At 38.7% G+C, this 57,671-nt stretch carries 55 protein-coding genes and 2 pseudogenes (1 of these 57 running past the window's edge); 14 read left to right on the top strand and 43 right to left on the bottom strand.

Annotated elements, in window-relative coordinates; genetic code table 11:
* On the bottom strand, positions 1 to 443 hold the 5' portion of the coding sequence (locus RMB13_RS16120; protein WP_311085767.1) for a TetR/AcrR family transcriptional regulator. The gene continues 112 nt to the left of window position 1, outside the view; the window shows 443 of its 555 coding nt (coding positions 1-443); its start codon is at positions 441 to 443; its stop codon lies off the left edge, out of view.
* A 772-nt stretch (positions 444 to 1,215) separates the two neighbouring features.
* Between RMB13_RS16120 and RMB13_RS16115 the strand changes: the two genes are divergently transcribed.
* Positions 1,216 to 1,656 (top strand): HD domain-containing protein, encoded by a 441-nt coding sequence (locus tag RMB13_RS16115; RefSeq protein ID WP_311085766.1) that lies wholly within the window; start codon positions 1,216 to 1,218, stop codon positions 1,654 to 1,656.
* A 35-nt stretch (positions 1,657 to 1,691) separates the two neighbouring features.
* Here the strand turns inward: RMB13_RS16115 and RMB13_RS16110 are convergent, their stop codons facing one another.
* The 13 genes and pseudogenes from RMB13_RS16110 to RMB13_RS16050 all read right to left on the bottom strand — a co-directional run bounded on the left by RMB13_RS16110 (position 1,692) and on the right by RMB13_RS16050 (position 16,011).
* On the bottom strand, positions 1,692 to 2,336 hold the full coding sequence (locus RMB13_RS16110; RefSeq protein WP_311085765.1) for a hypothetical protein: 645 nt from the start codon (positions 2,334 to 2,336) through the stop codon (positions 1,692 to 1,694).
* An 11-nt stretch (positions 2,337 to 2,347) separates the two neighbouring features.
* Positions 2,348 to 3,319 carry a 5'/3'-nucleotidase SurE gene (gene surE, locus RMB13_RS16105; protein WP_311085764.1) on the bottom strand — a complete coding sequence of 324 codons (972 nt, stop codon included), beginning with the start codon at positions 3,317 to 3,319 and terminating at the stop codon, positions 2,348 to 2,350.
* A gap of 231 nt (positions 3,320 to 3,550) precedes the next feature.
* Complete coding sequence (locus RMB13_RS16100; RefSeq protein ID WP_311085763.1) at positions 3,551 to 4,711, bottom strand: hypothetical protein; 1,161 nt, start codon at positions 4,709 to 4,711, stop codon at positions 3,551 to 3,553.
* A complete protein-coding gene (locus tag RMB13_RS16095) occupies positions 4,704 to 6,032 on the bottom strand; it encodes a TolC family protein (RefSeq protein WP_311085762.1) in 1,329 nt (442 codons plus the stop codon). The genes RMB13_RS16100 and RMB13_RS16095 overlap by 8 nt, the downstream gene beginning before the upstream one ends.
* On the bottom strand, positions 6,029 to 7,615 hold the full coding sequence (locus RMB13_RS16090) for a GH3 auxin-responsive promoter family protein (RefSeq protein WP_311085761.1): 1,587 nt from the start codon (positions 7,613 to 7,615) through the stop codon (positions 6,029 to 6,031). Before RMB13_RS16090 ends, RMB13_RS16095 begins: the two co-directional genes overlap by 4 nt.
* Positions 7,612 to 8,400 carry a hypothetical protein gene (locus RMB13_RS16085; RefSeq protein ID WP_171058512.1) on the bottom strand — a complete coding sequence of 263 codons (789 nt, stop codon included), beginning with the start codon at positions 8,398 to 8,400 and terminating at the stop codon, positions 7,612 to 7,614. Before RMB13_RS16085 ends, RMB13_RS16090 begins: the two co-directional genes overlap by 4 nt.
* A 188-nt stretch (positions 8,401 to 8,588) precedes the next feature.
* Positions 8,589 to 10,136: a DHA2 family efflux MFS transporter permease subunit gene (locus RMB13_RS16080; protein ID WP_005040523.1), complete on the bottom strand. Its 1,548-nt coding sequence runs from the start codon at positions 10,134 to 10,136 to the stop codon at positions 8,589 to 8,591.
* A gap of 25 nt (positions 10,137 to 10,161) precedes the next feature.
* Positions 10,162 to 11,223, bottom strand: a complete 1,062-nt coding sequence (locus RMB13_RS16075; protein ID WP_003651829.1) for an HlyD family secretion protein — start codon at positions 11,221 to 11,223, stop codon at positions 10,162 to 10,164.
* 695 nt (positions 11,224 to 11,918) lie between these two features.
* Complete coding sequence (gene iaaH / locus RMB13_RS16070; protein WP_311085760.1) at positions 11,919 to 13,379, bottom strand: indoleacetamide hydrolase; 1,461 nt, start codon at positions 13,377 to 13,379, stop codon at positions 11,919 to 11,921.
* Between the two features lie 89 nt (positions 13,380 to 13,468).
* A complete protein-coding gene (locus RMB13_RS16065; RefSeq protein ID WP_311085759.1) occupies positions 13,469 to 14,188 on the bottom strand; it encodes a helix-turn-helix transcriptional regulator in 720 nt (239 codons plus the stop codon).
* Positions 14,189 to 14,440: 252 nt separating this feature from the next.
* Positions 14,441 to 14,779, bottom strand: coding sequence for a hypothetical protein (locus tag RMB13_RS16060; RefSeq protein WP_311085758.1), 339 nt, complete (start codon positions 14,777 to 14,779; stop codon positions 14,441 to 14,443).
* A 243-nt stretch (positions 14,780 to 15,022) separates the two neighbouring features.
* Positions 15,023 to 15,226, bottom strand: a pseudogene (locus RMB13_RS16055) (DUF4236 domain-containing protein); the annotation flags it as partial.
* A gap of 260 nt (positions 15,227 to 15,486) precedes the next feature.
* A complete protein-coding gene (locus RMB13_RS16050; RefSeq protein ID WP_311085757.1) occupies positions 15,487 to 16,011 on the bottom strand; it encodes a DUF4468 domain-containing protein in 525 nt (174 codons plus the stop codon).
* 218 nt (positions 16,012 to 16,229) lie between these two features.
* Between RMB13_RS16050 and RMB13_RS16045 the strand changes: the two genes are divergently transcribed.
* Positions 16,230 to 16,445 (top strand): hypothetical protein, encoded by a 216-nt coding sequence (locus RMB13_RS16045; RefSeq protein WP_311085756.1) that lies wholly within the window; start codon positions 16,230 to 16,232, stop codon positions 16,443 to 16,445.
* 195 nt (positions 16,446 to 16,640) lie between these two features.
* Here RMB13_RS16045 and RMB13_RS16040 read toward each other — a convergent pair whose 3' ends face one another.
* The 6 genes from RMB13_RS16040 to RMB13_RS16015 form a co-directional block, all read right to left on the bottom strand.
* The gene (locus tag RMB13_RS16040) at positions 16,641 to 16,763 is read right to left on the bottom strand and encodes a hypothetical protein (RefSeq protein WP_311085754.1); all 123 of its coding nucleotides are present in this window, start codon (positions 16,761 to 16,763) and stop codon (positions 16,641 to 16,643) included.
* Positions 16,764 to 16,925: 162 nt separating this feature from the next.
* Complete coding sequence (locus RMB13_RS16035) at positions 16,926 to 18,320, bottom strand: methylenetetrahydrofolate reductase C-terminal domain-containing protein (RefSeq protein ID WP_311085753.1); 1,395 nt, start codon at positions 18,318 to 18,320, stop codon at positions 16,926 to 16,928.
* A 72-nt stretch (positions 18,321 to 18,392) separates the two neighbouring features.
* Entirely contained in the window at positions 18,393 to 19,160 is a 768-nt protein-coding gene (locus tag RMB13_RS16030) for an NrtR DNA-binding winged helix domain-containing protein (RefSeq protein ID WP_311085752.1), read from the bottom strand.
* A 60-nt stretch (positions 19,161 to 19,220) separates the two neighbouring features.
* Positions 19,221 to 20,714: a nicotinate phosphoribosyltransferase gene (locus RMB13_RS16025; protein ID WP_311085751.1), complete on the bottom strand. Its 1,494-nt coding sequence runs from the start codon at positions 20,712 to 20,714 to the stop codon at positions 19,221 to 19,223.
* 11 nt (positions 20,715 to 20,725) lie between these two features.
* Positions 20,726 to 21,610, bottom strand: a complete 885-nt coding sequence (locus tag RMB13_RS16020) for a phosphoribosyltransferase family protein (protein WP_311085750.1) — start codon at positions 21,608 to 21,610, stop codon at positions 20,726 to 20,728.
* A 181-nt stretch (positions 21,611 to 21,791) separates the two neighbouring features.
* Positions 21,792 to 22,601 carry a sulfite exporter TauE/SafE family protein gene (locus tag RMB13_RS16015; protein ID WP_311085749.1) on the bottom strand — a complete coding sequence of 270 codons (810 nt, stop codon included), beginning with the start codon at positions 22,599 to 22,601 and terminating at the stop codon, positions 21,792 to 21,794.
* A gap of 98 nt (positions 22,602 to 22,699) precedes the next feature.
* Here RMB13_RS16015 and RMB13_RS16010 point away from each other — a divergent pair, with 98 nt between their 5' ends.
* The gene (locus RMB13_RS16010) at positions 22,700 to 23,488 is read left to right on the top strand and encodes a helix-turn-helix transcriptional regulator (protein WP_311085748.1); all 789 of its coding nucleotides are present in this window, start codon (positions 22,700 to 22,702) and stop codon (positions 23,486 to 23,488) included.
* Here RMB13_RS16010 and RMB13_RS16005 read toward each other — a convergent pair.
* From RMB13_RS16005 to RMB13_RS15990, 4 genes are read right to left on the bottom strand one after another with little or no spacing between them, the layout of a single operon-like run.
* Positions 23,483 to 23,971, bottom strand: coding sequence for a GNAT family N-acetyltransferase (locus RMB13_RS16005; protein ID WP_311085747.1), 489 nt, complete (start codon positions 23,969 to 23,971; stop codon positions 23,483 to 23,485). The genes RMB13_RS16010 and RMB13_RS16005 overlap by 6 nt on opposite strands.
* A gap of 5 nt (positions 23,972 to 23,976) precedes the next feature.
* Entirely contained in the window at positions 23,977 to 24,741 is a 765-nt protein-coding gene (locus RMB13_RS16000) for an ABC transporter ATP-binding protein (protein ID WP_032070722.1), read from the bottom strand.
* On the bottom strand, positions 24,738 to 25,748 hold the full coding sequence (locus tag RMB13_RS15995) for an iron ABC transporter permease (RefSeq protein WP_107879858.1): 1,011 nt from the start codon (positions 25,746 to 25,748) through the stop codon (positions 24,738 to 24,740). Before RMB13_RS15995 ends, RMB13_RS16000 begins: the two co-directional genes overlap by 4 nt.
* A 2-nt stretch (positions 25,749 to 25,750) precedes the next feature.
* The gene (locus tag RMB13_RS15990) at positions 25,751 to 26,770 is read right to left on the bottom strand and encodes an ABC transporter substrate-binding protein (protein WP_311085746.1); all 1,020 of its coding nucleotides are present in this window, start codon (positions 26,768 to 26,770) and stop codon (positions 25,751 to 25,753) included.
* 323 nt (positions 26,771 to 27,093) lie between these two features.
* Between RMB13_RS15990 and RMB13_RS15985 the strand changes: the two genes are divergently transcribed.
* Positions 27,094 to 28,437: a PepSY-associated TM helix domain-containing protein gene (locus RMB13_RS15985; protein WP_311085745.1), complete on the top strand. Its 1,344-nt coding sequence runs from the start codon at positions 27,094 to 27,096 to the stop codon at positions 28,435 to 28,437.
* Between the two features lie 75 nt (positions 28,438 to 28,512).
* On the opposite strand, the gene RMB13_RS15980 is transcribed toward RMB13_RS15985, so the two are convergent.
* Together RMB13_RS15980 and RMB13_RS15975 are read right to left on the bottom strand one after the other, a co-directional pair.
* Entirely contained in the window at positions 28,513 to 29,067 is a 555-nt protein-coding gene (locus RMB13_RS15980; RefSeq protein ID WP_311086019.1) for a TetR/AcrR family transcriptional regulator, read from the bottom strand.
* 668 nt (positions 29,068 to 29,735) lie between these two features.
* Positions 29,736 to 30,788 (bottom strand): NAD(P)-dependent alcohol dehydrogenase, encoded by a 1,053-nt coding sequence (locus tag RMB13_RS15975; RefSeq protein ID WP_068556600.1) that lies wholly within the window; start codon positions 30,786 to 30,788, stop codon positions 29,736 to 29,738.
* 288 nt (positions 30,789 to 31,076) lie between these two features.
* On the opposite strand from RMB13_RS15975, the gene RMB13_RS15970 reads away from it, so the two are divergent.
* Positions 31,077 to 31,964, top strand: coding sequence for an AraC family transcriptional regulator (locus RMB13_RS15970; RefSeq protein ID WP_311085744.1), 888 nt, complete (start codon positions 31,077 to 31,079; stop codon positions 31,962 to 31,964).
* Positions 31,965 to 32,006: 42 nt separating this feature from the next.
* Here the strand turns inward: RMB13_RS15970 and RMB13_RS15965 are convergent, their stop codons facing one another.
* Complete coding sequence (locus RMB13_RS15965) at positions 32,007 to 32,921, bottom strand: LysR family transcriptional regulator (RefSeq protein ID WP_311085743.1); 915 nt, start codon at positions 32,919 to 32,921, stop codon at positions 32,007 to 32,009.
* A 136-nt stretch (positions 32,922 to 33,057) separates the two neighbouring features.
* On the opposite strand from RMB13_RS15965, the gene RMB13_RS15960 reads away from it, so the two are divergent.
* Positions 33,058 to 34,077, top strand: a complete 1,020-nt coding sequence (locus tag RMB13_RS15960; RefSeq protein WP_311085742.1) for an NAD(P)-dependent alcohol dehydrogenase — start codon at positions 33,058 to 33,060, stop codon at positions 34,075 to 34,077.
* A gap of 153 nt (positions 34,078 to 34,230) precedes the next feature.
* On the opposite strand, the gene RMB13_RS15955 is transcribed toward RMB13_RS15960, so the two are convergent.
* Positions 34,231 to 34,458 carry a tautomerase family protein gene (locus RMB13_RS15955; protein ID WP_004642882.1) on the bottom strand — a complete coding sequence of 76 codons (228 nt, stop codon included), beginning with the start codon at positions 34,456 to 34,458 and terminating at the stop codon, positions 34,231 to 34,233.
* A 62-nt stretch (positions 34,459 to 34,520) separates the two neighbouring features.
* On the opposite strand from RMB13_RS15955, the gene RMB13_RS15950 reads away from it, so the two are divergent.
* Positions 34,521 to 35,003 carry a helix-turn-helix domain-containing protein gene (locus RMB13_RS15950; RefSeq protein ID WP_311076768.1) on the top strand — a complete coding sequence of 161 codons (483 nt, stop codon included), beginning with the start codon at positions 34,521 to 34,523 and terminating at the stop codon, positions 35,001 to 35,003.
* Positions 35,004 to 35,046: 43 nt separating this feature from the next.
* Here RMB13_RS15950 and RMB13_RS15945 read toward each other — a convergent pair whose 3' ends face one another.
* The 3 genes from RMB13_RS15945 to RMB13_RS15935 form a co-directional block, all read right to left on the bottom strand.
* Entirely contained in the window at positions 35,047 to 35,256 is a 210-nt protein-coding gene (locus tag RMB13_RS15945; protein WP_005040451.1) for a cold-shock protein, read from the bottom strand.
* Between the two features lie 341 nt (positions 35,257 to 35,597).
* A complete protein-coding gene (locus RMB13_RS15940) occupies positions 35,598 to 36,134 on the bottom strand; it encodes a DUF4468 domain-containing protein (protein WP_281834103.1) in 537 nt (178 codons plus the stop codon).
* Positions 36,135 to 36,423: 289 nt separating this feature from the next.
* Positions 36,424 to 37,050: a TetR/AcrR family transcriptional regulator gene (locus tag RMB13_RS15935; protein WP_017390817.1), complete on the bottom strand. Its 627-nt coding sequence runs from the start codon at positions 37,048 to 37,050 to the stop codon at positions 36,424 to 36,426.
* A 167-nt stretch (positions 37,051 to 37,217) separates the two neighbouring features.
* Here RMB13_RS15935 and RMB13_RS15930 point away from each other — a divergent pair, with 167 nt between their 5' ends.
* Positions 37,218 to 38,795, top strand: a complete 1,578-nt coding sequence (locus RMB13_RS15930) for an MFS transporter (protein WP_311085741.1) — start codon at positions 37,218 to 37,220, stop codon at positions 38,793 to 38,795.
* Entirely contained in the window at positions 38,792 to 39,883 is a 1,092-nt protein-coding gene (locus RMB13_RS15925; RefSeq protein WP_311085740.1) for an HlyD family secretion protein, read from the top strand. Before RMB13_RS15930 ends, RMB13_RS15925 begins: the two co-directional genes overlap by 4 nt.
* Positions 39,884 to 39,957: 74 nt before the next feature.
* On the opposite strand, the gene RMB13_RS15920 is transcribed toward RMB13_RS15925, so the two are convergent.
* From RMB13_RS15920 to RMB13_RS15895, 6 genes are all read right to left on the bottom strand, one after another.
* Positions 39,958 to 41,214, bottom strand: coding sequence for an OprD family outer membrane porin (locus RMB13_RS15920; protein WP_311085739.1), 1,257 nt, complete (start codon positions 41,212 to 41,214; stop codon positions 39,958 to 39,960).
* 78 nt (positions 41,215 to 41,292) lie between these two features.
* Complete coding sequence (locus RMB13_RS15915; protein ID WP_311085738.1) at positions 41,293 to 42,636, bottom strand: aromatic acid/H+ symport family MFS transporter; 1,344 nt, start codon at positions 42,634 to 42,636, stop codon at positions 41,293 to 41,295.
* Positions 42,637 to 42,747: 111 nt separating this feature from the next.
* Positions 42,748 to 43,449, bottom strand: coding sequence for a fumarylacetoacetate hydrolase family protein (locus RMB13_RS15910; protein ID WP_311085737.1), 702 nt, complete (start codon positions 43,447 to 43,449; stop codon positions 42,748 to 42,750).
* A gap of 31 nt (positions 43,450 to 43,480) precedes the next feature.
* Entirely contained in the window at positions 43,481 to 44,119 is a 639-nt protein-coding gene (gene maiA, locus RMB13_RS15905; RefSeq protein ID WP_311085736.1) for a maleylacetoacetate isomerase, read from the bottom strand.
* A complete protein-coding gene (locus RMB13_RS15900; protein ID WP_311085735.1) occupies positions 44,116 to 45,336 on the bottom strand; it encodes a 3-hydroxybenzoate 6-monooxygenase in 1,221 nt (406 codons plus the stop codon). Before RMB13_RS15900 ends, maiA begins: the two co-directional genes overlap by 4 nt.
* Before the next feature lie 27 nt (positions 45,337 to 45,363).
* The gene (locus RMB13_RS15895) at positions 45,364 to 46,401 is read right to left on the bottom strand and encodes a cupin domain-containing protein (RefSeq protein WP_311085734.1); all 1,038 of its coding nucleotides are present in this window, start codon (positions 46,399 to 46,401) and stop codon (positions 45,364 to 45,366) included.
* 154 nt (positions 46,402 to 46,555) lie between these two features.
* Here RMB13_RS15895 and RMB13_RS15890 point away from each other — a divergent pair, with 154 nt between their 5' ends.
* Entirely contained in the window at positions 46,556 to 47,449 is an 894-nt protein-coding gene (locus RMB13_RS15890; RefSeq protein WP_281834120.1) for a LysR family transcriptional regulator, read from the top strand.
* A gap of 101 nt (positions 47,450 to 47,550) precedes the next feature.
* On the opposite strand, the gene RMB13_RS15885 is transcribed toward RMB13_RS15890, so the two are convergent.
* The 3 genes from RMB13_RS15885 to RMB13_RS15875 all read right to left on the bottom strand — a co-directional run bounded on the left by RMB13_RS15885 (position 47,551) and on the right by RMB13_RS15875 (position 52,053).
* On the bottom strand, positions 47,551 to 48,942 hold the full coding sequence (locus RMB13_RS15885; RefSeq protein ID WP_311085733.1) for an amino acid permease: 1,392 nt from the start codon (positions 48,940 to 48,942) through the stop codon (positions 47,551 to 47,553).
* A 108-nt stretch (positions 48,943 to 49,050) separates the two neighbouring features.
* On the bottom strand, positions 49,051 to 50,616 hold the full coding sequence (locus RMB13_RS15880) for a CoA-acylating methylmalonate-semialdehyde dehydrogenase (RefSeq protein ID WP_311085732.1): 1,566 nt from the start codon (positions 50,614 to 50,616) through the stop codon (positions 49,051 to 49,053).
* Positions 50,617 to 50,670: 54 nt separating this feature from the next.
* Entirely contained in the window at positions 50,671 to 52,053 is a 1,383-nt protein-coding gene (locus tag RMB13_RS15875; protein ID WP_134817604.1) for an aspartate aminotransferase family protein, read from the bottom strand.
* A gap of 96 nt (positions 52,054 to 52,149) precedes the next feature.
* Here RMB13_RS15875 and RMB13_RS15870 point away from each other — a divergent pair, with 96 nt between their 5' ends.
* Entirely contained in the window at positions 52,150 to 53,067 is a 918-nt protein-coding gene (locus tag RMB13_RS15870; protein ID WP_231763257.1) for a LysR family transcriptional regulator, read from the top strand.
* Between the two features lie 41 nt (positions 53,068 to 53,108).
* Here RMB13_RS15870 and RMB13_RS15865 read toward each other — a convergent pair whose 3' ends face one another.
* The gene (locus tag RMB13_RS15865) at positions 53,109 to 53,414 is read right to left on the bottom strand and encodes an energy transducer TonB (protein WP_311085731.1); all 306 of its coding nucleotides are present in this window, start codon (positions 53,412 to 53,414) and stop codon (positions 53,109 to 53,111) included.
* Positions 53,415 to 53,606: 192 nt separating this feature from the next.
* Positions 53,607 to 53,843, bottom strand: coding sequence for a hypothetical protein (locus RMB13_RS15860; RefSeq protein WP_045431740.1), 237 nt, complete (start codon positions 53,841 to 53,843; stop codon positions 53,607 to 53,609).
* 127 nt (positions 53,844 to 53,970) lie between these two features.
* On the opposite strand from RMB13_RS15860, the pseudogene RMB13_RS21875 reads away from it, so the two are divergent.
* The 3 genes and pseudogenes from RMB13_RS21875 to RMB13_RS15850 all read left to right on the top strand — a co-directional run.
* Positions 53,971 to 54,033 (top strand): annotated as a pseudogene (locus tag RMB13_RS21875) (hypothetical protein); the annotation flags it as partial.
* 262 nt (positions 54,034 to 54,295) lie between these two features.
* Positions 54,296 to 55,852 carry a DUF2306 domain-containing protein gene (locus tag RMB13_RS15855; RefSeq protein WP_311085730.1) on the top strand — a complete coding sequence of 519 codons (1,557 nt, stop codon included), beginning with the start codon at positions 54,296 to 54,298 and terminating at the stop codon, positions 55,850 to 55,852.
* Between the two features lie 21 nt (positions 55,853 to 55,873).
* Complete coding sequence (locus RMB13_RS15850; RefSeq protein ID WP_311085729.1) at positions 55,874 to 56,776, top strand: alpha/beta fold hydrolase; 903 nt, start codon at positions 55,874 to 55,876, stop codon at positions 56,774 to 56,776.
* A gap of 119 nt (positions 56,777 to 56,895) precedes the next feature.
* On the opposite strand, the gene RMB13_RS15845 is transcribed toward RMB13_RS15850, so the two are convergent.
* Positions 56,896 to 57,345 carry an SRPBCC family protein gene (locus RMB13_RS15845; protein ID WP_231763252.1) on the bottom strand — a complete coding sequence of 150 codons (450 nt, stop codon included), beginning with the start codon at positions 57,343 to 57,345 and terminating at the stop codon, positions 56,896 to 56,898.
* Positions 57,346 to 57,671: the final 326 nt, after the last annotated feature.

Raw genomic sequence — 57,671 nt, 5'->3', positions numbered from 1 at the left:
TCTTGTTTTGAAGCATTTGTATTGGTGGTTAAAAGCAAATTATAGATTTCATTAATCAGCCAGTTTCGATAGTCAATTACGACCTGATACGCTTTTGGATGTGTTTTCGCAATTTCAAAAATAGCCTTAAATGGCAAATGGTAAAGCCCTTCTAAGTCGGCATGTAAAAAGTAAATCTTGCGCAGTTTTTCAACTAGGGTTAATTCTTTTCGAACATGGATAATTGAAATCACCTCTTGTTTCAGGCCATCTTTTTGAAAGGTTAGGCTCATTTCAATGAGACGTTCTTTTGAATGAAAGTAGTTATAAAAAGTAGCTTTGGGCAATTTTGCCGACTCTATAATTCGGTCTATGCCGACATTGTGAAAACCGTATTTATTAAACAAAAATCTTGCTGAATGAAGTACACCTAAAGCACGAAATGGAAGATCTGAATGTGGCATAGTTTTACCATTTTAAAAAATTATTGTTGTATATAAATGAGATAAAAAAGGCATAGCAAAGCCGTAAAGACTGTGCGCAGCACATCTCAAGTTTTAATTGTTGCTAAGTTTTAAGTAATAGCGAGCTAAAGCCTGAAAAAGCCTTACGGCGATCAAGCTGCGTTAAATGTTTTAAGCTGTGTCGTTATAGCTTTTGGCAAAGGCTGCCAAGAAATAATGGATGTGCAAAGCCAACTCCTTATATATGGAGTTCTGCCAAGACATTAGAATTATGGTGGCAGAACGAAAGGGGGTTCGCAGACTGGTCATAGATCCAGCACACCCGAGGGTGTCCCCCTCCCGTTCCACCGTAGAGGGGGCGCGAGGGTGTACACACTAAAAGTAAAAACCTTTAATGCTTCTATGAATCGGTCTGCGACAACCGACTGGCAATGTAGGCCAGCCCGCAAATGGTAATCTCCAATATTTGAAGTGTCAATGTGAAATTGGCTAGAAATTATTTAAATAATTATTGTTTTTCATTTAATTACATAATTAAGGAAATTCTTAAGTAATATTTTTAATCTACCCTTATATCATTAAGTTAAAGTTTAAAATTTCAAAAACTTAAAGTCGAAATTGTTCTAACTCAACTAAAAATGAATAAATAAAAAGAGTCACTACTGTTATTAAGAGATGTTTTTAAGAGTCGCTATTCAGTATAAAATTGTATTTAAGCAATCCATCTCACAAATTAGACCGTGTCATATACTTAAAGTGATAAGAGCAAAAAATGACTCAAAATAAAGTTGAATTAGCAGAGAAATTGTCAAAAGAATCTCATCAAGGTCAAAAGTATGGTTCTCATGATTACTTTGATTACCATATTAAAGGTGTGGTCAATTCATTAACTGAGCACCGATTTTCAGAAGTCTATATTATTACCGCCCTTCTCCACGATAGCGTTGAGGACACACCTCTTACCCTAGACAAAATCGAAAGTTTATTCGGGAAAGAAGTCCGTGATGCCGTTGATGGATTAACTAAACGGGAAAGTGAAACACGCGAAGAATATTTAATTCGTTGTAGTTCGAATCCGATCGCTCGAATCGTGAAACTTCATGATGCAGCTTTTAATGCGCATAACTCACATAAGGACAATAATCACTCACGTGTAGATTATTACCTTCAAACCATGTTAATTGTTTCAACAGCCCAAGATAGGTTGGAATGAAAAGACAACGAAATGAATCCGTTGCCTTTTTATTTTTAAGATTGTGCAAATGCCCAAATATCTTTTGATGCAACCGTGTCAGATACAAGTCTAAAACTCATAGGTTCTAAGTCTTCATCCACCACAACATAGCCTTTCGAGTTATTTTTTAGCGCATCACACTTGTTATCGGTAAGTTGATAATTTGCTGTGTCCGCTAATGCACTTTCAGTAATAACACCTGTAAATACACAACTTGGGTCTTTAGAGACAATTTTGCCTTGTGCATTGACCTCGGCATTTACCGTTGTTCCATCTGGAAACGATAAATCATAGCTACCGACCAATTGATTCAGAGAAATTTTCTGATCATCAATTTTTTCATAATGCGCCAATTCAACGGTCATCGCTTGATTAGACCGGTTGCTCTGCCAAGCTTTGGTTTTTGCGTCATAGCTCATCACAATTTTGGCACGGTTTTCGTCATCATCTAAAACCAATAATTTAGAACCATCTGCGCCAGAATAGTATTTACCCGCCATTGGTAACTCTTCATCAGTCTCGGTACTAATAATATAAGTACCGACATCTAAGCTCGGCGCTAAGGCAGGTTTTTCAGTTGAGACTTGGTCATCATGATCATTGTCATTACAAGCCGCCAATCCAAGCCCAAGAAGTAAAACCAACAAACAACGTTTCATGGTCTTTCTCCTTACTTGTTAAATAGGCTTTTTAAACGAATTTTGAGCCATTCTTGAGCTGCTGGTCGCTGATCGTAAGCAACTTGCATTGGGGTAACAGCAATTTTACTTTGCACTACGGCGCTTTCATCCGACATTTGCGCGGCTGTAGGAGCCGATGGTGCCGCATCAATTCCTAGGCCAAACTGGTTATTGCCTTTATTGTCTTTTGTCACTTGGAACTTCAGTTTATATAAGTCATACGTCCCAATTTTTGAAAAAGCAAAAGGTGTGCTGGTTGTTAAATTTTTAGGGAAATTCACATTTAGCGTAATGCCTTTTGGCAACAATTGGCCCTTGCCTGCCTTAGCTTGTAATTCTTTTAATAACACTACAGTTTGTTTTGCCACAATCGCAGAGTTAGGATTGTTTAAAGTCTTATCATCGACCGTGTTGGTATCGGCGCTTAATGCAATAGACGGAATGCCGCGTCCCGCCGAAAACTGTACATTGCCAATCGTGCCAGAGTGCACAACGACTTTTCCGACATTTTGTCCTTCATTCGGACCAGATAAAACTAAGTCTGGTGCTTTACCCCAGCGTTTTGGTGCAACCACGTCTAGTCCATAAATTGTTGCCATGACTGGTGTGCCATGCGTGTAGTTCCAGTCGCCATTGGTATAACCCGCTTTGGTAAAGGTTCCAGCCGCAGGTGCGCCAACTGGTGCTGCACCATTGTGACAACCGTTTTCAGCCGAAATTTGCTTATCATTATCCGCAGAAATGGTCGTTGAGCTGTACATCACAATTGCGCCACCGCGACCACTTTGTGGTGAACACGGTACAGACACAAGCACGTTATGACCATTTGCTTTTAATTCATCATAGAGTGCTTTGATATTGCTGGTTAGACCATCATCGTTAACCAATAGAATATTTAATGCAAAAGCTGGAGTTGTACATAAAGACAGAATAAGGCCGCCCAATAAACTTTTTTTCATCACTTAACTACCATTTATTCAATTTCGATTTGTATAGTAGTTGCGCTATATGTACGTTTAGTGACTAAGCTTCAATAAAAATTAAAATAATTTTCCATTAAAAATTAAATAATTATATTATAAATTATTGCTATATTTTCTTTTATAAACTGATCTTCAACTTCATTGCTCGTCTTAAAAATGACAAAACCCACTTTCGTGGGCTTCATTAAAAGTATCAATTCAAGCTTTAAATTAAATACGCCCAACCTCTAAATATGGAATCAAGTTTTTATCAAAATGTGGCCTTGGGTCGCCTTCATAACTAATAAAACCATGCATTCCAGTTAAGCGTTCACCTTTATAAAACTGGTTTAACTGATAGCGCGGGTCTTTATGTGAAAGCGTAAAACTGACCACACCAACGCCCTGCTGTTTTGACTTGTTATAGGCATCTTCAAGCATTTTATGATGCAAAGCCAAATCTTGTGGATGGCACATTAAGGTGTGTAGCACATGGTACTGAATAGAGTCACCCAGTTTAGGCAAACGCATGCCTTTAGTAATTGGAGTTAGCAAGTTATAAACGGGTCTAAAAATTCCAATGACTGAACTGTAATGCAAAATTTTGGTTTGTTTAATGCTGTGCTGATCCCACAAGCCAAACATGCCCACCAGTTTTTCACCTTTAAAATAAAGTGAAAAGTCCGAGAGCTTTATCCCTGAAAAATATTGATGTCCTTGAGCTAGTTCTTCAAAGTTATAAGCTGGAATAAAATTATAAAACTCTGCCATGTCGCTAATAAACTGATTCATGGCTGCCACATGTTTAGCTTCGGCTACACATGTACGAATCTCTTGAAGATCACTCTGATTAGCTTGCTTTAAGAAAGCCGTGATTTTTCTTTTTGCGCCCGTGTCGGTCAGACTTAATGTCTCAATGAGCCCTTCATCATAATAATCAGGCATTCCCGTTTTGCCCGTTTGAATGGCAGCGCGCGCGGCGTGGTTATCATCAAAAATAATCATTTGGCTAAAGTTCGGTTCATGCATGGTCTGTTTTACATGCTTTGCCAAAACCTTCACCAGTGATTTACCACGATAGTTGTGGTCTACCCGCAAATCACCTGCGTATCGTAAGTTTTGAACGTTCCGATCGACATAACATGGGCGATGACCATTGCTATAACAAGCAACATGCTTCTGACTCTCGGTGTCTTCAATCACGACATGTAATTTATGTCGATACACAATGTCGGAAGCTTGAAAATAACTGGGTTCACGCTGAAAGCTAATTTGTATCCCTTTGGTGGTCATGGGTACGGCAATCAAGTCTCTTAAAGCCTGATCATCTGCCAAAGTTGCTTCTCGGGTAATGAGCGTATTTTCAGCAAGTGGTGGATTTGTTTTATTCATTATTCACCTGTTGTGCGGTCTGTGTAGGAACCAAACTGTTTAAACGTCCCATTTGGTCGAGTAGCTGATAGACAAACACGACTTCGTCTTGATCATTCACTGTTTTCTGGGTTTGTGCATCGAGTAGCTTCTGCTCGGTATTCAGCAAATCAAAAGTGGTTTTGGTGCCAACATCAAACTCTTTACGTGTGTAAACAAACGCAATAGATGCTGCCTCTATGGCATTTGCCAGTGCTTCTTTATTTTGTCGAATGGTTTGAAGCTGCGCGTAGCTCGTGCGTGTACGCTTATTTAAATCTAGTTCAAGACTTCGCGTCTTTTGGTTAGCCAAATCTATATCGGCCTGTGCTTTTTTAACATTGGCCCGATTTAAACCATCATCATATAGAGGTACATTGAGCTGTACCCCAACCATATAGTTATTACTTTCAGAGCCAATATAGCTTGCTTCATCTTGCTTTCCGGCACGACTGGTGAGCATGACCGTAGGCCAGAGTTCCCTCTTAGTTAAAGCATATTGTTTCTCGGCAGCCTGTTTTTCATATTTGCTACGCATTAAAGCTGGATGATTTTTGGTTTGAGCCAAAATTTCATCTAAGTTAGCGGGAATAGCGGGTAGTTGTTTAATGGCAACAAGGTTGTCAGGTGTTACACCTGTCACTTGATAAAACTGTGCTTCGCTTACGGTCAAGTTAGATTGAGCCTGTGTAATATCGGCTTGGCCTTGGGCAACTTGTGCCAAAACTTGAGCCAAGTCCGCGCGGGTAATCATACCCACATCAAAACGGCGCTTTGACTCATATAAAGACCGTTGCAGATTTGCCATAGTCTTTTGTCTGAGTTCTAAAATCGCTTTCTTTTTTAATACGTCGGTATAGACCATCACGGTATTTAGAATAGTTTCCGATCTTTGGTCTGATAGACCTTGGTTTTGTGCAGAGAGCTGGCTTTCGGCAACATCAATTCCTAAACGATGCCGTCCAGAGGTATAAATCGGATAATCCGCCTGCAATTGCAAACTTCGACCTTTACGGTTTCCTTCAGTGGGAAACAGCACTTGTGAAGGCGTATCTATTCTTTCATAGTCAAGTTGCCCGACTAAATTGACTTTGAGTCCATCACGCTGTTTGGCCTGTTCAAGCATAGCGGTCGACTGATTCACGCTTAAACGACTGACTTCAAGCTGACTTTCATGTCTTAAGCTGGCAGACAATGCCTCGTCTAAAGTCATGGCATGTGTATTCGACACAAGCAACACGCCAAGATACAAGGCGTGTCGAAGTGTTAAAACCCGAGTATTAAATTGCTTCATCCCTTTCATAGTTGTTCCAAACTATTGAGGGTGACTTTTTTGAGTGGTTCAGGCTTGATATTGCCTTCGATAATGCCGTCAAACATAACCAGTTTTTTGTAGGCATTCCACCCATTATTGGCTTGGCGAATCTGAGGCTGGTCGAGCTGCCCTAAGTTTCGTGCAAGTTCATAATGGAAGTTTTGACGCAAAATACTGTCGATATATTCATTGCTAATGCTGTGATGAATTTCACCTTCAAAAAGCACGCAATAAAATGGTTTAACGTGTTGCTCTGTATCAATCGCCAGTAAAGAAATGGCTTTAGATTCCGTTTCATTTAACTGCGACAACAACTGTTGAGCAGTTTCAGGTGCAAGTTTCTCACCGACCAGATCTACACCAAAACGGCGGCCTTGGAACTCAAAACACGGAATTTGTTCTATAAAGCCAGTGACGCGTAAGCAATCATCCATACAGTAACGAAGCAAGCCATTACCAGATGTAATGAGTGGGCTCACCACATCGCCTTGTTTAAGCTGCCACGACGGAATGATTTGACCTTGTTTCTCGCCCTCTAAATATTCAAATTCATAGAAGTGACTTTGATACGCCAGCGGGTATTGGTCGTTATAGGGAATCGTGACTACACCTTCGGTCGCCCATAGACCTTTTCCTTCAAACTGAACACTGGGTAATTTCTCTTGTAATTTTTCGGCCCAAGCTTTTGAACCTGCGGTATCCCAACTCGATACTAAACTTAACTTAGGCCATAGTTGTTTGAAGTCGATCTGTACGCCGTTTGAACTGTCAATTAGGGCTTGAGCGCTTTCAGGACTATGTGGTGCAGTCACTTCTTTTAATGAAGCCTGACGATTGCCCCATAAACCACTTTGTAAAACTTCAATCACGTCTTGTTGTAGTAACTCTAAACGTTCAAGCAATTGTAGCGCAAAAGTTGGACTCCACACCGAGATCATCGCTAAGTTACGGTTTGCCACCAAATAGCAAATCGTGGCAAAGAGTGCATCGTCGGCATTGGCTGCAAATGCAACATTACTTGGAACCGCTTGGGTAAACTTAGATAAAATTCGCTTACCTACACCCAGTAGCGCACTATCATCATTTAGGTTTTTATCTTTTAAAACCTCACGCTGGCTTTCTGGTAACCATGATACCGACCAGTAATGTGTTCCCGAACTAAGCTCTGGACATTTACGGTATAAACTTGCCATCCACGGCGCAATCGCATGGTCAAGCTCATCTAAAAACAGCTTGGTGTATGGAATAAACTTGATTTGTTCACTCGAGCCACTGGTTGGCTGGAAACGAACCAGCTTACTGCTAGATAGTGAAAGCTTTTGCTCACGATAACGTTGAATGTCTTCTCGCCATGCGCCATAACGTGTCGCAGGAAATGATTTTACAAACTGCTCATAGTTTTGAACCTTTTTATCTTTAGCAAACGTAGAGGTCTGTAAAATCGAATGCAGGATTTGACGTTGTGTCGCTTCTAACGCATTAAACTGTTTTTGAAAATTACGATCGGATGCATCACACCATTTTTTTAAAATAAGATGCGAACCCAAAGTCAGCCATTCAGTAGGTTTCATTGGATGGCCTCTCTACGGTTTGTTTTCGACGTTTTACGTGCTTCGCATCTTCCCTTACTTGCAGGTTTAGTCATCAGCTTCACAGGAAAGCGGGCAATATCTTTCCAGCCTAATCGACCAATACACGGTAATTCCGTACCCGCACTCCATGTTGGATTCATCTGCTCAAAGAAATGAATGTTTGGGTTCTTTTGTCTCATTTCGGCAGTAATCGGTGCGACTTCACCTTTTAATGGTTGATAGTCATCACCAAAGTTGAGTAAGCCAGCTTCACGGTCGTAGTATTCGCCAAAGAATTTCTCACAGTAATGCTCAACCACTTCCGAGAGATGCTGATTTTCGTCTTTAATATTTGGGTAATACACATAGTAGTTATTGGCAAGTAAGAGGTAGGTCTTATAGCCTTTAGAAATCAGAAGCCAATAGAGTTCGTTAAATGGATATTTGATTCGAAGCTTGATCATGAGTTTGAGCATGGTACTTTGCAGACTACGTGTACCCCAAAACTTCTTCAAAATGACCGTATCACCGCTAAATAACACGGTGTAGTCTTTACCGTTTAAGTAGAAGTGCTGCACAACAACGGTTGAGAACCCCACAATCTCATCTGTTTCCGAGTCAAAAATTAAGATTGCACCACTTTTATTTTTAAAATCATCTACGAAAATAGAAAATCTCGTATTTTCATAATACTGTTCGTAAATGGAATACATCACTTTTAATCGGTCAGTATCAATTTGCTCTTTTTCAAAATATTGACCATAAGTCGTGTTTTTCAGGTTCAATTTTGAAATCAGTTTATACGTTGTATTAATCATAATCCTTTAACCTTCCACCTCTAATTTGCGAGTTCCCCGATCTCATCTACCGATATTAGAAAACTCATAAAAATGTTCTTTTTCTATGAAGGGATACGTTTTGATATGCCCTATTGTTTTTCATTCTTTGAAAGCTGCCTTTTATTTCTAAATAGCTACATATTCATTTTCTTCCCCCGATCCATAAAGATGGTTAAAAAGGCCGTCACAAACATGATGATTGCGAGCATGCGTAATAAATCATTAAAACTAGATGTAAGCGCCTGAAAATGAATGTCACGATAGATCACGCTGAGCGCAATTTGCTGTGCATTTGAGCCGACTTCCTGATATTGCGCCGTGAGCTGATCGAGTCTTTCTGTAAAAATCCAGTTCTGCGGGGTCATCGACTGATTAATCTGAGTAACATGAAGCGCGGTCAGCCAATCTAATGATGAGTTGATGAGTGCCAGCCCAACTGCTCCGCCAATATTGCGCATCAGGTTATAAATACCGCTAGCATCGGCCACTTTACTCAGTGGCAAAGTACTCATGGCTAAATGCGAAACCACAATCAAGCAGATCATGAGACCAATGCCACGATAGATTTGCGGCCAGAACATAAAGTCATAATCGCTGTGAATGCTGAGGTGAGAATTGAGCCATACACCAAAACCAGCCAGAATCATTCCAACAAATACAGTTTTGCGGGTATCAAAATTGGGAATGAGCCACGCAAGGAACGGCGCAAAGCAAAACATGACAATACCTGTCACCATCATGACGTGACCAATTTGGCTACTGTTCATTTCACGGACTTGCCCAAGAAATACGGGAATCATGTAACCCAAGCCATAGAGCGCCATACCAATCACAAAAGTCGTAATAGCACTTAAGGTAAAGTTTTTGTTTTTAAATACGGATAAATCGAGCAAAGGCTTGGGTTGGGTAAAACTTCTAGAGAAGAAAATCATGCCGCCCACAACACAGACCATAAAAGCAATCCGAACACCTGTGTCGGCAAGCCAGTCGTGCCGTGCACCTTCATCAAGGAAATATTCAAGCCCACCTAAAAACATCGCCATGCCAATGAGGCTGAACCAGTCCATGCTTTTGATGAGTGAATGATTCGCACGGTCAATATTTGGACCCGAATAGATCACCGTGGCGATGATAATGCCCGGAATGATATTAATCAGGAACATCCAGTGCCATGAGAAGTTATTGGTTAACCAACCGCCAATGGTTGGGCCGATGGCTGGACCTAAGGTACTGATCATTCCAAACATAACCAAAGGCAATGAACGTTTTGGTTCAGGGAAAAGTAAGTACAATGCGGTCATGGAAGTCGGAATCATCCCGCCGCCCATAAAGCCTTGAATGCCACGGAAAACCAGTAAACTTTCTAAGTTCCATGCCAACGCACAAAGTAAAGAACTGATGGTGAAGCCAATTGCACAGATCGTGTAATACACCCGTGTTGAAAGCACCCGTGAGACAATACTCGACATTGGAATCGCGATAATTTCGGCAATTAAGTAAACCGTTTGCACCCAAGTCACTTCATAACGACTTGCACTCATGCCGGCTTGAACTTCGTTTAAAGAACTCGCCACAATCTGAATATCAAGAATCGCCATAAAGTTGCCAAAAATCATGGCAGCAAAAATTGCCCAAGCCGTCTTTGCGGGAAACTTCCACTCAGCGTCAATATGCTTATTCATTTCTTATTACCTAAAAATTTTATTATTAAGTTCTTAGGTCAACCGTAGCGCTAACCGACATTCCGGGTTTTATAAGATCAATATGCGGGCTTGAATCTATGGCAATGCGTACAGGAATACGTTGTACAACCTTGTTAAAGTTGCCTGTGGCATTGTCTGGTGGCATGAGTGAGAAAGTTGCGCCTGAAGCTGGAGAAAAGCTTTCAATTGTTCCGCTGTAAGTCAGGCTTGGGTAAGCATCAAGTTTTAATTTAACTTTCTGACCAATATGCATTTTTTCAATTTGGGTTTCTTTGAAGTTCGCTTGTACATACAAACTATTTTCAGGAATAATTGCCATTAAGCGGGTTTGTGGAGAAACACGCGAACCTTTCTGGATTGCAAGGCTTCCTATTTTCCCTGCGACTGGGCTCACCACTTTTGATGAAGCCAAATCAATTTGATAAAGATTTAAGTTTGCATTGGCACTTTGAATATCTGCCAGAAGCTGCGCTCTACTCGCTTGTAAACTACCCAACTGAGCTTCTGCTGCATTTACGGCGGCTTGTGCCTTGCTGAGCTGTGCCTGAGCCGTTAAATATTGAGATTGAACCCCTTCAAAGTTTTGACGGGTAATTACCCCATCTTTTAATAAATCTTGATAACGTTCAAAATCTTTTCTTAAGCGAGATAAGTCTGCTTGTGCCGCAACAACGCCACTATTTGCTTCAGTAATGGAAGACTTGGCAGACTTTTCATTTTGTTGTTGTACGCCTAGCGCTGCCTCTTTTAAGCTGACTACAGAACTCGCCTGATCATAACGAGCTTGGTAATCACGATGGTCTAAGACCGCTAAAGTTTCCCCTTTCTTTACAAACTGATTATCGTTAATTAATAACTCCATCACTTCGCCTGAAATCTTTGGCATCACCCAAGTAACATCAGCTTGCACATAAGCATTATCAGTAGATTGATAAAATCGGTATACAAAAAAATAATATATAATGCCCGCGACTAAAAATAACAGCAGGACACTAAAAACACCCCAAGTTATCTTTTTTCGACTTTGGAAATTAGTATCAGTTTCTAGCTGAGCTACGTTATCCATATTCATTCCGTTTATTTGTAATATTCGATTTTTTATTTACACCAATAAACTATTAGCGTCTTTTTTACGTAACTTTTCACTTGGTTTATTCAATGAATCGTGACAGCGTAAAATTTGGTGCAAATTATGATTCTTAAATCGATTAAATATCATTGACCGTTTTGACATATATTTTTTCTATTTACGCCAATCCACTGCATGCTATAAAAAATATGTTTAAAAATTATGTGATTTTATATTTTTTGAAATTTCTATTTATAATCCATTTTCTAAAAATTTAATTTATTAATTTAAATCAATAACTTAATTTAGTTATTTTTCTTATTAAAGTGATTAATTGACAGGAAAATTCATTGTACCAATATTAAAAATCAGTCTTCAATTTGTAGTACTTGTGTAGAATTAATTAAGGTAATGTGTAATTTTAAAAAGAGTTATAGATAAGTTTTATAATATTTATAGAAACATAAAATATAAATGTTCTTATTTATCAAAATAGTTAAACAAAACTTATTAAAGATGTATTTTAATAAATTTATTATTAACTATTTTAAGTGGAATAGCAGAGAAATTCTGAACCCAAGCCAACATCTTTTTAAGGAAATAAGCATTATTAACAAATAAAATTAATCATAAAAAAGAGTTACTTTTAACTCTTTTTTATTTAAAAAATAGAGAATTATCAGTTTATTTTTTTACTTATTTAAAACCTTAAAAATTTCTTCTAAAGTCTCTCCAATCGCAAGTATTTCACTATCCTGATGAGGTAAACCATCAATCTCCAACCCAATTGGTAGTTTCGATTTCGCTCCCTTTCCAATGGGTAAACTCAGTCCAGGTAATCCGATATTACTGCCGGGGTCTGTATTTCGAATTAATGTTTGGAAATTTTCAATTGAACTGACTTGCTCGTTTACTAGTGGTGCAACGATGGCTGATGTTGGGAACAATAAAGCATGTAAATTATGCGCTTTAAATGTGTTTTGATAGAGTTCCAGCAATTGTGGACGAGCTTCACTGATGGCTTTTTCATACAAAGGTAAAGCAGGAACAAATTGACCAGTCTGATCTTGAATTAATTGGGGAAGGATATTCTGTTTAAAAAGTGCCTGTACATCTGGGCTTGAAATCTGATCGATCACCGACTCTAAGGTCAGGTCTATACAGTGATGTTTTAAATATTGAATAAGGTCATATTTGCCTTCATAGACAACCACTGGAAATGAAATAGCGTGATTGAGTTCGTCTAGATTCGGCATATCGACAGGAATAATTTCGACTCCCGCATCTTTTAAAAGACCAAGTGCAATATGAGCTTGTTGATGAACGTCTTCATCTAAATGATTCCAAAAATATGGATTGATTCCGAGTCTAATTTGATGAGGCTGTAATGGTTTTTTTCTTGGCTCTTGAGTAATGAGCTGATCAATTAAGATAATGTCAGATACTGTATGTGCTATAGGGCCGGCAGTATCCCGCGTATGTGAAATTGGGGTAATACACTCTTGTGAATATCTTCCTACCGTTGGACGAAAGCCGACACAACCATTTAAAGCACTCGGTAATCTAATAGAAGCGCCAGTATCTGTACCAATCGCAATCTGAACCATTCCTGCGGCAACAGCCACAGCACTACCTGAAGAAGACCCGCCAGCAATATGTAATGGGTTTACCGCATTTCGTGTACCTACAACGCCTTCAATGTGCATGGCAGTATTATAACCGGTTACCCCAAAGGCCAATTCGTGCATATTGGTTTTACCCACAATGATTGCGCCGTGATCAATGAGCTTTTGAATAATCGGTGCAGAGCTTTGAGGCTTAAAGTGGGCTAAAGCTGGTGTGCCTGCACTGTTAGGGAAACCTTCAACATGAATATTATCTTTAACCGCAATTAAAATGCCCATCAAAGCCGGACATGGTTTTCCACTAAGCAGATATTTATCCCAATACTGAGCTTGTTGAATTGCTGAAGCTTTATCTGTGCTAATAAAAGCATTTAAAGACTCTTGTTTTTCAATAGTCGCGAAGTAATGATGAACAAGTTCTTCGCAAGACACTTTTCTCTCATGAATCAATTGAGTGATTACATCTACTGAAGCATTGGCTAAATCGAGTGTTTCAATCCAATTATTTTTTTCAACTGCATTTGACATGATGACTTAAAATCCATTTAAGTTGTGATCTTAAGAACTTAGTACAAATTGCTCATTCATTCGTATCCTCAAAATTGAGGATTGCTTTTTTAATGTTGAATGAGTAAAGCCATTTCAGTGCGATTATTACAGCCTATTTTTCTCATAGAGTTATTCAGATGAGTTCTTAATGTGGTAAAGCTTATATCAAGTAAATTTGCCACATGTTTATCACTTAAACCTTTAGATACCAAATGAACCACTTCTTGTTCACGTGGAGTCAGGCCGTATTGTGTTGATAAATCTGCTGGTAAAGCTTGGGTAAAATAAGGTTCAAGTAGATTTAATATTCTTTTTTCACGCTCACCAAACATGTCGGCGTCTTGGGCACGCCAAATGCGCAAATCACCAATATCCATACCATTTCGGACAAAATAAATATTTATGCCGTGATACAAACCATAGCCTCTCAAAAACTCATTGTAATAGCTGGTTTTTTTAAGGTCTGCAAGAGGCATGACTTCATTGACGAAGGTCGGTTTCTGGAGTTTATGAAGTTGTGCAGTAATTGGATCAGCAAATTGCCAAATGTGATCATAGTCCTCCATCGCTTTAGGATCGATGTTCCATATCACACCTTCTCTCGATAAGTTATGTGTTGAATCCCAAATATAAGACGCGGCAAAATCAGCCCGCAACAAGATGGCAATATCTGCAATGATATTTTCACGTAAATTATATTTCCCTTTTCCTGAGCCAAGTTTCCATAATATTTCAGAAAACAAGGTGAACTCAGATGGGCTTAAATCCTTTTCCAAAAGTGCAGTCATAGTCTGCCTATTTAACGAAATCCATCGAATTTTAAGAAAAATGGAGCTTATGCTCTTCTATAACACATCCATAGAAAATTTAAAGAGTTTGTACAATAACGAATTTGAAAGTATAGAAATAAAATCACTTGATGAAGAAAAAAAGAACTTTTAATAAGATATGTAAATATAAAAAAGCACCCTAGGGTGCTTTTAAAAATTCTTTTTATTATCAATAAAATTGAGGATTTAAAGTTTAGCTTTTACTAAATTTTATTTCTTACAGACAAAATGAGCTAGGTCACTTTTACTTGAGCCTTCTACTAAATCAAACCACTTAGTAGGATTAATTTTTATAGCTTTTATTGATCCCTCACCAGTTCCAATTTCACGCATTTTCATAGTCTTACAGTTTGTCTCCAATCGAGTGTAATCTATAGTTTCTACACCAATGCGTTTGTGAAGTGTAATCATAATATCGCCTTGTTTTTTCTTCTCTATTAAATAATATTTTCCTTTATCACCTTGAACACTTCTTGGAATAAGAGTATCTGCATTTGCAAAATTAGAAATTATCAAACCCAACACTGTAGTAAAAATAATCTTTTTCATAAATTAACTCATTATTAATAATTAGCTGTTTCAATCTGCCATAACAATCAATAAAACAAATACCATCCAAATAAAGCTTATCCACCGAGCTGAACTGGAATAGCCAGATCTTAAAGTAAACCATGCAAAGATGTACGGTATCCAAAAGATTCCAAAACCGAGCAGAAATGAAACACTTCGGTTTGGTGGCATTTGAGAAGTCGAAGTATCAATAAATGGTTGCTGTTGGTAGCTATTTAATTGAGGTGGTGCTTTTTTCTTATGGGAACTAAAACTACTATATGACAAGCCTGTTCTAGGAATCCCCACTGTAGTTCGTGTTCCTTTCTTACTAAGATTTACACGAGCGCCCTTGCCACCGATAGAAACGCTAGAGATTCCTTTTTTGCCAATATTGAGTCGTACACCAGGTGCGATTTTAAAACTCTTTCTAAAGTTAAAGCCCATAGCCAAACCTATCTAGTGCAAATTTTCTTGGAACCACTTATTGAGCCATCCTTACAGACGAATTTACTACCATCACAGTGACTAATCCCACCTTTACTGCCAGAACAAGGTTGGCGGCCTTTACCAGCTTCTGTAATACTGATAGAACCTAGAACTAATAAAATACTCATAATAATTTTTTTCATATTCTTGCCCTTTATTTTATTATTTAACTATTAATATCTAATAATGAAAGCACCTAGAGGGTGCTTTCATTCACTTTACCAATCTGCATTAACTTTTTGCTGAGTTTTTATTTTTTCAGCCATGCTATCTGCTGATTGATTTAATTCATTCAAAATAATTTTTGCTGAAGGTGCTGTTTCTATAATAGGACGATTACTTTCCTGAATTCTTACTGTGCCACTCATGTGGGATGGTTGATAATGAGTTAAGTTATCGTAACTAACTCTCATTTTTCCATCTTTAGTATCAACACGTACTGTAAAATCAACCCGATCATTTGGGGTTGCAGTCATACAATCAGCAAATCCACCACAACGATAGGCCATATTACCCTTACCAATAATAGAGCCTGTTGATTTATCTTCATATTGGATTACTGCATTTGCTGAACGAAAAGCTGTTGCAAACCATTGACGTGCACCATCATATACTTGAGTTTGCTTCAAATTATCCATGGTATAAACTTTTTCAAATTTAATAGGTTCTGAAGGCTGTTGAGGCGTAGTTGCACAACCCGACATACCCAAAACTAAAACTGAGCTTATTAAAAGTTTTTTCATGTACTTTCCAACATTATTATTAAGTACACCTACTGTAACAAACTGGTTACTAATTATCACATATGAAAATAAGTAGTAACCTTAAGAAATATTTAATTTAAAAACTTGTTTATGGAATCAAAATTTCATGCTTACTACCTCTTTTAATAAAAAAATTTTAATAACAATTTGCAGTTTTTTTAATTGTAGGGTGCGCTGCAAATTCAGGTATTGTTCCTATGGGAAATAATACTTATATGGTCTCCCGACAAGCTGCTACTGGGTTTAGTGGAATGGGAACACTTAAAGCAGAGGCATTGAAGGAAGCATATCAAGAATGCCAAAAAACAAATAAATTCGTTAATGTCTTAGAAACTATTGATGCAAAACCACCCTATATTTTGGGTAACTTTCCTAAAACTGAAATCAGATTTAAATGTATAAATGAAGAATAAATTGAGCCATAAGGGAAGAGTTTACCTTTTTTGGACCTCAATTGTTTCACGGGAAGGTAAAGAGATTGCCAGAACCAAATTTGCAGCTTGTGGATGTAGAGCTTTAACTAGGATATACCACAGTAATTTCAGATACAGTGGATAGTCGGGCTTTTTAAACACTAAAACCCACTCATTGAGTGGGTTTTTTTATTACTAACCGTTTTGTTTGAGGTGATCTTGGAACTCTTGGTCGTGTATTTTGTCGTAATTAACAGGGTCGTAAACGCATCCAGTCAAAACAACAATTACAGTAAGTACAGCAACCAACTTTTTCATTGAGACAGCTTTCCTTTTAACGCAAAAGATTTGCTTTAAGTATACTCCTACGTGATCATTTTGATTGAACATAATTAAGGCAAGTAATTGTTATTTTTAAATTATTGCCGTACTTTAGCATATCAATTAATTTTGAAATCAAATCAAGGGGTAATATAAAACTTAAGCCTCAGTCGCTAAATACCAATTTTTCCAAGAACTGGTTCCTCTCGTTTCAATCGCTACTGTAGGAATGAGTTTTTCTTTTAAGACATCTGTTTGTTCAACTGCTTTTGCAAGTCTTGCTTTGACTGAATGAATACACTCACGGTCACCAAATTCACAGCGGTCTAAAGTTGTTCCACCACAAGGGCCGTTGGCTAAACCTTTTGGACACGTTTCAGGGCAAATATATAAAGTATCGCTTAAGCGACACTGACCACAGCTTTCACAGCCCACTAGGCTATGTTTACTCAGTACTTCGGTTTTAAGTAATGCTTTGGCAACCAAAGAGTTTTCCCAAAAAGATGCTTTAAAAATAAAGCGTCCAAGCCCTTTAGCAATTTTTGATTCAAACAGTGCCTCATGCATCACATGTAGTTGGCGATATTTAATTAATTGTTTAGATGTAGGCTGGCGAGAAAAACGAGCAATTTCAGGCGCAAACTCTTTGCCTGTCGTGACTTGCCAAAGTGAATTCCAAAGCTTTTCTAAAGCATCTAGCTTAAGGTGTCTGTATTGCTCGATATAGCTTTCAAGCAGCATTTGCTCTTCTGGCTTATGGCAAGCAGATAAATGAATCCCTGCAAATCCTAAATGTTTACATATTAAAATCTGTAAAGCACAGCGTAAATAAACTCGGTCTGTATTTCCTGCTTGTTTTTCTTCTGCCAAGACTTTTAGCATGTGCGGGGTGATTACAATACCCGCGACTTTATGCTTCACCATAAAATTGGCACGGCCCAAAGTCAGTGGCATGACACAAGCCAGTATTTGCTGCGAATAAGCATGCTGCGTTAAAAATGATTTAGCTTGTTTTAAGGCTTCAATGTCATAGCCCAATTGGGTAATGATAAAGTCAGCGCCTGCTTTAATTTTCTTATGCAGTTTTAAATACTGTGCGTCACGCTCAGCCTCAACATATTTAAATGGGTTAAAAGCAACTCCAATACGAAAACCGCCATGTTGCTTAGCAGCCATTACGGCATTTACCGACTCTAGGTATCGACTACGAGGCTGCCCATCTCGCCCATTATGATGCTCTTTAAGTTTATCGCCTGTAAGCAATAACAAGTTTTGAATATTAGCTGCTTGCGCTTGCTCTAAAAAGTGCTCAAAGTCTTGTATGTCCCGGGCCTTACCCGAAAAGTGTAAGACTTTATCGATTGTGTCAGGGTAACTTTTGCTGGCCTCAAGCGGCGCGATATCATGATCTGAATGTACGCGATCTGCCAATGTCATTGCAGCCGGATATCCTACAAACTCATGTTTCACAGGATAAATTTCATGCAGTGAAGTGAGATATTCCACCAACACAAAAAACTGGTTTTGCTGGAAGCAGGGAGAAACGTGTGACATAGGCAAAGTGCTGATCAAAACATGACATCAATCATAAGCGCGGCATTATAAATCAAAGCGCATCAATATGCGCTAGTCAGAAAGCTCAATGTTTTGCTTGTCTTCACCCTCTTTAATTCTTGGTAATTCGAGTGAACGTGGGAATATAAAATCAAAAGAATCGAGTGCATAACGGTAAAGCTGAGCTGGTCGTTTGCCCACAATTTTACTGTGGTTGGTTTCTTCAACTGCGCCAGCTTCTATCATACGGCGTCTAAACGCTTTTTTATCTAAAGATTGCCCAAGAATAATTTCATAAATGCTTTGTAGCTCGGTCAGTGTAAATAATTCAGGCATGAGACTAGCTGGCAATGCGGTATAGCGAGTTTTATTGGTTAAACGCTCTAATGCCAAACTGAGTAATTCATTGTGATCAAAAGCCAATGCTAAATCTTGTGCTTTTGCTACAGGCACCCATTCACTGTATTCAGCCAACTCTTGATGTTGATAGGCATTAAAATCGATTAAAGCAAAATACAAAATGGTCACAGCCCAACCACGCGGGTCACGTTTCGCATTGCCGACAGAAGCAACTTGTTCCAAGTAAGGTGATGCAATCCCTGTTTTCTCGACTAGCTTACGGTAAGCCGTTGCCATCAAGTCTTGATCATGGGTTAAATCGGCAAAACCGCCCGGTAAAGCCCATTGGTCTTTAGCTGGAAAGTTTGGTCGCTTAATGAGTAATACCTGCAACTGACCATTAAATACCGAGAAAATAGCCATATCGACAGTGAGTAAAGGTGCGTCATAATCTCGGCGATCATAACTGGCAAGGAATTCTTGTTCAGTTTGAATAGTCACGTTCAGTCTCTCAATGAAAACGATGAGTCGCCCACTATGTAACAACTCATCTAAGCTCAGTTATGCGATGGATAAACGTTCGCGAATTTGATTCAAAGTACACTCATATTGAAGTTTACCATTTTCAAAGACTGTTTTTAGTGCTCCGCCTTGTTCTTGTTCGGCTGTTTGCTCATCAAACAAGGTAAAACCAGTTTCACTTTCTTCGATGCGTAATAGACCTTTAGCAGATTTTTTTACACCTGAGTCAGTGATCGGGTCTTTAAACAGCTCTCGGCCTACGCCATTCACCTGTCCCCAAGTTGCTTTCACAGCAAATCCAAAGGTATCGCGAGTTAAGTAGTTATAGGTAAAACTGCCTATACCAAACACCAAGTTGTTTGAAGCGAAACCTTTGGTTTCAAGTCCTTCTAAAATGCGCTGTGCACGGTCTAAGGTAATCGAGTCACCGTAAATTAAACCGACACGTTCATTCAGAACTTTATAGCCTTGGTCGGTTGTTGTACCGCCAAACACTTCCCATAAGCATTCAACCGCGCCTTTGTAGGCTGGGCTGCCGACTTCGGCATCTGGATCACCACAAATAATTTTGACAGGGTCGCCAGAGTCTGGACGGAAAACCAATTTAGCCAAGCCTAAAGCATTCGGTTGTCTTGCCAGAATTTCAGGTTTTAAAGCCACCGTAAACTCTGTAATCACTCGCCAAAAATCCCAAGTATCAGACACAATGCTAACAACACCAGACGGATAAAGCTCACAGATTAAACGCTTAAATGTTTCTAGCTCACTGTCTTCTGTGCCCATACACATCACACTGTGTTCGGTCGCTGGTACAGAAACCCCAATCACACCTGTTGCATTGTAATATTCTTCTGCGTAGTCAATTGAAGCAACCGAGTCTGTTCCAATAAAACTAGTTAAGTGCCCAACACCAGATTGAGCAGCATCATAAATTCCACTCATGCCACGGCTACTAAAATCGTGTCCTTGCACAGGTACAAAATCGAGTGGTGCGCCAGTTTTTAAGGCATATTGAGTTAATAAGCGTTTGTACTCGTAGGCAATAGTGGCGGTTGTACAGCTTTTCCAAAGCTCAGCACTTAACACAGTTTCAATATAGTTAGTTAACCAAAAGAAACGCGGGTCGGTATTAATTACGGTGAGCACGGGTACACGCATATTGACACGGCTACCCTCTGGCAATGCTTTAATGCGTAATGGTAAATAACCCAAGTCATGTAACGCTTCAATATGATCAACGGGTACAGCACCTTCACCTAATGATGTATCCATGCGGCGTTTATAAGCAGCTACCACTTTGTCTTTAGGTTGTTGGAAAAAGCCTTCATTCCACGTATCTATCAAAAAGTGTTTGATAAAACCCTGAAGACCAAAGAATACAACTTTATCATCGAAGTCAGGCAGCATTTTAGCAAGTCGAGATGAACGCGGCGTAAAGTTGGCATATACGTACTCTGTACCTACTGGATACTGACGTCTGTGATCAGCTTTATAAAAATCGATAGCGTTTAATGGATTAAGTTTAATAGTCATCTTTATTCTCTTTATTTTGCTGCAAAAGCAATTACTGAAATTTTGTCTGTGGGTTGTTGTGGAAAGCTGTCTGAAGTAAACAGTTGGTCTAGCAGCCCATCAAAAACCTCTAATCCTTTACTAAAAATACCGTGGGTCACATATAGAACGACCTTATTGCAATTGAGGCGACGGAGTTCTTTGGCAATGCCAATAAAGGTTGCACCGCCATCGCAAATGTCATCGGTGATTACCGCAGTCAGCCCTGATAAATCAGTCGCATGTACATGTGTACCTAAAATTTTGCCAGTCACTGGGTCGCGTTTTTTATCACACTGAACAATAGTGATTGGTTGTTTACGCTCAAAATTAAAAGCGTCTGCAACCATTTGTGTACGTGCTTTTGCACCTTTGTCTGGGCAAATCAGTATTGTTTTTTCATCTTTTAATAATGCACTCAGCGCTTCACTCTTTGCGATGATGTCGACTGAACTGATATTTACAACTTCGCTAAAAGAAGCATTGGCAGCGAGTAATGCTGTTGTTACTTCACTATGGCAGTCCCATACAGTTACTTTGCCTTGTTTGCCGGCTTTTTTGTCTGTATTGATGTTAAGTAGCTTCGTCATCACATCGAGTGAGAATGCTTGGCCTACTGCACAAATACGGTCCTGACGTGCGTATGGAAAATACGGAATTTCTAGGTCAACGGTTAAACCCTGATTCAGCAATATGTTTTCAAGTAATAAGTAGTCCATCACATCGTGACTTGTGGTCATTTGTGCACGAACCAATACCGTGCCAGATAGTAAACCTAAGGTTGCCTCATCAATTTGAACATGACGCTCTCCACCAGAAAACTGCGTAAATTTCACTGGAATTTCATTTCTTGCCGCATCTAAAAGCTGGATAGCCATATCATCCTCTTTTTGTCTGATGACCTTCGATGAATATATAGTGGCATAAAGCCACTATATATTTCAAGTCTAATTTTCAAACTTTTTTTAAAGCCATTTAAGACATGAAATTTGCAGTTTTAGAGCGATTAGAAATTCGTTTTTTAATAAAAATTATTATTCAAGCTGTTGAAATAAATATTTAATTTACAAAAATCATGACAAGTAGAACCATGATTAAAAGTAGCGGATATAATTTTGCCCGCCATAAATCTGGTAGTTTTGAAATAAATTTTTCTGAAAAATACAGTCCGATCCATGTTCCCACAACCAAGAATAATGCAGCTTCAAACCAGATTAAACCGATAAATCCATTGGATGCCCAGGTCGATTGCCAAACTGACAATACACAATAGGTCAGCGTTGCTGATAAAGACAAAGGCAGCGTGAGAATGTTTGCAATAGCCGCGGCCTCTGCCATAGAACTCCCCCGTCGCCGTAATAAAGGAACTGTCATTACGCTTCCCCCTACACCTAAAAGAGCTGCAACCCAACCAATAACTCCACCTTTAATGAGTTCACTGTTTTGAGCATAGTTTTGCTTTTGCGCTGATGCCACCATAAATCCTGGTCGGTAATAACAATCAAGAATCGTAACAAACACATAACCCATAAATATCCAGCGAAGCCAGTTTCCATTAAACAATGAGGCCATTACCGCACCAACAACTCCACCTAGTGCAATACCACTCCATAAAAAATGGATCTTTTGCCAATCTATATGTCCCGAACGATAGTGTCGAAAAGTTGCAAAACTTGCCGAGCAGAGCATGACAAACGCTGATGTCGCAACTGCAATTTGCATAGCATGTATGCCAACACTGCTTTCATTACCCCACTTTTGAAGAATGACGGTGTAAAGCAAAGGCACAGCAACAAAACCACCGCCAAAGCCAAATAACCAAGTGGTTACGCCCGAAAGTAGTCCAAATAAAAATAGCTCATATAGCATCGTTATCTTCCTCACGTTTATAGAGGCATGATATAAAATAGCCATGTGGCAAACTAAAGTAGAAAAGCCATCTTTTTATTTATTTCAGCCAAAAATATATGCGTAATATTCCAATTAACGATGTAGATCATCTACCACAAGCAGTTCTAGCATTAGGATCAGATTATCCTGCTGATACCTTGTTAGATACGCATAGCCATCGCCGTGCTCAGTTCTTATATGCACCCGAAGGCCTCATGAAAGTTGAAACTGAAGATGGTCAATGGCTCGTCTTGCCCTACAGCGGTGTATGGATACCTGCAGGCAAACCACATCGAGTATGGTTATCTAAAGTCAGCACTTATAGTTTGTATATAGAAATGAGTAATGCCCCAAGACAGGCAAAATACTGCGAAGTCGTGCAAGTGTCGTCGTTACTTCATCAACTTCTCATTCAGGCAAATCAGCTACCTGTTGACTACCAGCCTTTAGAACGTGATGGCGCTCTTATCGATTTATTGTTATATGAATTAGAAGCTGCACCAGCCCTACCTCTATTTATTCCGCTACCTCACAACACATTACTATCTAAACAGTGTGCTGAGTTTATGAAACACCCCGATATTCATAGCAGCCCTAAAGACTGGGCACATGACAACAATAAAAGTGAACGAACTTTTTATCGCTGGTTTAAGTCTGAAACTGGTATGTCCTTTCAGGCATGGCGTAATCGGGTCTGCATCATCTATGCTTTAAATGCCTTAAAAGAAAATATCTCAATTACTGAAATTGCCTTTAGTTTGGGCTATGAACACTCGGCAGCTTTTACAGCAATGTTCAGTAAAATTATGGGCTATCCGCCTACCCATTTTCTAAAAAGATTTCATACTCAGAATGAAACGCTATAAAGATTTACTCATGTGAATGGTGTCATACGTCTCGATCCATTCTCGCTTAATAACCTCAAAGCCTTGTAACCGCCAAAACTCTTCAGCCGCAGGTAAAAATGGATGAGTGTGCAAATACAAAGTGGCAATTCCATTCTTTTTTGCATGGCTAAACAACATGTTGCATAGCTGAGTTGCAATGCCATTACGGCGGTATTCAGGCAATACAAATAACTTAACCACTTCAGCCGTATTGGACGGCAAATTTAGATCAAAACGATGGTCATACGCCCGATATGCAATGGTGCCAATAATACGGTTTTTATCTTTTACCGTAATAAAGCAACCTAATGGATCATTGACATAATATTGCCCAAAATTTTTTAAATCTTTGGGAACTTGCCCATGATAGATTTCTGGGAATAAAAGCTGTCTAGTATAAATTGCAAACTCTACCGCAGATGCATAGTCTGATTTGTCGGCTAGCTGATAGTGAAGTGTCATATTTTTTACAGCCAAGAATGATCAGGGATAACAATGGTTTTGTCTTGAATCATGGCTTCATGGAACTCGACATCATAGACACTTTTTAAAAACTTCGGATCGGTGATTCGTGTTTTAGACTCAGGCTTAACTACTTCGTGTTGGCGCATAAAAAACAGATGATCTGCAAATAAAAAAGCTAAATTGGGATCATGCATAATCGCAATCACCGTAAAATTTTGCCGCGACAACTGACGCAATTTTTTCATTAAATAAGACTGATAATAAACATCAAGATGGTTAGTTGGCTCATCCAGTAAAATGACTTTCGGCGCTTGCACTAAAATACGCGCAATCATGACCAATTGCCTTTCACCACCCGATAGCTCCGTATAAGGACGATCACGCAAATGCTCGATGTCTAAATCAAGCAAGGCTTGGTCAACACGTTCCCAATCTGACTTTGAAGGACGATATCGGCTAAAAGCCGAGCGGCCAGTAATCACGACATCTTTAACCAAAAATGGAAATACGGTTTTGTGAAATTGCGGTAAAAAGCCAAGTAATGCAGCCCGATCTTTACCTTTAAAGTCCGATAATGGCTTTCCAGAGTAACGGATCAATCCATCTTTTACGGGTTCTAAGCCAGCCATCAACTTAAAAAGTGTCGATTTCCCACAACCATTGCGCCCTAAAATGACGGAAAACTGATTTTCAGGAAACTCCAGATGAATATTTTTGAGGACCTGTTTGTGCCCATAGGCATAATTTAACTGATCAATTTGAATCATGCCCAATGAGTCCTCTGTGTTTTCATTAATAATAAGAAAAATGGCGCACCAAGTAGCATGGTAAAAATACCAATCGGTATTTCAAACGTAAGTAAAACCCGAGAAAAGTTATCAATCATGAGTAGAAAACTACCGCCCAACACCATATTGGCAGGAATGCTATATCGATGATCTGGCCCCACTAACATTCTCACAATATGCGGCATAAACAGCCCATATAGACTAATAATGCCCGCCGCAGCCACAGACGTTGATGTACATACAGTCACCAGAGCAATTAAAAGAAGCTGTTCCCACCGAGGGTTAACACCCACAGCCTGCGCTTCTTCAGCACCAAGTGCCATTAAGTTTAGTCGCCAACGCATAGCAAATAATCCAGCAAGCCCAATACAAATCGGTAGCACAGCATATTGAACCTTTTGCCAAGAAGCTTGATGCAAGTTGCCCATGGTCCATTGCACAATGGCTTGCAATTTAAATGGATCACTTAAATATTGAATCACAGTGAGGCCTGCCAAAAATAGCCCAGAAACAATCATGCCCGATAAAATTACCATCACTAAAGACGTCTGGCTTTCATGTTTTTGATGAGCAAATAAATACGTTAAGGCAACGGCGCACACACCAAAAATAAAGGCGGATAAATTGGGTGAAAGCCAACTTAAAGAAAGTGCCAAGGCCGCACCAAATGCCGCACCAGATGAAATACCGAGCACATAAGAGTCAACTAAGGGGTTACGAAATAATGCCTGCAAGCCATTACCCGCTGTTGCCAATGCAGCCCCCACCATAAAGGTCAGTAAAATTCTAGGTAGCCTGACATTCACAAGAATATTTTGCATCAGTCTAAATTGTTCAGCATCAAAATATGGTGTACCAAAGACTGCTTGCACACCCCACCGCAAATAGTCCCATGCACTCAATGTTTGAGTTGGCCCTATGAGCAACGAGATAAAAATCATGACGAACGGTAACGGGTAAAACCAATAATATTTCAGCTTTTCCATATTCATTGCACCAATGCTTTCGCAAGGTGCTCACCATACAACTTGGTTAAAATACGCTGTTGTAAAGCACTTACAGGTAAATCGGACTGTTCAGGATAAATACTGTGATTCAAATAAATCGCCGTAATAATAATTTTGATGGTATGCGGGTTATATATAAATGCGGGACTCAAATTAAAGACCTTTCGGTTTTGTACAGCGCTTAAGCCTTGTAATTCTTTTCGTTCATAAATCAGTTTTGGGTTGGTATTCCAAAGCACAATATTGTCAGGGTTCCACTCAATTAATGTCTCGGGGTTTACATTAGGTTGATTTGCAGTGGTCTGAACAATGTTGTAAGCCCCTGCAAGTTCAATAAAATCATTGGTAATCGACTGACGTCCAGAGGTAGAAAAAATACGCCCTCCTGACCACGCATAGTAAATCGATTGCTTATTTGGCTGACGTGCAGTTTTGGCTGCAACCTCCGCCACAATTTCATCCGAAAAACTTAAAATTTCTTGAGCACGCTTTTGAGCACCACTAAGCACAGCGATTTCAGATAGCTCTTCTTTCACTTGCTGGTAGGTACTGGACTCCATCACATATACAGCAATGCCAAACTGCCTTAACAGCTCAATTGTTTGGGTTTGTCCACTCCCCAAAATTACCAGATCAGGTTTTAACAAAACGAGACTTTCAATATTAGTGGCATTCGCCCCTTGCGAAGGTGCAGCAAGCTCTCTATTGGCAATGCGTTGATCTATTTTTGAATAGGCATGAAACAATAAAGGTTGAATGTATACTTCAGCTGGTATACCAATCACTTTATGACCTTGCCCTAACATGTAGAGACCATCTAAACCCGACTCAAACAAAGACACAATTCTTTGGGCTGGTTTGGCTACACAGACTTTTGTATTTGTACTATCAAACACACATATTGAATGGACCTCTAACTTTTCTTGAGCTTTTCCACTTTGTTCAGATGAAGAACATCCACATAGAATGAGTAAAGTGAGTAATGAAGCTAATAACTTCATTACGGCATACCTTGCACAAATACAGTGCATAATAAAAAGATGTGCCTATTTAGTGCATTTTTCATGTGAAAAACACACCATAAGAGAGCAAGACGGTTTGAATCATAAGCTGTGAAGTTATCAAATAAAGTTTGGTAGACAAGATCTTAAATACTAAGCAAAAAAAGCGCCAAATTCACCAAGTAATAAAAACTATCTAATTATTAGTCTAAACACTCTGCCTAAGCGCCATTCAAATAATTTAATAGCGGTTACAGCTCGATCAACATTAAGAGAAATAAGTCGTTATAATCCGCCCAACACCTGATAGACATTATCTTCTGATGCTGACCCATTCATCCTTTTGGCGTAGTCTTTATCGCTTAATTCATATTTATGCTGGTATTTTCATTGCACCATTTATATTGGTCGCTGCATTCACCGGCTTACTCTATGCAATTACACCTCAACTTGAACAAGCAATTTATAAAGATGTTCTATACGTTGAGCCATTGAACCAAGCGCAATATAAGCTCAGTCAGCAAATTGAAGCCGCAAAGCAAGTGATGCCCAAGTCTGCACAGGTAATTGAAGTTAGACCAGCCCCAAGTTCTGACCAGACAACTCGTGTTATTTTCTCAGACCCGATACATCATTTTACCAGTGAAGCCGTTTTTGTTGATCCCTTTACGCTTAAAGCCAAAGGCCATCTGGCTGTGTATGGTACTAGTGGGGTTCTACCGTTTCGGACTACGCTCGACCAATTACATAGCAATTTATTACTAGGGAAATGGGGTCGCTTTTATAGTGAACTGGCAGCAAGTTGGTTAGCCATTTTGACTTTAACTGGACTGTATAATTGGTGGAAACGTCGTCAAAATCTTAAAATCAGGCAAACACAAAAAAATAAATTATTAAGATGGCATAGCACGCTTGGTTTATTTTTATTTCCACTCTTATTAATAATCGCCATTACGGGTCTTACATGGTCCGAGTGGGCTGGAGATAATATTCGGGTTGCTCGTCAGTGGCTCAACTGGCAAACCCCAACATTAGCAACTTCTCTTCAAACAGATAATTTACCTACAGTGATGCACCATGAACATCACGACATGCCACACAGTGAAAATCTTAATTTAAATATTGTGTCAGGTGAGTTTGATACCGCTCTTTCAATAGCCAGAGCACATGGCATTGAGGCGGCACAAATACAAATCAAACCACCCACCAGTGGAAATCAAGCTTGGACAGTGGCCGAGATTCAGCGTAAATGGCCAACTCAAGCAGATAGCATCGCCATTAATATGGAACAACATAAAGTCATCGATCAACTTGCTTTTAAAGACTATTCACTGGTTGCAAAGCTCACTCGTTGGGGAGTTGATGCTCATATTGGTATTTTATTTGGCTGGATAAATCAGTTGGTTCTCGCACTTTATGCGCTTGCACTTTGTATCATGATTATTTACGCATATAAGGCTGCATTTAAAAACTCAAATTTAAAACTCATGACAACTCACTTTGTTGATCAAAGCTTATTTATTTGGAAGCGTGCAACTGGCCAACAAAAAGTATTGTTAATGCTAGCTGGCATTGTGTTAGGCCTAAGCTTACCTGTTTTTGGTTTTAGTATTTTACTTACGACACTCATCCTTGTAATGCGTAAATATATCCCTTCTAAATCATAAATCTTTATTTGATTAAGGAGTTAGACTTCAATTTTGCCTAACTCCTTAATCAAAAGTTCCAAGTCAAAGAAAGAATTACGCAATCTGCGCCAAAAAATAATCCAGCAACCTTTCCCTGTCATCCACACTATTTGAATCTAAAAGTTGAACCATCGCCCCATCAATCACAAATAAAAACATGTGGGCATCAGGTTTTGAGGCCGTACTTTTTACCGTTAAAAGTAAATTATAAATTTCATTGATTAACCAGTTTCGATAGTTAACTACAACCTGATAAGCCTTGGGATGTGTTTTTGCAATTTCAAAAATGGCCTTAAATGGCAAATGATAAAGCCCTTCTAAATCTGCATGTAAAAAGTAAATTTTGCGAAGTTTTTCAATTACGGTTAAATCTTTCTGAACGTAGATGATTGAAAGCACCTCTTCTTTTAATCCATCTTTTTGAAAGGTCAGACTCATTTCAATGAGGCGTTCTTTTGAGTGAAAGTAGTTATAAAACGTGGCTTTCGGCATCTTTGCTGCTTCAATAATTCGGTCTACTCCGACCTTATGAAAGCCATAATTATTAAAAAGGTCCCGAGAGGTATGTAGCGCGCTTAAAGCACGAAATGGGAGATCTGAATGCGGCATAGTTTTACCATTATAAAATAAATTCTTGTTGTATATAAATGAGATATAAAAAGCCTTGACCCTTTTAAGGGTAAAAAAAGGCATAGCAAAGCCATAAAGACTGTGCTTGGCACATCTCAAGTTTTATTGTTGCTAAGTTTTTAAACGAAATGATTTAAAGTTCGACAAGCTTAAAGGCCATCAAACCGTTTAAAGATGGGTTAAGTTGTGTCGATATAGCTTTTGGCAAAGGCTGCCAAGAAATAATGAATGTGCAAAGCCAACTCCTTTTTATTGGGAGTTCTGCCAAAACATTATAAATTATGGTGGCAGAACGAAAGGGGGTTCGCAGACTGGCCGAAAAAACCCAGCACACCCGAAGGTGTCCCCCTCCCGTTCCACCGTAGAGGGGGCACGAGGGTTCGTCACTAAAAGAATTAACTTTTAATGCTTTTTCGGAACGGTCTGCGACAACCGACTGGCAATGTGGCCAGCCTGCAAATGGTAATCTTCAATATTTAAGGTGTCAATGTGATATTGGCTAGAAAATATTTAAATAATTATTGTTTTTCATTAAATTACATAATTAAGGAAATTCTTAAATATCAGCTTAATAATATTGTCTTGTTTAGAGAGTTTTTTGAGCTGTGCACCCTAATGGCAGAATGCACAGCCCAGATCAAACCAAATTAATGATCAGATAAAGTTTTCATATCAATCACAAAACGATACTTCACATCACTCTTTAACATACGCTCAAAAGCTTCATTGATATTTTGCATATCAATCATCTCTACCTCAGAAACGATATTATGCTCACCACAGAAATCGAGTAGCTCTTGTGTTTCTTTAATTCCACCAATCACCGAACCAGCAATTGATTTTCTACCCAAAATCATAGGTACTGAATTTGCACTAATTTCACCCAAATATCCAACCAACACAATTGTTCCATTTAAAGCTAAAGTTGGAATATAAGGCTTCAAGTCATGGTTATAAGGCACAGTATCAATAATTAAATCAAACTGATTTGTGACTGACTGCATTTGGGTTTCATCAGTTGATAACACCACATGATGCGCACCGAGTTGTTTTGCATCTTGTTCTTTGTTAGCTGAGCGAGTGAATAATGTCACTTCCGCACCTAGAGCATTTGCAAGTTTAATTGCCATATGTCCCAAGCCACCTAAACCAACGACTGCAACTTTACTGCCCTTCCCAATATTCCAATGGCGAAGTGGTGACCATGTGGTAATTCCTGCACAAAGTAACGGTGGTACAGCTTGGGCATCCAGATTTTCAGGTACTTTTAATACAAAATCTTCACTACAAGTAATGGTTTGAGAATATCCGCCGTAGGTCGGTCGTTGATCATGACGATCTACAGCGCCATAAGTTTGGATATTACCTTCTTCACAATATTGCTCTAGCCCTGAATGGCAAGCAGAACAAGTACGGCATGAATCGACCATACAGCCAATACCTACGAGGTCGCCAACTTTATATTTCGTGACTTTGGCACCGATCGAGGTGACACGACCTACAATTTCATGACCCGGTACTAACGGATAAGCACTGAATCCCCAATCGTTTTTAGCTTGATGTAAATCGGAATGGCAGACACCACAATATTCGATTTGAATGACAACATCATCTTCACGTGGAGTTCTACGTTCAAACTTAAACGGAACTAAAGGAGTTTCTGATGACAGCGCGGCATAACCTAAAACTTCAATTGTCATATTTTTTCTCTCATGTTTAATGTTTAAATAAAGACGATTTGTTCGTTGAACATTCATTGATGGCTATAGATTTTGAAAAGCCGTGAATACGTTGTGGAAACGGTGAATCAACAGGCTTTAATCAATCGACTTTTTTGCCATGTTCATCAGTATAAAAATGAAAACTGTAAGGTGTTGTTCTATTCCTCTCACAGATTTGCCTAATCCTCCGAATTGTTGCAATTCTCTCTATTTTTCTTATTTGAAATGCCTACAATAAAAACACAGATGACAATAGGTGAAATCTGAATGACGAATATGTCTCTAGGCAATAATGAAACACTGGCTCAACTTGTCGATCAATGGACCCGAGAAAAAGGTACATTTGAAACGCCTATTATGGGACTGACTTTATTTCGTGCGGAAACACTGACCCAACCCAATAGCAGTATGATGGATGCTAGTCTCTGTATGGTTGCTCAAGGGAAAAAACAGGTGATTCTTAGCGAAGAAGCCTATACCTATGATTCAAATCATTTCCTTTTTACCGCAATTGACCTGCCTGTAATTGCTCAAGTTCTTGAAGCTTCGGTTGAACAACCTTATCTATCAATAGTCCTACGACTAGACCCCTATGTGCTTGCCCAAATCATGCTTGAAGCCCATATTCCTTTTAAAGATACAAATACTGAAAAAAAAGGAATGGCTGTTGGGGTCGTAAATGCGGAACTGAATGATGCTTTTATACGGTTATTAAAACTATTGGACACACCTCAAGACATACCCATCTTGTCTCCCCTTATTATTAAGGAAATTTTTTATCGTTTATTAATGAGTCCGCAAGGTGATCGGCTGAAACGCATTGTAGCGGCAGGAACTACGGGCCATCGAATTGTGAAAGCCATTGAATGGTTGAAAACAAATTTTGCAAAATCATTTAGCATTGAAGAGCTTGCAAGCACCATGGGTATGAGCGCTTCAAGTTTTCATCAACATTTTCGAGATATCACTTCAATGAGCCCCTTACAATATCAAAAAAGAATGAGACTGACCGAAGCACGGCGTTTATTAATCACTGAAGAATGCGATATTTCATCTACAAGCATGCAAGTAGGCTATGAAAGTTTGTCGCAATTTTCTAGAGAATATAAACGCTTTTTTGGGGTTTCGCCGTCGGTGGATATAAAGAGCATATAAAAATAGACAAGCATTTAGCAGATTAATTTTTTATAACCTGAATTATCCTAAAAATAATTCAGGTTTGTTATGCGTGAACTTTGTTATTTCATCAACTACGACTCTTATTTTGGGTTGTAAATGCCATCTTTTTTGCCATAGCACATGAATTGGTATTTCTACACCAGATACCTCTGGAAGAATAGAAATTAACTTTCCAGCTCTTAATGCATCAAACGCTAACCAACTTGGTAGTTGTGCAATACCAAGACCAGAAGTGCATGCGCTTAGTAAAGCATCACCATCTGGAATTTCATGTCTATAATTAATTTCAAACTCTTCCATTTCCCCTAGTGCATTTTTTAAAAACCATTGCCCTTTATAATTTCTTCTCCAACCGATTAGACAATTGTGATGTTTTAAATCCTCTTTATTGGAGGGATAACCATTCTTTTCTAAGTAGGCTGGCGAGGCGCAAATTAAAAGCGTTTGGTGTCCAAGTGATTTTGCAATTAAGTCAGTAGAATCTTCTAAGTCACCTATTCTGACAACGAGATCTACCCCCTCACTAATCATGTCTACAGCCCTGTCTTGAAAGGTTACAGATAAATCTAACTGAGGATATTGCTGAGCTAAATCTAATAAAATCGGAAAAATATATCGACGGCCAAAAGTTGTAGGAAGATCAACTCTTATACGACCTATAGGGTATAAATTTTCTGTCGAAAGTAATGTTTCTATTTGATCTAATTCCTCCAAAATACGACGACAACTAACAAGCCATGCTTCCCCCTCGGGAGTTAAAAAAATGCGTCTGGTTGTGCGGTGAAGAAGTTGGACACCCAATCTTTTTTCTAATTTATTAATACTTTTTCCTACCGCAGATCCGGTAATTCCAAGTATTTCTGCTGCACCAGTAAAACTTCCCTGCTCTACAGCTGTAACAAACTCAAGTATTCCTGAAAACTTACTTTCCATAAACCACCTATTAAGGAATTTTATTCCACAATGACTAGAATTTTATCATATTAATAAAATTATTTTCTTGAATTAAGATGAGTTCAAGTGATAGCTAAGTAAGAAAGTTATCAAGTTCTTTTAAGAGGAAAAGATGATGAAAGCATGGTTACTAAAAGATTTTGGTTTAAATAATTTAAAATTAGAGGAAGTGGAAACCCCAACCCCAAAAGCTGGTGAACTCCTCATTAAAGTTGGAGCTGTTTCTTTAAACTATCGAGATAAAGCGATTGTTGAAGGTTTTTATGAACCTCATATGGTTCCAAAACCTTTAATTCCCGTATCTGATGCAGCAGGTACAGTCGTGGCTGTAGGTGAAGGAGTAACGCGTTTTAAACTAGGTGATCGAGTCAATACTACTCTCTATTCTCGCTGGATTGATGAAGAACCTGGACCCAATGAACCGGAATACTGTTTAGGTATGCCATTACCAGGTGGTCTTGCTGAATATATGATCTTGCATGAAGAAAGTGCAGTAAAAGCTCCAGATAATATGTCTGATGCTGAAGCATCTACATTACCTATTGCTGCATTAACAGCTTGGTATTCACTCATGGATATAGGTAACCTTAAGCCAGAACAAAATGTTCTTGTACAAGGGACTGGTGGGGTTTCTATTTTTGCAATCCAATTAGCTCATGCCTATGGAGCGAGAGTTATCGCTACATCAAGCAATGATATAAATTTAGAAAAGGTTCGAGCTTTGGGTGCAGATGAAGGAATCAATTATAAAACTCATCCAAATTGGGATGAGCGAGTACTAGAATTAACTGATGATAAAGGTGTCGATGTAACAATTGAGGTTGCAGGCGGTAATGGTCTTAATCAATCAATTGCAGCCACAAAAGTAGCTGGCACTGTGGCCCAAGTTGGCTTTCTAACTGGACAAACCACCCAATTAAATTTAATGCCACTCATTTTCCGTCAAACCAAACTTCGAGGAATAGCCGTAGCACCAAGAGTTTCATTTGAACGTATGAACAAGTTTCTAGATGAACATCAAATTAAACCGGTTATTGAGCATGTATATAAATTTGAAGAAGCTATTGAAGCCTTTAACCATCTTTCTAGAGGCGCGTTTGGGAAAATTGTGATCGAAGTTTCTTCAAATAAATAAGAAATAAAAATCATAGTGCTTTTCAGATAAATACTTCCGTTCACATTGTTATTAAAGCTATGAGCTGTACACCTTTCGAAAAAGATGTACAGCTCAAAAAATTTTTACTTATGATTTATTAATCCTGCTTTGGAAAAATAACTATAAAGTTAATTAGTTAGCTTTAGATATTATTTCAATCATCTCTTTTGTTGGTCGTAAGTGGCCTAATTGCCACTGTTCAGGAGGATACTCATCAATTCGTATCCAGACATGCTCCCGAAAAGCAGCATTTCCCTTTCCTTCGATCTCTACAAATAAATCTGCTATTCGCTTAAAAAGCTCAGCCTTACTTTCTTTATCTAGTAAGCCTTCTATTGTTTGTATATTTATAAATGGCATAATGCTACCTGAATTAACCCTAGGTCTAAATTGTAGACTCATGCTAATTGGAGCCCCACTGAATGTCAAATCAAATTATTCCAAATAATAAATTCTCGGCAGATGTGTGCGGAATTTTTCAAATTGCTGAAATATTGAATGACACGTGGACCATCCTCTTATTAAGAGAAGCTTTTTATGGGGTAACTAAATTTAATGAATTTTTAGAAAATACAGGCATATCAAAGCAAATTTTATCTAATCGACTAAAACATCTTATTCAATTAGAAATATTTGAATTATCTATTTATAAGGAAATCGGCGTTAGAGAGCGCAAAGAGTATTTACTCACACCAAAAGGTAGAAGCTTAAATATTGTATTACTTGCAATGCTTGAATCTGGCAGCAACTTTATTGAAGCTGATCAAGATGTGGTTAAAGTTTTCCACAAAAATACAAATGATTTACTTAAATTAAAGCTGGTTGATTCAAATGATCAGGTCGTTAGCTTGGAAAATTTAGAATTAAGATTAATTCATCGTCAGGTAAAAGTTGATTCACAATAAATAAAAAAAGCCCTGATGATTCAGGGCTTTTTTTTGTCGCTTATTACTGTGGAATAATATTCACAGCACTTGGACCTTTTTGGCCTTGAGCGATATTAAATGTTACTTGCTGACCTTCATATAAAGTTTTGAAGCCAGAAGAAGCAATTTCTTTAAAATGGGCAAACACATCTGGACCAGATTCTTGTTGAATAAAACCGAAACCTTTAGTTTCGTTAAACCACTTTACTGTACCATTACTTGTATTAGACATAATATATCCTTTGATTTTAATAATTTGAGTCATTTTAAATGACAAATATAACTTTGAAAAAATAATAACGAATTGAGCTTAATATCTGAAAAAACGAAGGATTATGACTAAAACTGCGATACTTAAAGAAGATTTACTACAAGTCTTTTTTCTAGTTAAGTTAAGCATACAGGAAATTAATATTTATTCAAGATATTTATATGCAATATTTATTTTTTTTATATTAAAGAGATATACATCACCTACTTAGCAAAGATAAATGCCTATTTTAGTTAGACATTTATCTCTCATAGGCCTATCTGACTCTTTAACTATATTTTTTATAAGCCAATGTAAGAAAACTACATTGGACTCGCACCTTTAGGCTGAGCATTCGGATGTAAGATATGAAATTTATAGCCTTCCACAATGTTCTTTAATTGATTTTTTATGGCTGCATTTTTATCTTTATAAAAATGATTATTACGATTGTCACGAGGTTCTATATTGCTAAAAGTAAGCTTAGCTTGATGATCTTTAACTTCTATTTTCAAAATATAATTAAAGGAATCATCTGCGACCTTAATCATATTTCTGCTTAGACAGTCCATACAGTTATCAAATTTTAGTCCTGCATGTCCTTTAATTGTCAGTACTTTATTATTGTCATCTGCCTGAATAATCTTTCGACTTGAAACATAATCCACAACATTATTTCGCCAGTTTTTAGAAGCACCATAGATTTGCGTTTGGCTTAAACCTTTGAATTTAACAATTTCTGAAAAATACTCGTTTTTCTTTTCAGCGGGTTTTTCATCAACTTTATGAGGCAAAGAAAGACAACCTTGCATACCTAGTACGGCAAAACTTAATGTAGCAGCTAAAATTACTCTTCTCACGTAACGCTCACTTTTTAAAGAGACTAGAAGTTAGAACCTCCAAATTTACACCAGCACATCGAATAATTTGGTTTATATAAAGTTAAAAATACAGCACTTGATTGTCAGGTTCTATCAAGTGCTGCTAGGTTGAAATCATTGCTAAAGGATACTTTAGCTTGAATTTCCTATGGGTCTCTATCTTGGATATTTTCAATTTTCTGGACGAGTCACAATGGGAAAACCATTGCTAGGCTTTTTAAATAAAGAAAAGAACTTGCCAATTTTGCGACCAGAAGTACTGATAAAATTATTTTAACTTCTCATTGTAATTGATATTTTTCAGAAAAAAACCAACTGCATATTCAACCCAAGAACTAATTTCACTATCTGATATGATGTAATTAGGATGTGTAAGACACTTAAGATGAGCATCACTTCGTAGTAATGCTAAAAATATATTCGCTGCGATATCAGCAGAAGACTCTAATTCAATTTCACCATTTTTGGCTGATTTTTCAAGATAACCCGCAATAATATGAGCAAGACGTTCTGGGCCAACTTGAAAGAATTTTTCAGATAACTCTGGAAACCTGACTGCTTCTGCAATACATACTCTAAAAAAAGCCAAACCTGAATGCGATAATATAAAACACAGATAGGTTTTCCCCATTTCAGTTAAAGCAGAACGTAGGTTTTCGGCTTTTGTCTCGACTAATATAATTTGCTCCTGCATGTTCGTGCATTGTCGTTCAATCACAGCAGCAAACATCACTTCTTTATTTTTATAACAGCCATACATGGTTGCTTTTGAAACACCCGCCTCTTTTTGAATCATATCTGTTGTGGTGCCACTAAAACCATGAGTCAGAAAAAATTTTGTTGCTGCATCCAGAATTTTTTGATCTTTTTCATTAGCTTTAGTTGAACCAGACATAGTGACCTTATAACAATTTTAGCGACTTCGTTTGTAGTGTAACTCATCGAAAAGTTCAAAATCGAGAATTGACGTAAATTTAATTAAAGAGTAGAGTACCGATCGGTACAGTTAATTGCAATATCTACTCCGTGCAATGAATTGATGTTTAAGATTTAAGGTAAAAGATGAATACAAAGCCACTCATCGGTTTAGCAGGTGCAATATTTGCTGCAATGACTGTTGAATTTAATAACCGAATTACCAGCCTTACCTTAGTCGACATACGTGGAGCTATGGGAATTAGTGTTGACTCCGGTTATTGGGTCAACAGTATTTATGCCAGTGCCATGATTATTGGAATGATACTTTCTACCAGTTGGGCGGTCATTTTTTCTATGCGAAGAGTTCTTCTTTTTGCCATAGGGCTTTGCCTCTTCTCTAGTGTTTTAATTCCTTTTAGTCCAAATATCGAAATATTTTATTTATTACGCGCCCTACAAGGTCTAGCTAATGGTTTAACCATTCCTTTGCTCATGGCATGTGCGCTTAGATTTTTGGGGCCAGATATTCGACTATGGGGTCTAGCCTGCTACGCATTAACTGCGACTTTCTTTCCCAACTTAAGTGCTGCGCTTTCTGCCTTTTATTTAGATGTGATTGGCTGGAAGATGATTTTCTTTCAAACCATTCCGTTTTGTGCCTTAAGTGCTGCGTTGGTTTATTTTGGTATTCCCCAAGACCCTTTAAATTATTCAAGAATAAAGACTTACGATTGGACAGGCGCTATTTTAGCCATCATTAGTTTGGCAAGCCTGAGCACCATGTTATTGCATGGCAATCATCTAGATTGGTTCCATTCCAAATTAATTTGTGTATTGGCTTTAACAAGTGCTATCACTTTACCGTTATTTTTGATACATGAATGGCGTTCTCCATCCCCATTAATTAAACCGCAAATGCTCGAAATACGAAATTTTGCTTACGCTATCTTTGCACTGTTTTGCTTTGTGATTATTGGGATGTCGACAAGTACATTACCACTCAATTACCTAAGTGCTGTACACGGCTATAAACCTACCCAAACCATGTGGATTGGTTTACAAATTGCGGCATTGCAATTTATCTATATTCCTATTGTCGTTAAGCTTTTAAATCAAGCTTGGGTCGATAGTCGATATGTGCATGGCTTTGGTTTGCTTCTAGTAATCGCAGGCTGTTTAGGTGCAAGTCAACTCGACACCACATGGAATCAAGATCAATTTTATTTTTGGCACGCGATTTCATGTTTAGGGCAAACCTGTGTAGTGCTCTCGTTGCTCATGATGGGTACAAACAGCGTACATCCAACCATGGCAATTTACGCTTCACCAATGATTAATACTCCGCGTGCCATTAGTGGCGTACTTGGTGTTTGTATTTTGGATTGGGTGAACCGTGTACGCGGTGAATATCATTCAACACGACTGATTGAAAATACAGCCCAACATGTTTTCCAAAATATTCAAGGCCCTGTTATTAACCCTCTGACCCCACCTGTACTGACTGAAAATGGCGCAGAACGTGTTTCAGGTGGTTTATCAGCTCTAAATTCTGCGATTCAAGCGCAGCAATCTGTTTTAGTCATTAGCGATCAATATCTGATTTTAGCGGGATTGGCTGCGTTTTTATTGATCGTTATGCTGATTTTGCCCGTTAGAACCTATCCGCCACGTATTGCTCTCATTAAGTTAATGAATAGTCATAACTCAGGAAAATCTTTATGAGTACTCTCGAAGCCCAAGATACCACCAACATCGAACCACCCAAGTTAACAAAGGTGCAATATCTTAAAAAGCATTGGGTTATGGTTATCGCATTTATTATTGTTTTAGCATCCATTTTATGGGTTTTAAAACTTATATTTTTACCTTCTTCAATTGTTGAAACAGACGATGCACGAGTGGATGTAGAGTACTCAACCATTGCCCCTAAAGTGTCTGGCAATATTGAAGAAATTTATATTAAAGATCATCAGACTGTAAAAAAAGGACAACTTTTAGCACGGATTGATGCACGCGATTATCAAGCTGCTTTGGCTGAAGCTGAATCGAATTATGCAAAAGCACAAGCTGACGTGAGTGAAGCGAGGCTGGCAGTTGATAGACAACCCACTGTTATTCGAGAAACTGAAGCACAGCTAAGAAAAGTAGAAGCTGGAATCAAACTCACAAAAGATAATACGGCACGTTATGAACAATTACAGGCACTTGGTGCCGAATCTAGATTAATTACACAGCAGTCAAAAACCACATTGACTGAACAATATGCTGACTTAGACAGCAGTAAAGAAAAAGTAATCGATGCGCAATATCAATTAAACCAATACAAGATTCAGGTACAAGCCAAACAAGCTGCCCTTAAACAGGCACAGGCTGCCCTTGATAAAGCAAAACTGAATTTGAGCTATACCGAGGTTCGTGCGCCTATTGATGGCATGATTGGTCAGAAGTCTGCCAACGTCGGTAACTTCGTTGGTGCTGGTAATCCATTAATGGTTGTCGTACCTTTAAATCAAGTCTACGTAGAAGCAAACTTTCGAGAAATTGAGTTAAGACAGATTAAGATCGGACAACCTGTTAATGTCTATGTAGATGCTTATAACGTTGAGCTAAAAGGCGTGGTAGACAGCTTCTCTCCATCTACTGGCGCATTTTTCTCACCAATTTCTGCGACCAATGCAACTGGTAACTTTACCAAGATTGTTCAGCGTCTACCTTTACGAATCAAGCTTATTGAAAATCAAAAAGACGTTAAATTATTACGTCCTGGTTTATCGGTTTTAGTTTCTGTGGATACTACTAAAAATAGGTAATTTAGATCTTGGAGCATGAGAGAAAAAAGAGACCATTTACGGTCTCTTTTTTAATGATGCGTTTTAAAAAGTCTTTAAAACTTTTTGGTGTAGTTTACAAACAAGCGATCTTCACCAAAGTCATTACCATGTTTGACGTTGTAATCAATGCGAATGTATTGCAGAGCAACACCTTTTAAGAACGGCTGCTGAAACGCATAGTTTAAAATCACGTTCGACTCAGTTTCGTGGTTTTTCTCACCATTGGCTGCTTTAAAGTCATGGCCATACACATATTTCACCATTGCGTTTAAACCAGGTACATAGTTTTTAAAGTCATAGCCGTACATCACATGGTAAGACTTTTCGTCTTCTTTAAAGAAACCAGTAGCATTCCAGTTAATGAAATAGGTTTCTGGTAAGAAACCATCCGGTAATGGGTAAGCTGACTCACCCATGATTTGTTGGTAGCCCAAGCCGAAAGTATGGTTTTTTACTTTAACAGTTTCCAGCACTCCAATGTTTTGCGCAGCAATATCAAAAGTGTTGCCATCATCTTTTGCATTGAAGTATTTAAACTTAGAGGTGAGAGCAAAGTTAGGTTGTTTCCAATTGTGCTCAAGCCCTACATAGTGCTTGTTGTAGAGGTCTTCCAAGTTACCAAAGTAGTATTCGCCCTTGAGTGACGCCGTAAATTGATAGCGCAGATCTATGTAGTTCAGGCCATCAGATTCTTTGGTAATTCCATTTGCCGTAAATGAAAACTTTTTAAAGTCTTCTTCATTTCGTGGAGAGACTTTTTCCACTCGGCCAATTTCAGTATAAAGCTGATCTGAAAGTTGCGATTTAAGATTGGTTCCCCAATAAGAGGCAAGTAATTGTCGGCTCGCATCGACAGCCGTTACAGGCAGGTCTAACCAAAGCTCACCCACACTTAAAAGGGTTTTGTCATAACCGAGTTTTAAAGTTGCACCATATTTTAAGAAGTCGGATGCTTGAGATTGTGTTTCTTTATTAAAAGGCAAAACTGTATCAGCGACGTGTTTGTCTGAACTTAAGCGCACGGCGTATTGAACAGAAGCATCGGCACCAATCGTAATCGGATTGTCTGCAATTTGCAGTGGGGTGTCATGCATTTTCGATTTATAAAATAATGACGCTGCCTGAGACCAGCTGCCTGTGTCTTTGAGTGCATCATTATCAAAATTACGATTGATATAAGCATTCTTTAGCGTGAACTTCCATTCATCTTCGCTTTGTTGAGTGGTATCTGCTGCCCACAATAATGAATGACCACTACAGATAAATAAAAGAGTAGAAAACTTTAAATATTCGTTTTTTAAATATTTCATGAAACAAATCATCCTTTAACTATTGTCTGAGCCATCCTTTGGCACAGACATATATTTGTTCGGTGGAATCGTGTTGTCTCAATTTGAAGCGACTAAAACTTGAGACTGATTTTTCTTTAAACGTTTAATGAGTAACAACGAAACCGCGGCACAAAATGCAGGTATCGCTAAAATACTTAAAATTTCAAAACTGGAGAGATTTAATGACATTAACCAGCCACCCATAATTGATCCCACAATCGACCCTGAGCGCCCTACCGCATTAGCCCAACTTACCCCTGTTGCACGGCAATGTGTTGGATAAAAACTAGATGCAAAAGCGTTTGCTCCTACTTGCGAACCACTAATTCCTGCACCTACCCCAAACATGGCAAACATCAATAAAACCGTATTTGCCTGTTCAATTCCAAACCCTAAACAAATCAGGAAAAAACCACCAAAAACATAAGCCGTACTTAAAATTTTGGTTGCATCCATCTTATCCATCAGTAGGCCTAAAACAATGGCACCAATGGTTCCACCTATTTGGAAAATTGAAGTCAGCCATGACGCGTTGGATAAATTAAAGCCCTCATTGGTCAATAAAGTAGGCATCCAACTTGAAATCATATAAATAATGAGAAGGCTCATAAAAAAGGTAAACCAAATCAAAAAAGTGCCCAAAGCAAAGCCTTTATTGAACAAATCTTTCAAACTTGATTTTTCGACTTCATTAACTGTTGGCACCAAAGTCGGTGTGCTATTTAAATGCGGTGCAATACGGTGAATAATCTTTTCAATTTTTTCGGTGCCCTTCTTTTTAAGCACTAAAAATCGAATAGATTCAGGTAATAAAAAATATAAGAAAGGTACAGTCGCTAAAGGCAACACTCCCCCAATGAGCAAAATCCCGTGCCAACCAATATGAGGAAGTAGCTGAGCCGAAAAAATACCACCAAGAGCAGAACCCACTGTAAAGCCACAGAACATCATGGTTACAAGATTAGACCGACGAGATGTAGGCGCATATTCAGAGGTTAAAGTAATTGCATTGGGTAAAGCCCCACCTAAGCCCAATCCGGTGAGAAATCTCCAAATAATCAGGGTTTGTAAATCTGCTGAAAAAGAAGCAAAAACACTGGCAATTCCAAACATAATGACCGAACCAATCAAAATCGGTTTACGGCCTAATTTATCGGATAACGGCCCAAAAATGAGTGCGCCGGCCATCAGTCCAAATAAACCAGCGCCAAATAAAGGTGCCAAATCGGTTGCTTGCAACCCCCATTCTGCCTTTAAAGCAGGTGCAATAAACCCAACTGCTGCGGTATCGAAACCATCAATCGCAACAATCAAAAAACACAACCACATGATTAATTTTTGCAAAGACGATAGCGGTATTTCATCAATGAAACTTTGTACGTCTATAGAATTTTGAGACATGAGAGCTCCTTTCGCCAATACATTGGCGTATATGCAATCCTTAGCAAAGGTGCCCAACTGTATTTTTTATTTAGGTTGAGCACCTATTTCCATAAATCAGTTCAATTTGATTTATTTCACATTCACCGTAATTCCAGTCAGTCCGGTAATGTCTGCACGCATAACATCACCTTTCACTACAGCACCCACGCCTTCTGGAGTTCCTGTAAAAATCAAATCACCTGCTTTTAGTTCAAATAGCGTAGATAAATTGGCAATCGTTTCAGCCACAGACCAAATCAGGTGACTGACATCGCTGTGCTGTTCGGTTTTACCATTTACCGTTAAATGAATATCGGCATTAGTGATTTCACCCGTTTGAGTAATCGGATGAATTGGGCCAACTGGTGCAGAAAAATCAAAAGCTTTACCAATTTCCCATGGGCGGCCTTTTTCACGCATTGCCATCTGTAAGTCACGGCGTGTCATATCTAAACCAACGGCATAGCCATAGATATAATTCACTGCATCCTCAACCGAGACATTTTTGGCATCTTTACCAATTGCAACGACCAACTCAATTTCATAATGAAAATTTGAAGTTTCAGATGGGTATGGAATATCAACCGCATCTGTATTTACCGGAACAACCGACTCAAGATCATTTGGCTTACAAAAGAAAAATGGTGGTTCACGGTCTGGGTCAAAACCCATTTCACGTGCATGAGCAGCATAGTTACGGCCCACACAATACACACGGCGTACCGGAAATTTATGCTCTGAGCCGTGAATAAATAGACCAGCCGTGGTCATTGGTTCAAAAATAAATGACATATATAAATTCCTTCTATTAATTAATCACAACTCAAAATGCATCAGCCTGCTGTTCAGGTGCGGCTCTTTGAAATGCTTCTAAGGTCATGCAATGTTGGTAAATTTCATTAATGTTTGGATAAGCCGACAAATCGACTTTAAAACGCTCAGCAGAAACTACTTGTGGAACTAAATAGGCATCTGCAATGGTCGGTTGCTTGCCATAGCAGAACTTTTCGCGATTCTGGTCTTGTTCCAAAATATGCTCTAAAGCTGCAAATCCATCCTGAATCCACTTGGCACACCATGCGTTGATTTGTGCATCATCCAGCCCTAAGTTCTGGCGTAAATATTCAAGAACACGCTTGTTGTTTAAGGGGTGAACATCGCATCCAACTAAAGCAGCAATGGCACGGACTTTTTCACGACCTAATGCATCTGTAGGCAATAAAGTGGGTTCGGGATATTGTTCTTCTAGCCATTCGATAATGGCTGGACTTTGCAACAAGTTCCCCGATTCAGTTTCAATTACTGGTACAAATCCTTGCGGATTTAAAGCTTTAAAAGCAGCTTGATGGTGTTCGTTTTTAGCGAGCGATATATAAGCCGCTTCATAAGCCAAACCCTTGAAATTCAACACAATGCGAGTTCGATGCGATGTACCGCTACGGAAAAAGCTATAAAGTTTCATGCCACATTCCCTTGATAGTTTTTTACTGCATCAAGGCAGTTATTGACATTCCAGCCATACAACCACTCCATTGCATCATAAAAACGTTCAGTAGGACGTCCACGCCACAAATCATTGCGAACCAAGCGTTGCACACCTTTGGCATGGTAAATTTTGCCCATTTCACGTGAAGACAAAACAATACGCGCTGTACGTGCCACACGTGCTTTTTGGTAAATATCAAAAGCTTTTAAAATGTCATGGTCGGTAACACGTAACGCTTCACCTAAAGTTACGGCGTCTTCCATCGCCATACATGCACCTTGCGCCATATATTGCGTGGTTGGATGTGCTGCATCACCAAGTAATGTCACACGGCCAAAAGTCCATGTTTCAATCGGTTCACGGTCTGCGGTTGCCCAGCGGCGCCAGCTTTTAGGTAACTCAATCAATTGACGAGCTTTCGAACAAATTCCTTGAAAATAAGACAGCACTTCTTCTTTAGAACCATCGGTTACGCCCCACTGTTCTTGCTCACGGCTATGGAACGTCACCACAACGTTATATTCCTTTCCACCGCGCAGTGGATAATGCACAAGGTGACAATTTGGCCCTACCCAGATACTGGCTGCATTCCATTTCAAATCTTCAGGAAACTCGCTTTCAGGTACAACAGCACGGTAAACCACATGACCTGTAACCAATGCAGGGTCACCAACGTAGGTGTCACGCACAACAGATTTAACACCGTCAGCACCGATAAGTGCCTGACCATGATATTGTTTCCCGTTTTGATCGGTAATCGTTACGCCATCATCATCTTGGTCAACTTTTTGAATATGACAATTAGTGATAATTTCCAAGTTGCCGTATTTTTTAGCGCCTTCAACCAATGAACCATGAATATCGGCCCGGTGAATCACCGCATATGGGTTACCAAAACGTTCACGAAACTTTTCATCGGTTGGAATTTTGCCGACCTGATATTCATCAATCGCATCATGCATAACCATATAATCGGTATAGACTGCTTTACTGCGAGCAATCTCACCAATTCCTAGCGCATCAAAGGCATGGAAAGCATTTGGGCCTAGTTGAATACCTGCACCGATCTCACCAATTTCAGGGGCTTGTTCAAAAACCTGTACCTTAAAGCCTTGTTTTGCCAAAGCGAGTGCAGCTGCAAACCCGCCAATGCCACCACCAGCAATTAATATCGGTTGTTGAGTATTTGACATGATTTATATCCTTATAAAATATTCTATTTACTGGCGCTCACGCACAGAGTACAAACCCAGTTTCCGTTGTAAGGGCGCTTCATCTGCAATAAACAAATAACATGGTTGATCTGAGGTATTGATTAAATCAATATGAGCAAAACATGGCGCACATGTTGTATCAGCTTTATTTAAATTGAAATCTTTCTGATCAATTTTGACTTGGAGCTGACCGTCAATCACATGAAAAATTTGGGCAGTAGAGCGCGGTTGGAGCTGTAATATTTCATTTGGTCTGAGCATTAAAGCTGAGTAACCAATAATATTTTGGCAGTCATCACCAGTTTCAGGATTGATGTAAGTCACCTGAATTGGTGCTTGATGGTTTTTATCATCTGCAAGCGCATGCAAAACTTTTTTGGTTTCTTTCCAAGAGTAGCGCATGATCGGATACGAGGCATTTTCACGGGTAAAATGTGCAGTTGGTACAATGCCAGTGCCATAATGATGAGTATTTCCAGTGCTGGTCACTTTTTGGATTTCGCCCGGTTGTACATAAGAAGCTTCCATGTAATAAACCAAAGGTAAATCCAGCACATCTAACCAGATCACAGGCTCATCGCCATCATGTCCATGTTCATGCCAAAGCCCTGATGGCGTAAGGATTAAATCTCCATGCTCCATCATGCATTTTTGACCTTCAACAGTTGTATACGCACCTTCACCCTCAACAATCAGACGCACTGCATTTGGGGTATGTCGATGCGATGGCGCCCATTCTTTTGGCAATAAAAGCTGCATACCAAGATACATGACCGAACTGGCTTTCATATTTTCCAGACCATGTCCGGGATTTGCTAAAACCAATACACGGCGTTCAGCTTTTTCAATTGGTGTTAACTCACCTGCTTCGAGCAATAAAGGTTTAATATTCTGAAAATACCAAGCGGTTGCTATGGTCTGCGGCATCGGTTTATGCGGAGGTAATACATTGCGTAAACTTGGCCATAAAGGGACCAAATTTGATTCTTCAAGTTGACCAAGATAACGTTTCGGCAAGTCATCTAGTGTTGCTAACTGTTCCATTTAAGATCCTCTATTTAAGGCCAATTTGTACAAGAATGCTTTGTACTTTTACGGCCTATTCTTCCTTGATCATCAATGTAACAATCGAAAATTGTTGAATCCATGCACAAAAAACAATAGTCTGTATTGATAAAATCAATACAAGGAAATTAAAGTGTTTGATCTTGATACTCGGCTTTTACAAATTTTCTTTGAAATTTATAAACATAGCAGTGTGTCTAAAGCTGCCGAACAGCTTGAAATTGGACAACCGACTTTAAGTATTGCGTTAAATAAATTACGTGAGCATTTTCAGGACCCACTTTTTGTCCGTATTGAAAATAAAATGCAACCTACTGAGTTATCTAAACAAATATATCCACTGGTTGTAGAAATTCTGAACCGACTAAAACTGGTTCAAAACTACAATATTGAATTTGATCCACAGACTTCAAATTATCAATTTAAAATCAGCATGACTGATATTAGCCATCTGGTTTTATTACCTAAACTGATCAATTATTTACGTGCCCATGCCCCCAATATTCGCCTAGAAATTGTCCCAATTGATGCCAATACGCCAGTAATGATGTCAAATGGAGACATTGATTTAGCCATTGGTTTTTTGCCTCAACTTGAAGCAGGTTTTTATCAGCAAACACTTTTCCAGCAACGTTATATTTGTATTGCCAGTAAAGAACACCCAAGGCTTACAGGCACAACGCTTTCAGAACAGGAATTTCGCCAAGAGCTACATGTCGATATTTTTGCAACGGGTGGACACTACGTGCTGGAGCATGAGTTACAAAAACTAGGAGTAAACCGAAATATTCTGGTTCGTTTGCCAAGCTATTTAGGGGTTGGCTTGGTTGTTCAAGACACCGACGCGATTGCAACTATTCCTCATTATTTAAGTCAGGTGCTTTTAGTCAGAGGTGGCTTAAAAGTTTTAGAACCTCCTTATCATTTTCCGACTTATAGCGTAAAGCAGCATTGGCATGCACGAGTTCATCAAACACCTAGCAACCAATGGTTAAGAAGAGTATGTTTTGAACTTTTTTCTGAATAGAAAATTTAACAGGCACCATTAAAAATCTAATAAAAATAAAAAGACTTTGCATAGATAAATAAAATTTCACTACACAAAGTCTTTATAAACTCTTTTTTTAATTAGTCTAAGTTCATGGCAACCGCTCTGGTTGCTTTACGCTTTCGCGTGACAAACAACCCGCAAATGACCACCACTAAAGTTACGCCCAAAGATAAAGTGGTTTCATAACTATAGGCTGGTGATAAGAACATATAACCTAAAACGGTCATAATGACTAAAATCACAAACCAAGTTAACCATGGGAACAACCACATTTTAAAAGATACAGTTGTACCCTCTTTTTCCCATTTATGTCTTAACCGCAATTGTGAAAATGCAATCACCAAATAAACCAGTAAAGCAATTGAGCCTGTGGTTGAGAGCAAGAACCCAAAGACTTGGCCTGGAAACATGTAGTTTACAGCGCAGCACACTACACCAATCAACGTAGATAAAAACACAGCCGAAGTCGGTACACCTGCTCCATTAATTTTTGTCACAACTCTCGGTGCTTCCTGACGTGTACCTAAGGCAAATAACATGCGAGATGAAGTGTAAACTGCGGCATTCATACAGCTTGCAACTGCAATAAAAACGACAGCATCCATAATCAGTTTAGTTTCAGGAACATTCAGGCTCATTAAGACAAACTGAAAGGTGCCAAATTTTTGTAAGTCTGGTGAACGCCAATCAACCAAAGCAACTGCAAGAAAAATAGAAACAACAAAGAATAAAATAATTCGGTAGAGCACCAAATTGGTCGCACGTTTAATTTTTTCTTCAGGATTTTTAGATTCTGCCGCAGCAATTGAAAGAATCTCTATTCCAAAAAATGAAAACGCCGAGATTAAAATTGCCGATAAAACACCGCCCATACCATGTGGCATAAAACCACCATTTGAAAACAGATTGCCGACACCACTCACATTTGTTGCTAAAGGCCACATTCCAAATACAGCCATTGCCCCGATAATAATAAATACTACAATCGCAACGACTTTAATGAGTGCAAACCAAAACTCAAACTCACCAAAACTTTTGGTACTAAAAAAATTGGCTAAGCTGAGTAAAATAATAAAGGCAAACGCATAAACAGCACTAGAAATTTGCGGGAACCAAGCATGCAAAATTTCAGCTCCAGCAATCGCTTCAATTGGAATAACCAGTACCCAAAACCACCAATATAACCATCCGATGGTAAACCCAGCCCAAGGGCCGATTGCTTTACGGGCATATGTAGAAAATGAACCTGTATCTGGTTGTGCTACAGCCATTTCGCCTAGCATGCGCATGACCAGAAAAACTAAAATACTTGTAATTATATAAGCGAGTACGGCGGCTGGGCCTGCTTTTGCAATTGCCGCAGAAGAGCCTACAAATAAACCCGCACCAATAACGCCACCAATACTGATCATGGTGACATGTCGATTAGAAAGTCCTTCACCTAATTTTGTTGTTTTATCATTGTTCATATTCGATTCCTTCAAATTGACAAACTGATTTTAAAACCGTCTTAAAAATGTACTTCTCCAACTTGTACGAAACAAAAAAGGGAAAATCAGAGTTTTCCCTTTTATTCATCAATTTAATGTAGGCATAGCGAACTGTTTGGATTCACGGACTTGCGTCGAAGGCCAACGCTGGGTAATGGTTTTACGGCGTGTATAAAAACGTACACCATCTGGACCATAGGCATATAGATCACCAAACAATGAACGTTTCCATCCACCAAAACTGTGGTATGCAACTGGCACAGGTAATGGCACATTGACCCCGACCATCCCCACTTGAATATTGCTGGTAAAATAACGTGCTGCTTCACCATCACGAGTGTAGATACACGTTCCATTACCATATTCATGGTCATTAATCAGTTGCATTGCATCTTGCATGGTTTGGACACGAATGACCTGTAAAACAGGACCAAATATTTCTTGCTGGTAACTTGTCATGTCTGGTGAAACTTGGTCAATTAAAGTTGGCCCAACAAAAAAACCTTTCTCATAACCTGTCGGCTTTGCATCACGACCATCCACAACAATTTTAGCACCTTGTTGCTCGGCACTTTGAATAAAAGCTTGTACTTTGTCTTTATGTGCTTGCGTAATGAGCGGTCCGAAGTCATTACGCTCATCTGCATAGTGACCAAACTTCAACTGCTTCATTTCTTGTTTTAATTTTTCAATCACAACATCTGCAACTTCATCACCAATGGCAACAGCAACAGACAGTGCCATACAACGTTCGCCAGATGAGCCAAATGCCGCACCTAACAAAGAAGTCACGACGTTATCAATATCGGCATCAGGCATAATAATCGCATGATTCTTTGCTCCGCCTAAAGCTTGACAGCGCTTACCACTCGCCGTTGCTGTACGGTATATGTACTCTGCAATAGGCGTAGATCCAACAAAACTAACCGCCTGAATTTTAGGATGATGTAGCAACGTATCAACTGCTTCTTTATCACCATTTACAACGCTAAAAACACCATCAGGCAAGCCAGCTTGTTTTAAAAGCTCCGCTAAAAATAAAGCGGCAGAAGGCGCTTTTTCCGAAGGTTTTAAAATAAAACAGTTACCGCAAACGATTGCCATTGGGAACATCCACAACGGAACCATTGCAGGAAAGTTAAAAGGCGTAACACCTGCAACCACACCTAGCGGCTGGAACTCACTCCACGAATCAATATCTGGACCCACATTTTTTGAATATTCGCCTTTTAAAAACTCAGGCGCACCACATGCATATTCAACGTTTTCAATGCCACGTTGTAATTCACCTTTAGCATCGTGGCAAATTTTTCCGTGTTCTTCACCAATTAGCTGGCAAAGCTTGTCAGCATTTTCTTCGAGTAATTGCTTAAATTTAAACATCACACGCGCACGTTTAATCACTGGTGTATCACGCCATGCTGGAAAAGCTTGCTCTGCTATTTGAACCACTTGATTCACTAGCTCTGCGTCTGCAAGTGCAACATCTTTAGTACTCTTACCAGTCGCTGGGTTATAAACCGGCTGTTTCTTGGTAGTTTTGGTTACGAGGCCACCATCAATAAAATGCCCGACTACTTTAACGGCTTGCTGACTTGAATCTGTGTCTGTGTTGGCAATCGCGTTGCTGTCAAAATTCTCTAAAGTGTTCATCTTTATTCCTTGTGTCTATTCATCTTGTCCAATTAAGTTTTAAGTCGATCAGTGTTATTTGACTTGATAAATTGCCTCACCCACGGCATTCATGAGTCGTTGCAACTCAGCCTCTGTGCTATTAAACATTGGGCCAAACTGAAGCGTGTCGCCGCCAAAACGTACATAGAAACCTGCTTTCCAAAGTTGCATGCCAATTTCAAAACCACGAATCGTCGCATCACCATCACGTGGTGCTAATTGCACAGCACCAATAAGCCCACAGTTGCGTATATCAAGAATGTTTGGAGCGCCTTTTAACTCATGTAAAAGTTTTTCAAAACTTGGAGCCAATGCAGCCGATTGATGAATTAAATTTTTCTTCTCTAAAACATCGAGCGTTGCTAAAGCAGCCGCACAAGCTACTGGATGCGCCGAATAGGTATAACCATGGGTAAATTCAACCGCATGTTCAGGTAAATCTTGCTGCATAAAGGCATCATAAATTTCATGACTTGCGACCACACCACCAAGTGGAATAGCGCCGTTGGTAATTTGTTTGGCAAAATTTAAAATATCTGGCGTAACATCAAAATATTCTGAAGCTGTCCATTTACCCATTCGCCCAAAACCAGTAATGACTTCATCAAAAATCAGCAAGATATCGTGTTGATCACAGATTTCTCTTAAGCGTTTTAAATAACCAGTCGGTGGTACAATGCAACCTGCCGAACCAGAAACGGGTTCTACAATAACTGCGGCAATATTCGATGCATCATGTAGCTCAATTAACTTAAGCATTTCATTGGCAAGCTCTACACCACCTGTTTCAGCACAGCCTTTGGTAAAACTTAAATCTGGCTGTAAGGTGTGGGGCAAATGGTCTACATCCATGAGCTGACCAAACATCTTTCGGTTGCCACCGATACCACCAAGACTTGTCCCTGCAACGTTGACCCCATGGTACCCACGGGCGCGCCCAATCAGCTTGGTTTTGCTTGGTTTACCTTTAATGCGCCAATAGGCACGCGCCATTTTAATTGCGGTGTCGGCAGACTCTGAACCTGAGTCGGTAAAGAACACATGCTGCAATTTTTCAGGCATATGCTGAATAATTCGTTCAGCTAATTGAAACGACAATGGATGACCAAACTGAAATGCTGGGGAGTAATCCAGCTTAGCCAACTGAGTACTTACGGCTTGCTGAATTTCAGGAAGTGTATGTCCTGCACCACAAGTCCAAAGGCCCGACAAAGAGTCGTAGACTTCGCGGCCTGCACTATCAATTAAATAAGATCCTTTAGCACCAACAATCATGCGCGGATCTTTATGAAAATTACGATTTGCAGAAAATGGCATCCAATGCGCTTGATAATTTAAGCTCATCTGAGCATTTGATTGAACGGTTTCCGATGCAGAATCACCATCAGTTAATTTGTCGATATCAAACATAATCACTCTTCTTGTTTTGAGGCTATTTTTTGAGTGTACATAGCGATATAGTTTTGATAAATTCAAATTATCTTGAGTTTAGATTTAAAAAAACGAAACTAAATGAAACCCAAAAAATTAAATCAAGTGACTGATTTTGATATTAAATTACTTAAAATATTTAAAACAGTTTGTGACTGCCATAGTTTTACATCTGCCGAAAGTATTCTTGGCATTAGCCGTTCTGCCATTAGTCTGCATATGAGTGATTTAGAAAATCGTCTGGGCATTCGACTATGCCAGCGTGGCCGTGCAGGGTTTGCATTGACTGATGAAGGACGGGAAATTTTAGAATATATAGAAGTGCTCACCGCATCTATCGAAGACTTTCGCTCTAAAGTTAATCAAATGCATAACCGTCTAAAGGGTGAATTTAATATAGGTATTATTAACAACCTTGTGACCATGCCAAGTGGCTACATTACCAATACGCTGGCACAACTTGCCGAAGAACATTCTGAAGTGATTATTAACATTAGTATGAGTACACTTTCAGATATTGAATGCCGTGTGCTAGATAACCGTTTGCATGCGGGAGCAATTCCCCTTGTTACCCCTTTGTCTGGTCTAGATTATTTTGATTTATATAGTGAAAGCTCATTTTTGTATTGCGGTAAAAACCATCCACTGTTCAACCAATGTAGCAACCTCAATTTAGATGAGTTAAAAACCTGGCAAGCCGTACTCCCCAATTACGCCATCACTCCAGAAGCAGCAAAGTTGCACCAGCTTTTAGAGTGTAAAGCGACTGCAAGTGACCGTGAAGGAATTGCATTTTTGATTTTAACTGGAAAATTTCTAGGCTTTTTACCCGACCACTACGCAAAGAAATGGGTTGAAGATGGCTTTATGCAAGCTGTTTCAAAGGAAAAAATGCATTACAGCACCCCTATTTGCTTAATTACTCACAAAGGCAAGAACCACAATATTATTTTAAAAACTTTTATGGAGATGCTTGAGAAGCGAGTCCTTGGGAATTAAGAAATTATTTAACAGGTCATGTCTTCAGATAAAAAAATGCTTTAATTCTTTTTAATTTCAGTATCGCTAAGTTCAATTTTAAACGGTTGCGTTAGATACAGTCGGTCTATATTTTTATTGGTTATTGGCTTGAAATGGGCTTCCTTTACAGCCTTAAGTATTTTCTCATCTAAATGTTTAAATCCACTGCTTTTTTTTAAATACTCCTCATGCCGTCCATCTTTATAAAGCTCAATCAAAACTTCAGCATACGCATATTTCGGTTCAGAATTTAAATCGTTTTTATCTTCAGCAAAAACAATGGTATTTGAGAAGGCAAAAATCAAAAATAATAAAATAGCTTTCATAATATGTGATTTTCTTTATTCGTCAAAGTTATACCTTATAAGCTTAACATCATTTATAACCAGTAATAAGATCTACTATTTAAACATAACTCTCATTTCTCTAATGCATATTTAAGATCATCTGGTGTTTCCAAATTGCTTTGTACAATCAATTTCACCCAATAAAAAGAGCACCTAAGTGCTCTCTTGATCTTATTGATTTTTGGATAAGGCAAAATTTATTGCCCTATCATATGCGTGTTCTTGTAGCTCAGTATATACATAGAAATCCTGTTCTGCCTTGGTAACAGGATTAATGAGTTTCATTGGTTCATAACTATGAGTATTTAAATCATTGGGATCAACATCAAAAGCTTCTAATTGCTGCTCTCTCCACTCGCCACTTAGAACACCACCCACACAAAGCCATTTTGTTGAATTGTCTGACATATATAATCCTTATTATTGGAGGTGCTCTTATACCATATCACGACCACCTTTAAGTCAGTTTAATTTTTCACCCCATCAAAAGAAAAAGCCCCGTGTTTAGGAGCTTTATAGCTAAGTTTTTTAGTTCATCTTGACGACCAATACGACTGGTAACTTTACTAAAATTGTTCAGCGCCTTCCGTTACGCATCTAACTCTTTGATAACCAATCGGATATAAGTTAAAAGTAGTCTAAAACCCTAGAACCACCCTGCGATTTCCCCATCATATAAATGAGAACAATAAGGTTATTCCCCTGTTCTTTCACTAATGTCTATTTATTACTTTGGCCTAATTTATCACTTATTTGGTCAAAATAGACATTATAAAGTTCCTTTTTAGAACTTAGCATATCAAAGTAATAAATTCAGATGGTCTAGATCTGTTTAAATACACGAAAGGGAAAACAACAAGATGAAATCAACTCAAAGTACAAGCGGTGTTGAATCTATTTTGGGAAAGCTTTCGGGTGGAATCTTTCTATCTATCATCATTATTAGCATGATGATAGCGGGCTGGATTGCTCTAGAAGAAGGCAAAGGTCGGTTTTTAGATGGGTTTATGGGTAAACTGACTACAGAACAAATTGAGCAAGCAATTAAGACTGTACGTACAGATCCAACTCCAGAAAATATGCGTCATATCAGTACTGAGATATGGGGATTATCAAAATTACATAATGTTTCACACTATGCTGATTCTAAACTGCTGGAACAAGGCCTGTATTTCACAACAATGTCGAGCTACAACAAAGGACTCATGGTCGTTCATGTTTTTTTTGGCAGTGTCTGCATGCTATTCGGTGGTTTACAGTTCTGGCCTTATTTCCGAAAAAAATACTTAAAAGTACATCGACTCATTGGTGTTTTATATATTGCTACTGTACCCATAGCAGTTATTGCATCCCTACTTTATCTTGCCAATACTGCGCCACATCATATATATGATCATTTGGTTGCATGGATTGGACTATGGATATTTGGTGTACTCTCTTTAATTGCAATCACGATGGCTGTTTTTGCAATTAAAAAGCGTAAGATCTATGAGCATCAAGCTTGGATGGCGTTGTCTTTTTCCAGCTTAATGGTTGCACCTATGCTACGCTGGGATTGGGCAATACTCGCGGCAATTTTCCCACACACAGACCAGCAAACTTTAAATCTGGTCACTATGGGGTTAATGCTGCCAGAGAGTTTGCTTATTGGCTATGGTTTAATTCTAATTAATCGCCAATATGCGAGACCAATGGCTCAACGTAAACCTAATCCTATCGCTATTCGTGGTAGTGAGATTTATGTTCGTGCGTTACCAATACTTTATGCTTTAGCTATTGTTTCAGGCATTATAAGTTTTACTTACTATATAATTGGTCAAGGTTTCTCTAGCTTTGATTTTGCTAGACACCTTGTCCCTGCCGCTTTCATTGCACAAGAATCAAATGTTTTATCATCTCATCCAATAGCCAAAACAACTTTTATTATTTCTACCATTGTAGCTTTGCCTTTGGCTCTATACCTATTCAGAAATTTACTAATCCGCCCATCTACAACCACTCCTTTTCAGCAACATCATTTAGCAAACTTAATCGCGATTTTAACAATCATAGCGGGGAGCTCTGCATTTTACCTCGGCTGGAACATCGGTCTTATGCCACAGAATGTTCTGTTTTCTGGTGGAACGATGTATGTCGTAAATGGTGCTTTACTCATCTTTTTCGGCATTTTCTTTTTAACTGCAAATCGTCGTAAGCATTGGGCATATATGAAAGAAAGTTTGGTTTTTCTTATGTGTTTACTGCCGTTTCCGACGCTTTATTGTCTAACTATAAGCATCATCAGTTTTCTTCCTCTTCCTATTGAATATATTTTGGCGGGCCAAGGCTTTGTCATCCCTATTGGGTTTAGTACTGCTTTACTATTTCTCGCTTTTTTTCATGTCATCTATGGTCAAACCACCCGCGAACATAACTAAATATTTAATCGGAGAATAAACATGCAGCAACCAGCTTTCTTTGTTTCATCCTCAACCGATATTCAAATTGCTGTTTATACTTGGGGGGACGAACCAACCCATGAGCATCCACGCGAAATACTAATATTTGCTCATGGATTTCCAGATCGGGCACTCTTTTGGGAAAAGGTGGCAAAACAACTCGAAAATGACTTTTATGTTGTCGCTTTTGACATGCGCGGATGCGCAGAATCGACACATATTAAAGGATATAAACATTACCAGTTCGAGCATTTAGTCAATGATCTCTATGCAGTGATTGATGCTGTAAGCCCAAATCAGAAAATACATTTAGTTGGACATGACTGGGGAGGCATTTATGGGTGGGATGCTATTCGCGATAGTGAAGGAAAAAAACGAATTGCTTCATTTACAACCATGTCGCCAAGTTTAGAACAAGTTGGGCTATATCTACGAAGACGCTTGCTCAAACCTACACCAAAAAACTTATGGCAACTCATTGTTCAACTCTGGCGTAATAGCCTTATGACCTTCTTTACGCTACCAATTCTTCCAGAATTATTATGGTACAGCGGCTTAGGAACATTGATGATGAAATGGATGATTACTTATTATGAGTCCGACGTTCATTATCAAAAGAATATAGGCGTTGAAGGAGATGCAATTCGGTATTTAGGCATTTATCGCGCAAACCTACTACAACGTGTTCTATTCGCAAAAGAGATTATGACAGATGTGCCGGTACATACACTAATGGCATTACGAGACCCATTTTTACCCCCCTATCTTTTTGATGACAGTAAAAACTGGGCGAGTAACTCAAGTGAGTCGACAGTAAATGCAGCTCATTGGGCACCGTTGAGTCAACCAAAAGTGTTAGCCGATAATATTAGAAATTTTCTTCTATCAATAAATAATAAGTAATCATTATAGAACTAGTGTAAAAGCCCACTAGAAGGCTTTTACACTAGTTCCTACATTCACATTGCTAGATATTTTATAGCTAGGATCGAACCTATCTTTTTTAAAATATTTACTCTCTTCTATCTAGCCTTTTTAACTATAATTTTTTTCATCTGTAACGACATTAGCTTTAAACCATATCCACTTATCCACGCAATCAATGGTAATGTAAAACTCACTTTCCCCTTCATTTCAATAGTTGACTCCCATGTCATTTGTGTACCACCTTTTACCGATTTAAATGACATGCGACCACCAATATGGCTCAAGGAAAGCGGCCATTTGATAAATTTATAATCCCAATAATGTGGATAATTTACATCCATGACTTGCTCATGAAAGACACCAAACCCCAAATCCAATTCTCGGATAGTGCCAAGTGAATAGCTTTGGTCTGATTGTCCCACTTGTAGCACTCGTGTGCTTTTTACACCAGATAACAAACGGTAAGTTTTATAATCAGTAAAAACATCAAAGACTTGTTCTATAGGTGCAGGTATAAAAGTTGAAGCTCTACAAGTTTTTATCATTTAAACACTACCTATATAAAAATTAATAAAATAATTAGTAACTTAAATACTTCTACAACTTCCATAATAGCTATTATTGACTTTTAAGTTAGTGGAAATTATTTAAGTTCCAAAAAAGAACTAGCCAAATAGAATTAACCCTGTAATGTTGTCTTGTCAACTAAAACTTGAAATTCGAAATTAAACGTGTGTTAGAAATTATTATTGGTATGTAAGCTTATTATTTATCCATATATCAATTTCCCTACAATCTTAAATTTAAGGGAAATGATCAGCACGAATCATATCAATCAATGCTCGCAACGCATTAGAAACATGCCTATGGC

It is taken from the genome of Acinetobacter sp. V102_4 (assembly GCF_031799005.1).
Classification (GTDB): Bacteria; Pseudomonadota; Gammaproteobacteria; order Pseudomonadales; family Moraxellaceae; genus Acinetobacter; species Acinetobacter calcoaceticus.
This window is presented reverse-complemented; position numbering and strand designations above follow the sequence as displayed.

Bases quoted from the DNA above. Each gene is read 5' to 3' on its own strand.
- RMB13_RS15980 (WP_311086019.1), bottom strand. From the start codon at position 29,067: ATGCCGCATTCAGATCTCCCATTTCGTGCTTTAAGCGCGCTACATACC.
- RMB13_RS15900 (WP_311085735.1), bottom strand. From the start codon at position 45,336: ATGTCAAATACTCAACAACCGATATTAATTGCTGGTGGTGGCATTGGC.
- RMB13_RS16100 (WP_311085763.1), bottom strand. From the start codon at position 4,711: ATGAATAAAACAAATCCACCACTTGCTGAAAATACGCTCATTACCCGA.
- RMB13_RS15985 (WP_311085745.1), top strand. From the start codon at position 27,094: ATGCTGACCCATTCATCCTTTTGGCGTAGTCTTTATCGCTTAATTCAT.
- RMB13_RS15965 (WP_311085743.1), bottom strand. From the start codon at position 32,921: ATGGAAAGTAAGTTTTCAGGAATACTTGAGTTTGTTACAGCTGTAGAG.
- iaaH (WP_311085760.1), bottom strand. From the start codon at position 13,379: ATGTCAAATGCAGTTGAAAAAAATAATTGGATTGAAACACTCGATTTA.
- RMB13_RS16035 (WP_311085753.1), bottom strand. From the start codon at position 18,320: ATGTCACACGTTTCTCCCTGCTTCCAGCAAAACCAGTTTTTTGTGTTG.
- RMB13_RS16090 (WP_311085761.1), bottom strand. From the start codon at position 7,615: ATGAAACCTACTGAATGGCTGACTTTGGGTTCGCATCTTATTTTAAAA.
- RMB13_RS16095 (WP_311085762.1), bottom strand. From the start codon at position 6,032: ATGAAAGGGATGAAGCAATTTAATACTCGGGTTTTAACACTTCGACAC.
- RMB13_RS15975 (WP_068556600.1), bottom strand. From the start codon at position 30,788: ATGACAATTGAAGTTTTAGGTTATGCCGCGCTGTCATCAGAAACTCCT.
- RMB13_RS15930 (WP_311085741.1), top strand. From the start codon at position 37,218: ATGAATACAAAGCCACTCATCGGTTTAGCAGGTGCAATATTTGCTGCA.
- RMB13_RS15950 (WP_311076768.1), top strand. From the start codon at position 34,521: ATGTCAAATCAAATTATTCCAAATAATAAATTCTCGGCAGATGTGTGC.
- RMB13_RS16020 (WP_311085750.1), bottom strand. From the start codon at position 21,610: ATGGCTATCCAGCTTTTAGATGCGGCAAGAAATGAAATTCCAGTGAAA.
- RMB13_RS16115 (WP_311085766.1), top strand. From the start codon at position 1,216: ATGACTCAAAATAAAGTTGAATTAGCAGAGAAATTGTCAAAAGAATCT.
- RMB13_RS15845 (WP_231763252.1), bottom strand. From the start codon at position 57,345: ATGATAAAAACTTGTAGAGCTTCAACTTTTATACCTGCACCTATAGAA.
- RMB13_RS15865 (WP_311085731.1), bottom strand. From the start codon at position 53,414: ATGAAAGCTATTTTATTATTTTTGATTTTTGCCTTCTCAAATACCATT.
- maiA (WP_311085736.1), bottom strand. From the start codon at position 44,119: ATGAAACTTTATAGCTTTTTCCGTAGCGGTACATCGCATCGAACTCGC.
- RMB13_RS16065 (WP_311085759.1), bottom strand. From the start codon at position 14,188: ATGACTGCACTTTTGGAAAAGGATTTAAGCCCATCTGAGTTCACCTTG.
- RMB13_RS15860 (WP_045431740.1), bottom strand. From the start codon at position 53,843: ATGTCAGACAATTCAACAAAATGGCTTTGTGTGGGTGGTGTTCTAAGT.
- RMB13_RS15895 (WP_311085734.1), bottom strand. From the start codon at position 46,401: ATGGAACAGTTAGCAACACTAGATGACTTGCCGAAACGTTATCTTGGT.
- RMB13_RS15945 (WP_005040451.1), bottom strand. From the start codon at position 35,256: ATGTCTAATACAAGTAATGGTACAGTAAAGTGGTTTAACGAAACTAAA.
- RMB13_RS16075 (WP_003651829.1), bottom strand. From the start codon at position 11,223: ATGGATAACGTAGCTCAGCTAGAAACTGATACTAATTTCCAAAGTCGA.
- RMB13_RS15920 (WP_311085739.1), bottom strand. From the start codon at position 41,214: ATGAAATATTTAAAAAACGAATATTTAAAGTTTTCTACTCTTTTATTT.
- RMB13_RS16015 (WP_311085749.1), bottom strand. From the start codon at position 22,601: ATGCTATATGAGCTATTTTTATTTGGACTACTTTCGGGCGTAACCACT.
- RMB13_RS16000 (WP_032070722.1), bottom strand. From the start codon at position 24,741: ATGATTCAAATTGATCAGTTAAATTATGCCTATGGGCACAAACAGGTC.
- RMB13_RS15970 (WP_311085744.1), top strand. From the start codon at position 31,077: ATGACGAATATGTCTCTAGGCAATAATGAAACACTGGCTCAACTTGTC.
- RMB13_RS16110 (WP_311085765.1), bottom strand. From the start codon at position 2,336: ATGAAACGTTGTTTGTTGGTTTTACTTCTTGGGCTTGGATTGGCGGCT.
- RMB13_RS15880 (WP_311085732.1), bottom strand. From the start codon at position 50,616: ATGAACACTTTAGAGAATTTTGACAGCAACGCGATTGCCAACACAGAC.
- RMB13_RS16080 (WP_005040523.1), bottom strand. From the start codon at position 10,136: ATGAATAAGCATATTGACGCTGAGTGGAAGTTTCCCGCAAAGACGGCT.
- RMB13_RS16050 (WP_311085757.1), bottom strand. From the start codon at position 16,011: ATGAAAAAACTTTTAATAAGCTCAGTTTTAGTTTTGGGTATGTCGGGT.
- RMB13_RS16010 (WP_311085748.1), top strand. From the start codon at position 22,700: ATGCGTAATATTCCAATTAACGATGTAGATCATCTACCACAAGCAGTT.
- RMB13_RS15935 (WP_017390817.1), bottom strand. From the start codon at position 37,050: ATGTCTGGTTCAACTAAAGCTAATGAAAAAGATCAAAAAATTCTGGAT.
- RMB13_RS16045 (WP_311085756.1), top strand. From the start codon at position 16,230: ATGGGAAATAATACTTATATGGTCTCCCGACAAGCTGCTACTGGGTTT.
- RMB13_RS15995 (WP_107879858.1), bottom strand. From the start codon at position 25,748: ATGGAAAAGCTGAAATATTATTGGTTTTACCCGTTACCGTTCGTCATG.
- RMB13_RS15870 (WP_231763257.1), top strand. From the start codon at position 52,150: ATGAAACCCAAAAAATTAAATCAAGTGACTGATTTTGATATTAAATTA.
- RMB13_RS15990 (WP_311085746.1), bottom strand. From the start codon at position 26,770: ATGAAGTTATTAGCTTCATTACTCACTTTACTCATTCTATGTGGATGT.
- RMB13_RS15915 (WP_311085738.1), bottom strand. From the start codon at position 42,636: ATGTCTCAAAATTCTATAGACGTACAAAGTTTCATTGATGAAATACCG.
- RMB13_RS15850 (WP_311085729.1), top strand. From the start codon at position 55,874: ATGCAGCAACCAGCTTTCTTTGTTTCATCCTCAACCGATATTCAAATT.
- RMB13_RS16060 (WP_311085758.1), bottom strand. From the start codon at position 14,779: ATGAAAAAGATTATTTTTACTACAGTGTTGGGTTTGATAATTTCTAAT.
- RMB13_RS15855 (WP_311085730.1), top strand. From the start codon at position 54,296: ATGAAATCAACTCAAAGTACAAGCGGTGTTGAATCTATTTTGGGAAAG.
- RMB13_RS15960 (WP_311085742.1), top strand. From the start codon at position 33,058: ATGAAAGCATGGTTACTAAAAGATTTTGGTTTAAATAATTTAAAATTA.
- RMB13_RS15885 (WP_311085733.1), bottom strand. From the start codon at position 48,942: ATGAACAATGATAAAACAACAAAATTAGGTGAAGGACTTTCTAATCGA.
- RMB13_RS15910 (WP_311085737.1), bottom strand. From the start codon at position 43,449: ATGTCATTTATTTTTGAACCAATGACCACGGCTGGTCTATTTATTCAC.
- RMB13_RS16005 (WP_311085747.1), bottom strand. From the start codon at position 23,971: ATGACACTTCACTATCAGCTAGCCGACAAATCAGACTATGCATCTGCG.
- RMB13_RS15955 (WP_004642882.1), bottom strand. From the start codon at position 34,458: ATGCCATTTATAAATATACAAACAATAGAAGGCTTACTAGATAAAGAA.
- RMB13_RS16025 (WP_311085751.1), bottom strand. From the start codon at position 20,714: ATGACTATTAAACTTAATCCATTAAACGCTATCGATTTTTATAAAGCT.
- RMB13_RS16040 (WP_311085754.1), bottom strand. From the start codon at position 16,763: ATGAAAAAGTTGGTTGCTGTACTTACTGTAATTGTTGTTTTGACTGGA.
- RMB13_RS15925 (WP_311085740.1), top strand. From the start codon at position 38,792: ATGAGTACTCTCGAAGCCCAAGATACCACCAACATCGAACCACCCAAG.